The sequence below is a fragment of the Faucicola mancuniensis genome, from assembly GCF_046523945.1.
In the GTDB taxonomy this organism is placed as follows: Bacteria; Pseudomonadota; Gammaproteobacteria; order Pseudomonadales; family Moraxellaceae; genus Faucicola; species Faucicola mancuniensis.
Genome location: NZ_CP171363.1, coordinates 2,652,515 through 2,710,185 on the forward strand (window position 1 = coordinate 2,652,515; position 57,671 = coordinate 2,710,185).

Below are 57,671 nucleotides of genomic sequence, written 5' to 3' on the forward strand. Positions count from 1 at the left end.
TCAAAACAAATGAAGCACTCAATGACCTAGATGATGGTGATAGAGCAGAGCAGAGCAAAGCACTGCTCAGCACTTACTAGCACATGCCATCTTAGGCGGTGCGGTCAGTTATGCCACAGGCAATGATGCATTAACAGGTGGGTTGTCAGCCGTTGCAGGAGAGGCAACGGCTCCCCTCTTGATGGAGTATTTATATCAAACTGATGATCCAGATGAGCTAACCGCTGAACAAAAAGACACCATCAGTGTGATTACGGGTTTGGTTGGCACGACCATTGGAGCAACCACTGGCAATGTCACTGATGCAGTGAATGCGGGGGAAACGGCAAAGGTGGCGGTTGAGGGGAATGGATTACAAGATATAGAAATGATGTTCCCAAATGAAGATTTTAGAGATCCTAACTTCGCTCGGGAAGATTTGGAACTTATCAAAAGGCTTCCAGAAATGGTGGGTTCTTTGAACCTTGTGTATAAAAAGAACGATAAAGGTCACTTTATCATATGCCTGCCTTATAGTGGCAATAGCTGTGCCCCTAGACCTAATGAAAGATACGCCACTGAGCAAGAAGTTAAACAAGGTGCTAAGGACTTTGCTTTAGACGTTGTTCCTTTGCCTGGTGGTCAAGGCGTGGCAGTTGTAGTGAAGAAAACGGGTCAAATCGTTGGAAAATACAAAGACGCTAGAGCGGCTAGAAAAGCGGCTGATGAAGCTGTGGCGGAGGCTAAGGTTGGTAATAATGCAAATCGGGATAATGACTTTATTTCATATCAAAAGAATAAAGAAGCTTATGATAATGATTTAATAAAAAAAGCTGAGAGTATTAGTACTGCCAACTCAAATAAGACCCCCCCTCAAGTTACAAATCCAAGAAATATTTCAGAAAGAATATTGTGGAGACATGTAGAGCAAAATCCCAAAGATGGTCAGCCTCTTGTAGGTATGAATAATGATCCAAGATTCCCTAAAAGCTCAGGTTTTCAAAAGATGCAAGCTATTGCGAGAGGTAATGATGGTCATAATATAGTTATTCATTATCAGTATAATAGCAAGACTAATAAAGCATATGATATAAAAATAGTTTCTAAAGAAAAAGTTGTTAAGTAAAACTCATGTTTTTATTAAATTAAAAAATATATTTTTTGATATTTTTTTCAACACTTCGGATATTTAAATGAAAATTACTTTATTCTATTACAAAAAAATTAAGGTTCAAAGCTTATGATTAGAGCTATGAGTAAGTCTGAAAACGATTATATATATATATATAGTATATATAAGAATGATGGTGAATTTTATTATTTAGCGAGTTCTGCAACTCATCAGGGCTTAATAGTATATAGTGACAAAGAGATATATAATATTGAAATATTAAGTGATAATTATATTAAGTTAAATACATTTGATATTTCTGCAACTTCTGATGACCAGATGCATCCTATACTTTTTGATTTTTTAAAGAATGACTGGGAAACCTATGAAGGTATCATTGAAGGACAAAATGATTCTTGGCTTAAATTTCAAAGGAAGTTAAGGCATAGACCGTAATTGTAACTATTCCCTAAAATAGCACAGCTCAAACGTAGAATTTCTTATAAAATACCCATAAGGAGTTTTGAGCTATGCTGAAGAAACCGTACAAGTAAACTTGGTAAACTAAGCGTATTAATCGGAGTTTATCATGACCAAGAAAGTAAGAACCTACAGTGACGAATTTAAAGCCGAAGCTCTTAAAAAGCAAGCGTAGGGCGGGTACTAACCCGCCTATTACAGCATCTCACCCTGCAACGTAGAGCCATCCAAACCCTCTCACCTAAATAGAATTCGATCACTGGCACCATCTAAAAGCCCTTAGCATCAATGGCAGTAAAACCAACATGGATGCTGACTATGCCCAGGTAAAAGAGCAGTCTGGCTTCTTCATGAACACAACCGACCTGCAAGTGGACGGCAAAGGCAGATTTGAGGGCGGAGCGTTTCTCACCAACAGTGAGGCTGATAATCAAGCGGTGTTTAAGCAAGACATCACGGTGAGTGACATTGACAACCACAGTAGCTATGAAGGGGAATCCATCTCTGGTGGGATTAATGTCGGTGGTAGCACAGCCAATCCACAGGTTAGTAGTCAGGGCATTGGCTATGGCACAGACAGTAATAGCCAAACCAGTACGACGTATGGTGCGGTGACTGGGATTGCTGGTAAGTCGGATGTGACGACTGCCAATGTGGGTAGCCTTAATGAGGTTCTACAAAATAACTTTGATAAGGATAGAGTGAATGAGCAGATTAATGCTCAGGTTCAGATTATTCAAGAATATGGTAAGGAAATTCCGAAAGCGATTGGGGATTATGCCAGTAATAAACAACTTGAGCTAATTAACAAAGGTAATATTGAAGAAGCTAAAAAATGGGGTGAAGGTGGTATTTATCGTGTGGTACTTCATACCTTATCAAGTGCTTTAGCCACAGGTTCGATTGAAGGAGCGGTCGCAGGTAGTGGCACAGCCATTGTTGTACCAAAAGTTGATGAGTATCTACAACAGCAAGACTATGATGAAGCAACTAGAAAAGCTGTTTTAGTTGGATTATCGGCTGGTATTGGTGGTGCGGTTGGTGATAATACCGCAGGAGCTGCTAATAATGTTAATCAGACGGAGAATAATTATTTAAATCATATCCAATTACAAAAATGGGCAGATCAGCTTAAAGCTTGTGGAAATGATAATTATTGTAAACAGGGGATTAATGCTTATTATCAAAATTTAAGTAAAAAACAAGATGCAAAGCTAAATAGAGTTTGTATTACTGATTTTAATAATGCTCAATGTAAAGCTGAAATCGCTAATTTTTATGCAGGGTTTCCTGAAAATAAAATCTCACCTTTTGCTAGTGATTATATGTAAGAACCTCAAGCGTTATTTACACTTTGTTTAAAATAAAACTCCAACCACTCATAAGGAGTAAAGGTTTGAGTTTTGCCAGTAATATCATCTTTTTTAGTTAAAGATGAATGGGGTTTAACGGTATTATAGAAATTAAGAAATCTTGTTAATTCTTGCTTTCTATGTTCACTACCTGTAAATTCACATTGTTCATGCCACATTTCCATGAGCGTACGTATTACTCGTTCTGCTTTACCATTGGTTTGTGGTTTGGCAACTTTGGTGAATTTCTGATTGATGTTGTTATTATAACAGGCTTTGACAAATTCATGGTCTTTTGTGCCTTTATATTCTGTGCCATTGTCAGAATAAATCACCTCAATCGTATAAGGGCAAGGTTTAATAACTTGTTCTGTCAGAAACTTAGCCGCACTAAAAGCTGTTTTGTCTGGCATAATACAAGCATACAGTTCACGAGAATAATCATCAATGGCAACAAACAGATATTCTCTAGGGCTGTTGCTATTTTGTCCTTTGAGCAGTGGTAGGCGTTTTGTATCTACGTGTACCATCTCACCAGGATAGGATTTATTATAACGCTTGGCTTGTTTTTTGAGTTTGTCTTGTATACTCTTTTCAACTTTAGCTAAGCGTTTAATACCAAATTTCGCTTGTTTAAAGCGATTATTGACACTGGTTTGTGGTTTTAGTAACTTCACTCTAGCAAGTTTCAATACCTTGTAGATTGTTGGTCTTGATACTTTGTATTCTTCAGCAAGTGATGTTACGCTTTGTTTGTTTTGATGATAGGCTATCCAAATAGCTTCTCTTTCAAACGGTAGCAGTCTGGTGTTTTTATGTATGTTCATTTGCAGTATTTTATCCTAAATACTGTAAATAACGCTAGGATATCTTACAGATTATACAAGAATTGAATCATTAGGAGGAGGTACTCTTCGTGCGAATGTTACCATGAGTAATGATTTCGCCTTTAGCAATACTATTACTCGCGGTATAGCAAATATCTCCCGAGCTGAAAATAGACCAATGGATGCTATTGCAGCAGATTTAATGCATGCTGAAGTTTGGGGAGGTGGGGCTGGTAGAACGGTAATTAAGACGAAACCTGCTAAAGCTCTATGCTCATTCCGTGGCGATATGTTAGTAGAGACCCAAAATGGCTATAAACCTATTGCTGATATTAAAATTGGTGATATGGTCTTAGCGAAGAATGAATTTACAGGTGAAGTTTCTTACCAAAAAGTTTTGAATCAATATAACAATCCTTATCAACAAACAGTTTATGTGACTCTAACAGATAAAAATGGTAATTCACAAACGATAGTTTCTAATAAAATTCACCCATTTTTTACTCGTATTAATAACCTAGATGGTTTATCATTGCCACCTTCTTCTGAAGGGCATAATTATCAAGGTGATATTAAAAATGCTCAATGGGTTGATGCTAGTAATCTTAAAGCAGGCTATGAGCTATTATCAGAAGATGGTAAATGGCAAGTTGTTCAGCATGTTGAGGTTAAGGATGAGCCATTATCTGCATATAATTTAACAGTTGGTAATGACCATACTTATTTTATTGCAGGTAATTATAAGGTTCGGGGGGTGTGGGTTCATAATAATTGCTGGAATAATCTTCCTTCTGGTGCTACTAATACAGGTAAAACATTACCAGATGGTAGACCTTTATATACTTTTAAAGATGAAAAAGGTAAGCAAGTTTTAGCTTATAAAGGTTCTGATGGTCGGTACTATAATAAAGACGTTTATCACCCAACTAAACCAAACTCACCAAATGTAATAGCAGTTGATTCATATCCGAATAGAATAGGTGCAAAGGCTGCACCAGGACATGTCTACTATCAAACGGATGCTGAAGCTTTTGAAGCTGCTAAAAAACTTGGTTATACAAAGAAACATACCCAAAAGAACAGACCAGCTATTTTTGAAAACCCAAATACAGGTGAAGTAATTTCTCGTGATGTAGGCACTGGCAAAGGTGAAGGTGCACATAATGGTGGGGTATGGAAAAAAGCAGATTCTATAAAAAATATTAATAAAAAAGAAACTCGTGATGGTACATACGATGCTAATTTGAAAAGGATAGGTGATTAAAGATGCTTGCTAATCATTATAATGAGTGTAATGAAATATTTTGGAATGAAGAGTCTTTTAATTATTCTTTAGAAGAGAAACGCATTTGGGATATGGATAAATATTGGAAATTGGAATATTTTCTAATAAAGTTGTGTGAAAGCTTGGTAGGGGCAGAAACTCTAAATAGGGAGTTAGCTGCAAATTTATACTATTTAGCTAATAGTATAAATCTATCAATCTCTAGTCATAACGATCCTGAAGATTATTATTTTTTGGAAAAATTTAACCAAGATGAAGCAGATGAATGTCGTGATCGTTTAAATCATATAATGAGAATTTTATGGGGAAGAATACCCTTTAATTATGACTATTTAATAATAGCAAACCCTCTAATCCAAAAAGATATGGCAAATTGGGTAGAAGGAATGAAAGATCTTACAGGACATATACGTGTTACTAATGCTGGAGTAGATTAAAATGAATTATTTTGAGGCAGAGTTTAACGAAGTAGAATTGCTTATCAATAATGGTAAGTTTGAATTAGCCTTTACGAAATTAAATAATATTATTGACAATAATAAGATTAATGAAAAAGAGATTGCTGAAGCTTTAAATCTAAAAGGAGTAATTGTCGATGCTTATGCTCCTTACCTTAATGAATTTCCTGATGAGGGTGGTCTATTTTATTTTGCTAAAGCATTAAACTACGACGAGAAAAATATTGGAGCACTATTTAATATTATTAACTCTTTTAATATGCATGATTTGAAGAAAAGTTATATTTTAAGTCAAAAGGAATTATTTTTTAAAGCTTATGAAACTTTGAAAAACGTTGTTTACAGTCAATTAAATACAGATCTTAAATCAGAAGTAGATGAATATCAAAGTACATACATTTATTTGAAATCCATCTAGAGATGGATTTTAATGGATAATCTACCAAACCAGCTTCTTCTCATAAATCAAAGGTCAAGTGAGAAAGTAAAATGTTTATTAAGATAGAAGATTTTGAAGAAGAACGAATTTGGTCTGGCACAATTTTAAGAATATTTCTTAAAAATCAAAATGAATTTTATTATTCAGATAGAGTGTTTGATATTATCATATTTGAAAATTATACAGATGAAATGGGCTTAGGTGCTTTACAAGTATCAGGTTATAAAGCAGGAAAAATAAGTTTATTTTGAGAGCATTCAAAACCCTGTATCCGTTAAATTATAGTTTCATCCTCTGCACACGACAGAAACTACTAAAATAAAGTTGATTTTCTTTTAAAACTGAGAAAATCAACCAACCTATTAAAAAAAGCAAAATCACCACACATAATAAACCGTCTAAATCCATCAATCAGAAAATCTAACCCCAAAGCAAAAACACTTGACTGAGGACGACCATTAGACTTAAAGCAACGTTTATAATGACTAGGCTTATCATCAATGACCGCCAAGCCAGTCAAATAAGCCCAACAAAAGGCTAACGCATTTACCGCAACCAATTTACTCACTCTGTCTTGTTTAGTCAAATGCGTATCCTCAAGATTAAAACCACGCCCCTTTAAACAAGAAAACAGCGTTTCAATCTGCCAACGCATCGCATAAGTTGCCATAGGGTCAATATCATCAAAATCATTGGTAGCCACAATCACATAATCATTATCACTATCAAGCTTTGCCGATACCTTGACAGGACACTTATCAACAAAGAGTGTTCTAGCATGGTGATAAGTATCTTGCTGGTTTAAATTATGAAATAGTGTTTTAATTTGTACGCTTTGTCCTTGTGTATTGGTCACTTTACTGTCTTTTTTAATGCGTATGGCAAATTTAATATTTTGTTTTGTTAGCCAGTCGAACCATGCAGAACCCACAAATTCTCTATCGGCTAATACTTTTTGTATTTTATCTTTACCAAAGGTGTGAATGAATTTTTCAATGAGTTGTGTTCTCTCTAGTGTTTTTGAGTTGCCTTGTTTGTCTAGCATTGTCCAGTATAAGGGTATGGCAATGCCTTTGTGTACAACAGCTAACATGAAGATGTTGATGTTGCTTTTTCCCCATTTCCAGTTGGTACGGTCAATGGTGAGTGTGACTTTGTTTAGTCCAAATAGTTGAAAGATAAGGCGTGCTATTTGGTGTTCATTTAGGGGTGTTTGGGCGAAAAAGCGTTGTATTCTTCGGTAGTTGCTGTCATTTGTTGTGCTGTTGGTAAAGTGTCTGGCTATCTTTTTTAGGTTACTGCTTTGGGCGGTAATGATGGCTATTATCATTAGACTTAAGCAGTTGATTTTTGCCTTGTGTATTGTTAGGTTTTGCGATAAAATTCTTTCTAGTCTGATAAGGTTTGGCATGGTTTTAATTCGTCGGAAAAATTACTATTATGCCATTGTTTTATCAGACTTTTTTGTTTTTTTGTCGTGTGCAGAGAGATGAATATTAATTTTTCATTCATTATTTATCTCCGAGTATGATTTTTGTAATAATTAAATCATCTTTGGTTAAGTCAGCAATGCCTTCGGTTGTTCCATTAGCAGTTTTGCCACCTAATAGCCACTGAAAATTAGCACCTCCTTCGTTTCCGGACGGTATTTTAACATTTAAACCATTTGGACTGATATGAAATATTTTTGTATCAGATTTAGATAAATGGCCGTCACATAGACTAAGTTTTTTTTCAATATAGGATAAATTTCCACCCGATTCTTTTTGAGTATAAGTTTAAGCTAGCTTACAGATTATTGCTTTTTATTTATAAATAGGCTCTTTCCATAACTCAGGCATATGGGGAAACCGAACAAATTCATCATCTATCCTAACTCTATAATTAGACAAATCAGCTTCTACAAAGGGCTCATTAAACCATTCGTCCCATAGGATGAGTAGGAAATTTTTGTATAATCTATCAAATTCTTGTGAGTGTGTTTCATTATGAACGCCTTCTACAGGTACATAGTCAATACCCGGCAACCATACATCAGCATTTAAATATCCATCTTTAGTAATCGTATAACGCAAACTCTCTTTATAAATGGGTTTTTCATTATTTCGCCAACCCACCAACAACCATCTATTAATTGCGTAACGAGCATCTTTCTCACTAGACAGGTCTAATGAATAATACTCATCCTCTTCTTGATAATGCTCTAAGGTTTCTGAATGCCATGCACCCTCAAAAGCTCTTTCAATAATTTCTGGATTAACATCAAACATATTTATCTCACTTTAAGTGGGTCAGGTTTCTTTATGCCTTTACTAATATCAGGAAAGGCAGTATATGGTTTTTTGGTAGTTTTATCCAAGCCAACACTAACGCTATTTGTCCAGCGGTATTCACCAGCTATACCTAATCCTGTATTTGTTTTGTTGGCTCCCATAAATCCTTCTCCAATAGGCCTATAAAATGTTACATCAATAGAAATTTTTCCTTTCGAATCAATATATTTCTTTGGGTTTTCAGCATACATTTTTCTGCTTGTCGCATTGCATACTCCATATAGGGTTGGTTAAGAAAATTTATTTGTAAATAGGTTCTTTCCATAGCTCCGGACAACTAGGATTTTCAACAAACTCTTTATCTATTCGCTCTTTAAATTTACTAATATCTTCATATACAAATTGTTCCTTAAATAGATATTGATAAACTCTTATTAAAAATATATAATATTCATTCCAAAACAATTCACTATTTTCTATATTGTCAATACCTGACAAATATATATCATTTTCAATAGTTTTTCTAGATAAAATTAAAAATTTAAGACTATTTTTTAAAAGTTTAAAATATGGATTTGCCATATCTGAATAATCTACATATTCCATTTCATCGGCTCTAAAAACTATGGGAAACCATTTTTGAAAATCAGAATAGTTTTTCAAATCACTATTATAATACCCATTATACTCATCTGATGATAAATAGTAGGATATTACTTCATCATGTAAAGCGAAAAATAAGTTTGAAATGTGTTTAATATTAACATCAATCATCACAACCTCTTATTTTTTAATAAAATCCAATAACTGGTTTTCTTGCTTATAACCTTCATCCATATTCGGGAAAGCGGTATAAGCCTTTCCTGTTTTAGGATCAATACCTACTATTGCAGTATTGCTCCAACGATATTCACCAGCTGTACCATTAGCTTGAGTGGTTTTATTGTTTTTAATAAAACCTTCACCCACTGGTCTGTCAAAGTTAATAGTAACCTGGTTTTTTTCATAAATATATTTCTTTGGGTTTTCAGCATACATCTTTTCTGCTTGTCGCATTGCATACTCCATATCAGTTGAGTTAAAAAACTTGGAAGCATTTACTGGCTTGCCTGGTGGATAACCTTTTTCGCTTAGCGTCTTATTTGTGCCAGTCATAGCTCTATCATATTGGTCTTGTAGACTGGTATAAGCCCCATGTTTATCATCATAGTGTGGAAGCTGACCAATCTTTTCAACTCCTAAATCTTTCAATTCTTTAGTATGATTGGATTTTTCTGTAGCAATTATCCTATCAGCAGGTGTATTAGGATTACCATAATTTGATACATTTTCCAAATCCCAATCACCCACCTTTGTCAAAGTATAATCAGTATGCTTACCTATAGTAGTTCCAGTGCCGCTAGCACCACTAGCAACCCTCCTACCCACACCTTGAGCAGCAGTTACCCCTCCCAAAGCCAAATCCGTTCCCATTTTGATATTGGAAGCTGTGCCTTCAGACAATCCTACGCCTTGGGTAAGTAAAACTGATGAAGTTTGTTGATTGGTTGTTTTACCTCGGTTTGCATTACCAGTGACCGCATTATCAGAACCGTGGATAATAAGAGCAGAACCAACACCACAGCCAACACCAGTAGCACACATTGCCGTACCTGTGCCTACCTCTGCTAACCCAACCCCTGTTTGAACAACAGGCATTACTTGTTCATTGATGATTTTCTCAGATTTTGATTGAGCTACTTTACCGCCATTAAAATCAATACCAGTACGTTTAATGGTCTCATTTTGTCTATCTAAGGCAGTCTGTGGGTATTTTGGGGCTTCTACTACCTTTTTTACTGGCGACGATGGTGTTGTGGTAGGCTTTTTGGGTAAACTTGTAGGCATATAGGGAATTCTAGCGTTATTATCCCAAGTATATTTTGTGCCTTTTGGTGTATGGGCTTGTATGAATGATATTAATTGCTCATTGGGTCTTTTGGCGGTATTTAGGTGCTGATAGTATACAACAGAGCTACCTTCCACAGAGGGCTTGCTCCACCCATACTCATCATACATAAGAGTATTAGCATTAGTTCCTTCTTTAAGGACTACTTTTATGTTATCTGTATATTTTTCTTTATATTTCGTACTATTAATATTTGCCCAACGCAAAGCATTCTCTACATCTTCCAAAGTATAAGGCTGACCATTAGGGCGTACAAAAGATTTATATTTTGGCTTTTTTAACTCTTGTGCTAGTTTTGTGGCAAGTTTTTTTTCATCAGGATGCAACTGCCTATTATTCATATCCGCATTCAAAGCATAAGCAGTACTGCTCGTATCTAAGCCTGCGGTAGTGCCTGCTGTAGCGATTGTAAGATTTAGGGTGAATTTACTGACACTTTCGGCGGTGTCTTTTTCAAAGCCTTTTTCTACGAGTTTGGTGGTAAGTTTGTCTTGCCATTCATTCAGTTTTGGAGCAATGGTAGCAACACCACCTGTGGTTAATGCACCCTCAACTGCCCCTGTCGCCAACAATCCAGTTGCTGTATGCAGTGCCACACGATAAACACCACCCTCACCCCATTTTTCGGCTTCTTCAGTATTTCCTGCATGAATAAGTTCAAGTTGTTTTTGTCCTGCATAATCTCCGACCATTTTCGGAGCTTCCTGCCCAAACGCTTGCGTAATCTGAGTTTGATTGTTAAGTTCAGCATTTAACTGACCTGCATTAAACGTATTTCTTAACGGCTCATTGAGTATGCCTACAGTCTTATTCGTCACCTGCGACTGCCCTGCCATCCCTGTCACCGCCCCATACGTGGTACTGGTATCACTATCCCCCACCTTACCATAACCAATACCGCTGATAGACGGCGAAGCTAACCCTGTTTTGTTGGCATTTAACCCTGCACTGATACCGCCACTTATCGATTGACCGTGATAATGAATGTGGTTTTGTATATCACCGACTTCTAACCCACCTTTAAACTGAGTCTGATTCGCTTCAGGGGTGGCAGTGGTAAAATATGCCCCATTAAAAGAGCTTTTACCATCAACCACCATATCAGAAGATTGGTACTGTAGCCCTGTCTGCTCAGTCACTTGGGCTAAGTCCATGGAGAGATTGGATTTACCGCCATTGATACTCACATTTTGTGGGATGCCTTGCATAGACACGTCGGCACTAAAGCCTACATTTTTTTGTTTACCGTCATATTTAGCGGTATCTTGACGACTGGTCGCAATAATCCCGCCACCGATGTGACCTGTGGCATAATCACCTTTCACCACCGCACCATCAAGCACCAAGTTACCACCGATGTTTTGATAGGTTGTACCACCGACATTGATATGAGAGTTGGCATTGGTGGTGGTTTCGCCATTGCCATAACCTTTTGCCATATTGGCATTGGCAGTAATACCTGCTCCATTTTGCGTGCTGGCATACACCCCAATGCCAAAGCCATTAGATTTATTACTGGTACGGTCATAGCCTGTACTGGATGCGGCTTGGTAAATCACATCACCTTCAACGTTATTATACAAGTCTCCCACTAAGTTGATGTCACTGCCTGTCACAGTAAAGTCACTGTCTTTACCTTTGCCTGCAATGTTTAACACTAAGTTATTGGCATCAATGCTTGATGCCTCATTTTTACCTGATAGGCTATCTTGCACGCTTTTGTTGGATTGACTGCCAAGTGTGGCTTGAATGCGAGTATTGCCTACCCCAGCTAATCCTTCTTTGCTTAACTCACTTTTTTGTAAGCTATCAACAGCACCTTGTACGCCTTTATCTAAGGTACGCAGCTTACTAAAGCCTGCAATACCCGCCATGACTTTCATTTTCTCACTGTTGGTGGTTTCACCCGCTTTCAGTAGACTATTAATGCTTTGAGCCTGATCGATTAAGCTATTAGACACACTCACGGTTAATCCGCTGGTTTTTTGGCTTTGGATATTGTGTGTTTGCGTTGTGGCAGTAGTATTACTCACGTTTGCCGATTTGGCATTAATCACCACCGTGCCATAATTGAGATCATGCACATTGTTCGTGGTTTGGTTTTTGGCATAGACTTTACTGCCAGTTTGCTGATAATGCTCACCTGCCGTGATAATGGTGTTACCATTTTTAGTTCCGACAATGCTACCAGTATGTGACACACTGTCCGTGCTGTTTTGATTTTGGGTTCTTTGTGTGCCAATGGTGAAGCTGGCACCCCCATTGCCAAATAGCCCAGATTTTTTCTCGCCATGACTGCTACTTTGATGTTCAGTGTTAGTCGCGCATCAATGGTGACGTTTTTTCCACCCTTGATATAGGTGCCTTGCTGACTGATTGCATCGGTTGCCGTTAAATGCACGTTGTTTTTGGCATCAATGATGACACGGTTACCATTAATACTGCCTTTGATGGCTAAATCATTGTTATAACTGTAGTTGTCTTGGTTGGTTTTCTTACTTAACCAGTTTCTTTGGGTGGAGCGACTAGCAGTTTCTACGTTATTGGTTTCTCGACCTTCTTTAAAGCTGATATCCCCATTGTCCGCTTTAAGATAGGTTGTCCCATCTTCACTGTGAATGGTCGCTGCCGTACCAGTAATGTTGCCGTTTTTTGAGCGGATGATGGTGTCACCTTTATACCACCACACTGCCAACATCTTCAGTATGCCCAGCTTTGATATAGTTGTTGTTATCATGAATGGCGTTGGTTTGATAACCAGTGTTGACGGCATTAAAGGCGATATTGCCACTGCTAATCAGTTGGGTGCTACCACCATGGTTAATCAGCTGACTGGCATTGAAGCTCGTGTTACCTGCCACATCAATGGCTAACGTGGTCAGTGGGTTGCCTTCATTATCCACTTGACCTTTTAAGCCATCTCCCACGTAGATGCTGGCAATTTGGTCAAGCCCAGTACGCCAAGTATTACTTTTGTTTTTTGAGCTTTCTGTGTGATATGTCGTTGAGGTGTTGTTTAAATTACCGCCCACACTCATTGACATAGCACTGTTAGCTTTGATGGTACCACCAATGTTGTTGGTGTCTTTTTTACTATTGATTTGGATAAAGTTACCTTGAATGACACCGCCAGCATTGTTATTGACATTGTTGGCACTCACACGCAAGGCATGATGTCCCACAATGTTACCTGAATTGCTTAAATCCCCTGTGAGTTGTAGGTCAGTGTTGTAACCCGCTACTAAACTGCCATCCCCTTTGATGTCACCAACATTGGAGCGTACATAGACTTTAGGGACGAGGGCTTTTTGGGTTTGTCCATTAGGTAATGTCATGTCTTGTTCAACCAGCCAGACAATATCGGTGGTGAGCTGTGCCACCTGAGAAGCGGTCAGGGCAATACCTGGGCGTAGGTTTAACGCATTGGCACTGGTAATCCCATTGTCCATCAAGGCTTGGTACATGGCATCGTCACTGCGGTAGTCACCTAAGAAGCGTTTACCAGTGAGCACCATGATTTGATCACGAATCATGTGTTGTTCATAGTAGCCATCTCCCAGGCGTTTGTGCATATTGTCCTGATTGAGCCCCAAGCGTTTCATCATGTAGTCGGATGATAACCAGTTTTTATAACCGGCAAACGCAGGGTCAGTGACGATTAGATAGCCGTTGGGGTTGTTGGGGTCGATTTTGTAGAGAGCACTGTTGGGTAAGCTGACAGCGGTACTTGGGTGCGAATTTCTTGAGCTTTTTGGGTATTGATGCTTTGGTTTAGTTGGTTGATAAGGTCACTTAAGGTGGCGATATCAACTTTTTGTCCTCCTTGTTGGGCAACCACTAAGTCAGCTAGCTGTTTTTGTTGCTCAGCGGTTAGGTTGACTGGGTTGGTTTTAGTGAAGTCCTGTAAGGCTTTGATGGCGTCTTGGACCCTAGCAAGGCTTGCACGGTCAACTTGTGTGCCGTTATTGGCTGTTTTGACGACTGTTAGGAGCGTTTGTAAATTGCCAATCGCTTGGTTGACAGCTGCCACTTGTTTGGTATCAATTTGAGCTTGATTGGCTTGATTTTGATTGGCAACTGTGACCGCGGTGACATACACGCCACTAACTGGATTATTAATGTTGAGAATTTTTAAATCATAAGGAGTACCTGTTGTTTTAGGATTCAGCGGTTGAGCCATATCTAATGGGGTTGAATTAGTATTTGTACCCCATTTTCCTTTGTAACACCAATTCCCTATACTCCTCCGACAGGTTTCATAAGGGCTATAATGGGTACCATTAAAATTCTCGTAACTGTATTTGGGAGTGATAGTTGTGGCTTCAGCATCCACATTGCCTGCTTGACCATTTACTTTAATGGTACCGCCAGCAATAATTTGGCTTTTATTGGTGTTAAATTTACCCAAGTCAAATACCATGTTACTACCCGAAACAATTCGACTCGGGTCACTAGTCACGGTGTCTTGCCCACTTAATAGCTCTGTATATTTGTAGCCATAATAATTATCATATAGCTCACCCGTTTTTAGAATTTTTAATCTATGGCGTCCGTCATTGTTATCTTCAGACGTAATTTCAACTACTTTTTCATTATAAATTGGATTACTACCATCACCTGAAATGCTATACTCAACTATCGGATTATTTTCAAGGACCTTTAACGCTGTTTTAAAATCCGCATTGATATTATTGAGTGTTTCAGTGGCAATCTGCATCGCACCCAATGACTCAATGGTTGCCCCACGGTTGGTCACGGTGGTGGCTTTGCCAGTGGCATGATTCTCGCTGTCTAAATCACCCCCAATGTGCAACTCACCATTACTTAAAATCTGAGCTTGACCATTAAAATCACTGTTAAATTTACCACGACGTGCCGTATTTGGGTTATTGTTTAAGGTTTTTACCCCAATGTCCAAGCGTTCACGAGCGGCAATTACTGGGGCAGAATTAAGCGTATTGCCTGGGGTGTTATTAAGCGTATCGGCTTTAATCGCTAAATGCGTGCCATAGATACGACCCTCACTTAAATTATTCACCGCATTGCCAGCAGTAATCAAGGTGTCATTACCATTAATTAACCCATGATTGTTGATATCACCAGTGGCGTTTAATAACGTGGAGGCATTACTGACTAATTCACCGGTTTGGGTGTTGTTAATGTCTTTGGCATTGACCGTCAGTTGTTTGTCAGCAGATAACGTACCGTCATTATTTACATTGCCTTGAGTGGTGATGGTTAATTCATTGGCGAGTAATTTATCACCTTTGGCATTGGTATAGTCAACCATTTGGTTAAGTGTCAGGCGATTGCCGCTGATTTCGCCCGTTGCTGATAGAACTAGCACTCAAGCTCGTCTCATTAGCTCGAATCACACCGCCAGCATTGGTAATGTTGCCCGTACTGCCTTGAGTGGTAATGGTTTTGGCTTCAATATGTCCGTTAGTGTTAGTTAGGCTTTGTCCCATCGCAACCTGGATGCCTTGATTGGCTAATAGTTGCCCTTGGATGTTATTCAAGGTTTGGGCATGAATCACTAAGTCATTACCTGCCACAATACCTTGATTGAGACTAACTTTGGTTAAATCTTGTTTGGTGTTTTGGTTATCAATACTATTGACGTTTAAAGTCATATTCTTAGTGGCACTGATAAGGCTACCGACTCCCGTGTTGGCTAAACCATTGGCGGTAATCGTGGTACTATCGCCCCACAGTTTACCGCTTTGGTTGTTGAGTGTGGCACTGGTGCCTGTGATGATTAACTGCTGATTACTGCCTATCACTCCTTGTTGATTGTTAATCTCATTGCCTGTGCTGGTGAGCGATAAGGCATCAGTAGCATTGATTAGACCTGATTGGTTGGAGATATCGCTTGCTTGCAATACGGCTTTGCCGTTGGCTAAAATCCCCCGACCTTCGCCTTGGGTGTTTTGGTTATCTAGCAAACCAGTCGTGGTTAAGGTTAGTTGACCATCTTTATCCGCTTGTTGGATACTGCCACCTTGGTTATTTAGGCTTTGAGCAGCTATAGTCACATTATTACCAATGACTTGACCAGCATGGTTGTCCATGACGCCTTGCGTGCTTGAGTTGATATTGGTTTGCGTGCTGATCACACCTTGGTTAGTTAAGGTTTGTTGGGTTAAGTTGATATCTTTGCCCGCTTGAATATTACCGCTCGCTTGGTTAGTCAGTTTTTGGCTGCTTGCGGTAATGGCATCTTGGCTGCTGATGGTAGCATTATTGTTTAAGGTGTCACCGCCGATGTTTAATGCTTGATTGCTATAAATTAAACCAGCATTGGTATTATTGAGGGTGTCTGCGTGGATATCAGCGGTGGTATTGGCTAATAGCTGAGCTTTCGTATCATTATTTAAGGTTCGTGCATTGACGTACAATGCTTGAGCACTTTGGAGTACAGCTTTTTCACCGCTGTTGGCTAGAATGCCAGCGTTTACGGTTAAATCACCTGTGCTGGCAATGACCTGACCTTGGTTATTATTTAAACTGCCTGCGGTGACGGAAAGTTGATCGGCTTGTATACCCCCAATATCATTGTTAAGCGTACCAGACACCGTGGCAGTTAGTTTGCCATTGGATAGCAGTTTGCCCGTTTGGCTATTATCAAGATTTTGGGCAATTAGCGTCGCTGTGCCAGTCCCGGCATGAATGACTTCGCCACCTTGGTTCTGGATATCGCCCGTTGCCATTAAGCTAAGATTGGTGGCATTGCCGCCTAAGTGACCTTGCTGATTGTCAATGGTACCCGTGGTTAATACAAAGTCTTGAGTGCCTGTTTGCTCAAGGGTGCCTCGTTGGTTGGACAGTGATTGCACTTTAAGTTGGTAACTATCGGCTTGCGTTATAGCGGCATTGTGGTTAAGGGCGTTGGCGGTGAAACTGGCTTGTTGGCTAACTTTGTTTTGTGATTGACTTAAATCGATATTACCCAAGGTGTTTAATGACAGATTAACCACTTGATTACGACTGCCGTGGTAGTCGAGTGCTGAACCCGTGACTGTCATACCCCCACTGGCAACATTGTTACCTTGGTTATGCTGTACACCAGTACTGGTGATGGTCAAGTGTTGTGGGGTGGTTGATAAGCTATTATCAGGGCTTAATCCTGCCACCAATCGACTACTTTGGGCTTGATTAAGTTCACCGGTTTGAATTGCTAAACGACCTTGGGCGGCAATCGTTGCTGTGTTGCTCAAATTAGTTTGGTTGTTGATATGCGTATTGGCTAAACTTGAAATGCTGCCACGATTGTTCAAGATTTGACTGTTAAGGTTTAAGTCCCCACGACTGGTTAGCTGAGCTGAGTTGGTGACCGCTTGAGCCGTTAGGACCAAGCTGCCATTATCACTGTAAATAACCCCGTTACCGGTATTGTTTAAATCACCCTTGAGGTTAAGTTGATTGGCTTTTACGGTTCCTGTGGTATTGCTAGCAACCACTTGACCGTCGGTATTGATTAGGGTATGTGCACTAACGGTTAAGCCATCCCCTTGAATTTGTCCTTGGCTATTATCAATATCGCCAGCAATCTGCCAGGTTTGATCGGCTAGGCTTAAGATATTGCCCTTGTCGCTGTTATTTACATTATTTGCGGTTAAACTTAACTGACCATTACCTGCATGTTCAATACGACCCGCTTTATTTTTTAACGTTGGGGTATTGATTATGAAGTTTTGGCTATTGGTGGCAATCTGACCTTGTTGGTTGCTAATACCGCCAGCGAAATTAAAGGTTAAGTCAGCAGTACCACTTTGTCTAATTGAGCCGCGTTGGTTATTTAGCTGGTTGCCTGTTAGTTGCAGGGTTTGACCACTTAGTGTACCGTCTTGGTTATTTAGCGTGCCTTTAGCAACCAGCGTCAACTGATGGATGGCGGTAAGGCTTGCCCCTTTCGTTGATAAATCCCCTTGGCTTGCCATCTCAATATCCGCTGCTTGGGTTTTGCTGCCATTTAAGTCAGTTGGATTGCCTTGTAAGCTAGCTTTGCCGGTCGCAATATGGGTACCACTACTGGTGAGTATACCCACTGCATTCATGGTTAGGTTGGCTGGGGTGGTGCTTAAATTGCCTTGGGTGTCAATGCCTGCGGCTAATATGCCGGTGTTGTTGACGGTTTGGGCGTGAATATTGGTGTTGCCTTGAGCGGCGATTAAACCCGTAGCCGTGTTGGTCAGACTGCCCATGGTAAGCGTATTACCTGTGGTGCCATACAGTTGCCCACTGTTGGTAAGTGTCTGGCTGGTGGTGCTGAGTTTACCACCTGCTACCACACTGCCTTTGTCATTTTTGATATCGGTCGCATGTAAGCTCGCATCACCTTGAGCCATGATATGACCATTTTGGTTGGTCAGGTTGCCTTGGCTATCAAGGTTTAAATTGCCCTCCGCTTGAATCGTGCCTTGGCTGTTGTAAACTTGGGTAGCCGTGATGGTGGCTTGTTTGCCTTGAATACTGCCTTGTTGATTGTTTAATTCACTTGTGCTAAGGCTAATATCGCCTAGGGTGGCTAAGACACCTTGTTGGTTGTTAATTTGCGGGGCGGTGAGGCTAATCCCTTGTTTGGCAACAATTTGCCCTTGTTGGTTGTTAAAACGGGTTAACTGCCAATCGAGTTTGTCAAGTTGGATACGACTGTTGATGTTGTCAATTGCTTGGGTGTTTAATCCATTAACCACAATACTACCTTGGCGTTGATTGGTAACGCTTGGGCTGGTCACTGTCATGGCACCATTGGCAGTGATGACGGCATTATTGCCTTGGTTGACTAAATTGTCCGCTTGGATATTGCCATCGGCGGTTATGGGTGCAAGCACCGGTTGATGGCTGTCCGTTGTCGGTGTGGTAGCGGTTGAGTTTGCCACTTGCTTGGTTGATCCAGTTTGTGCGGTTGATGGGGCAGTGGCTAGGGTTGGGGTAGTCGTCGCTGGGTGCTTGTCGTATAGGCTTTGACCAATGACGGCGTTGTCTTGGTTGGTTAAGTGTTGACTGGTCACATCAAGTTTACCACTGCCGGTTTGTTCAATACGGCCTTGGTTGGCCAGGCTTGGGGTTTTTATATTGACTTGTCCGGCACTGATGAGCCCTGTGTTAGTGATTTGGCTTTGAGTAGTGGCATCGGTTTGGCCATGACTGCTAATGACGCCGCTGTTTTTAAGGGTTGGGCTGTCCAGTTTGACACTATCGGTGCTGCTGCTAACGGTGCCTTGGTTGTCAATACTACCGGTGTGTTTTAGATTTACCCCTTGTTTGGCGTTCATGGAGCCGGTGTTAATGAGGTTACCTTGGTTGTCTAGCGTGAGTGTGCTACTACTGCTGATGTCACCAGCATTGGTCACCCCCATACCTTTGTCGGTACCAATCAGACGAATTCTGCCAGCATACATGCCGCCTAGGCTTGAGATGTCTAAAGCCACGCCCGTGCTTTGATTGACACCGTTGTGACTAATTTTAGTGGTGGCTGGATTGGTTTCATAGCTAACCGTGTTGTTACCCGTAATGACATCAAGCTGTTTGCTGTAAACTTTAGCGTTAAGGGCAGTGGCTTGGCTAATCAGCTGGGTATAGTCGCTTTGGCTATCATCTAAGCCTTTGCCTTCAACGGTCATCTTACCGCTACCTATTTGAAATCCGGTTAAAGTGTCGTTGTTAAAGGTGGGTTTACCGGTGGTGAGCGTGGTACGAGCAGCGTTGATAAAACCACAGCCTGAGCAGGTGATACCCGCGGGATTGGCAATCACCAGTTCGGCTTTACTACCCGTAATTTCGGTGTAGCCAGCTAACTGGCTTGGATTACTAGAATTGACTTGGTTTAAGATGAGTTTGGCTTCACCTTTGGCAAGCCATGGGTTACCCTCTACCCAACCCGCAGTTTGGGTTTGTACATTGGTACGGCTGTTGTTAATAATAGCCCCATGCCCACCGATATCAAATTGACTAAAGGTGTTTTTAGAAACCCCTTGGCTATTTGGGCTTTGAATGTTAATTTGGGCTAAGCCATTGGCAGTGTTTAACACCGTGGCTTGCTCATTTTTAGGAGCACCCTTATCTGCAATGATTTGGGTCTGTATCTCAGCATAGGCAACGTTTGCTACTCCTATGCTGACAAGGACAGCAGCAGTGAGACTAACCCATTTGCTATAGCAGTAGTACACGACCTCATTGCTTCCATCTAGTTGGCTGTCAGCTAAAACTACCTTGTTACTATTCGCACCTTGACTACCGGCTTTGCCTTGTGCCACAGTTTTTTCTGAGACAACAACTAATCGACCTAGGTGTTTGTTAAAGATAACACGATACAGACGGCTGTTCATATGGGGTTTCCTAATTTTTATCGGTATTTTAACCCCTATCCGTGTTTTTGTATAGTTTTTTTAATAAATTAATAGGGTCTGCTATCGTTAAATTTAAGTTTAGTCTTTGATAAACAGTTGATGGCTTTTTCAATTTATAGTTATTTAAAATAGTAACTGGACAAAAAATAATGATAGAACAATTGGTATGGGTGGAAATAAGTCAAAACAAAAATCAGGTAAACCTAGAAAATCAATGACAAACTCATAGGTTGTGTTGATATATTGTTCTATCTTTTTTAAAATATACATTATTAATAAAAAAAACAAAATTTGACATTTTTGTTTTTTTATTAACTTAATGAACTATACAACAAGTACCTATATGATGATAGTTAATCACCAAGTACAGTAAAATCAAAGGTTTAAAATGAATTTATCCATTCAAAAATCCAATTTAACAACCAGTCAAACCATACTTTCAAAAACCTTGATTGCTATATTTGGTGTATCATTGGGACAAGTCAGCTATGCCCAGACACCTGAACAAATTGCCAATCAACAAGTCCAGTACCAACAACAAAAACAGGCTGAACAACAACAAAAGCTAATCCCTAACACCAATGTTCAGATTGAGCTACCAAATGCTAAAGTTGAACCACCAACACCAAAAATGGATGTACATAATCCTTGTTTTGTCATTTCCAAAATCGCCTATACCACATTGGATAAAACCCATTTATCCATTTTGGGGAACTTTGATTTTGCTTTAACACCATTAACACATGGCAAACAGCGTATTACTGGACAATGTTTAAACATCCATGATATCAATCGTATTGTCAGCGATGTACAAAATCGTATCATTCAACGTGGCTATAGTACCACACGTGTATTGATTGGCAATCAAAATTTAAAAAATGGTACATTACAATTAACCATTATTCCTGGCTTTGTGGATAAAATCAAGGCAGATACAGCAGATAGTCCTTTAGCAATCTATACCAATCCCACAGGGCTACCTGCTAATTTTGCGACTGCATTGCCTATTAAATCTGGTGATTTATTAAATATTCGTGATTTAGAGACAGGGCTAGAAAATCTAAAACGTGTTCCTACTGCCAATGCTGATTTTACGATTAAGCCAAGTAGTTTACAATTTGCAGGCTATAGCGATATTGAGATTAAGTATCATCAGACCAAAAAAGTGCGTTATGGTGTTACCATTGATGATTCTGGTTCAAAATCTACAGGTAAATATCAGGGTGGCTTAACAATTAGTATTGATAATCCAACATGGCATAATGATTTATTTTATTTAAGTTATAGCCGTGATTTGGGCAACAAAGTTAATGATAATCAATATGGTGATAAAGGTAGTGAAAATTATTCGTTAGGCTATGTTGTGCCTATCAAAAATGTATTATTTTCTGCCAATGCAAGTCATTACACTTATAAGCAAACAGTCGCAGGAGCAAACCAAGATTATCAATATAGTGGTGAATCAAATAATGCTAATCTTACCGCAAGTTGGTTAGCTTCTCGTGATAACAAAAGCAAAACTTTATTGAATTTTGGTGGGTTTGTTAAGTCGCAAAAGAATTTTATTGATGATACAGAGGTTGATGTTCAACGTAGAAAAGTCGTAGGGTTTAATGCAGGTGTACGACATGAGACACGCTTTGGACAAAAGCAGTTAATCTCTGATTTTAGTATACAACGTGGTACAGGTGCTTTTGGGGCTTTAACACCACCTGAAAGTTTGTTTAATGAAGGAACGGTTCGGACACCAATTTATAAGTTAAATGTAAACTTTATTACACCGATTGCGTTGGGGGATTATCAGTTGGGCTATCAGGCAAGTTTAAAGGGACAATATGCGAATACAGCTCTTGTTCCAAGTGAGAGGTTGGCGATTGGTGGACGTTATACGGTGCGTGGTTTTGATGGTGAGCGGACATTATCAGGGGATATGGGGGCGATTTTTCGTCAAGATTTTAGTTTTCCTATCAAGCAGTCTAATCATAATCTATATTTTGGGTTAGATGCTGGTACAGTGGCGATGCAGAACAAGGAACAGGATAATTTGTTACTGGGTCATACGTTGGTTGGTGGTGCGGTTGGGTTTAAAGGTGAGTTTAAGCCGTTACGGTTAAGTTATGATGTTTTTGCAGGTTATCCGATTAGACAACCTGAGTACTTTGGTAAAAAGGAATGGACTGGTGGGGTAAGTTTGGGGTTAGAGTTTTGAGCGTTTTTTGTTGAGTTTTTAAGTTCATTGAAAATCAAATAAGTAAAGGCAATGGGGTTAACTATTTAAGTTTGTTATAGATTAAAATCTATAAATAGAAATATTTTTTTAAAGACTACTACAGATTTACCACTCCCTCCCACGTGCTGATGATTTACATAATTATGCGATTAAGTTGCATTAAAATATGGGATAAAGCCTTAATAAATAACAGATTTAAAAATAGTTTACCTATACAACATGATGCAAATTTATGCAAATATCAGGAGTATAATTTTATCTAAATTCATCTATCATAGAAAATATTATAAAAATTTTTTTCTTTTATTATTTTAATAATTTTAAATATTTTAGACCAAATTCCATTGGTATAAGTATTTGATTTTATTATTTATTTTCTAGGTTTTTTAATGAATATAACACCGTTTAAGGGACGATATAACACCGTTTAAGGGAAATTTGACAACAAAAAAAATAAGGTATAATAACAACATATTTATTTTTGGTTATAAAAATGTCAAAGAACCTGATTGTTAAAGATAATGCTTTAATTAACGCCAGTTATAATCTTGAACTTATAGAGCAACGGTTGATATTACTTGCCATAGGTCAATCAAGGAAGATTGGTCAAGACTTTAATGCCCATAGTAGATTAAAAATTAGTGTATCTGATTATATTAATATTTATAGTACTCACGGTAAAAGTGTATATGAAAATATAAAAAAAGCATGTAAAGTGCTTTTTGAAAGGCAATTCACTTACATGGAAAACACAGCAAAAGGAAAGAGAATAGCTACAACTCGTTGGGTATCTGAAATAGCCTATATTGATGAAGCAGGTATGATTGATTTAACTTTTGCTCCTGCAGTCATACCGTTGATTAATTTGTTAGAAAAGCATTTTACCAGTTATGAATTAGAACAAGTAGCAGGATTAAATAGTAAATACGCAGTTAGACTGTATGAATTGGTTATTGCTTGGCGTACAACTAGTAAAACTCCCATGCTTTCTGTTGATGAATTAAGGCAAAAGTTAGGCGTAGTTAATGGTGAATACCAAAAAATGGAAGTGTTGAAACGCAGGGTTTTAGATTTCTCCGTGCAACAAATCAATGAAAAAACAGATATTGACGTAAAATACGAACAACAAAAACAAGGGCGGAAAATTGTTGGCTTTACCTTTAGTTTTAAGCAGAAAAAAGATAAACAAAAATCTGCTAATGATAATAGCAAACAAAATTCTATTATTAAAATGACTGAAAAACAGCGTCTAATGTTTGCCAAAAAACTGGCGAATTTGCCAGAGTTGGGGAGTTATGCCCCTATTGGAGCAAGTATTGATGATTTTGTGAACAAAATCGCTGATGAACTGCTAGACCCCACCAAATCCGAGTTTTATAAGCCTTTTTTGGGTAGTATGGGGTTTAATTTGGGGGCGATTTATTAATGCCAAAATATTAAAAACCCCACAACAATCCGCATTATGCACCCACACACCCAATCTACCCACATGATAGGTGTGAAAGTCATCGACTTCAATATTATAAACGGTGTCGGTGTGGTTGGGTAGGTATTGGGAGCATCTTTAACGGATTGATGGACTTTACTATTGGAAATATGACTTCAATTCATTCAAAAATTCAACAAATTTATTTATACTTACAATCTTTATCATTGGTGTATTTACCGTTATGTTTTCATAACTAAAAAAATGGTCTTCGTATAATTTGAAGTAAAAATAAAAATTTTCCCTATCTCTCATACATCTTTTCATAAAATCATCGAATGTTTCTTCCAAGGTAAAGATATTTTCATTTTCTAATTTTCCTTCCCTGATAATCTCACGGAATAAGTCCTTGTCCATTTTTTCGCAAAAATAAATTTCTTCTACCAACAGACTTTCCAATGAATTCATAAAACTAGGAATATAAGTTGGTGAACTTAAAGTGCCAATTTTAAGCCCGCCAATAACTAAAGCTAAGTTAGCCATATTATTACAATATGTATTTGAAATTATTTCAAGGTAAATTTCTTGATTTCCTATTTTTTTCATATTTTACCTTTTTAACTCCTTAGGGACATCATCAATCTTAATGGCTCTTGCTTCACCTTTTGCGGTCTTGCCATCAGTTGAGCCATTCCAATGAAAATTGCCATTTCCATCATCTTGAAATCTATGATAAATAGTTTTGCCATTTTTTGTCTCAACCGCCCATCTATTTTTGGGGTCGCTTTATATCCAACCTACGGGCTGCAAAAGGCGTAAATAAAAAATTGCTACATCTAAAATATAGATATACTTGATATTTCATGCAAAGATAGATCTTTAATTCTATTATAAAAACAAGACAATCTATTTATAAAATCACTATCTGGTCTATTGTGATTAACATAGTTGTTTTCCCCTTTCCAAAAATCAACTATTTGTCTAATCTGCTCAATAAATTCAGAAAAATCATCAACACTATTTAAATCACGCTCTTCATTAAATTCATATATGAGATTTAATTCCAATAATTTAGCTGGTTGATATACAAAACTCAAAGAAGTTGCAGAACCTAAAAACAATTCAATATTACTCTCATTTTTTAAAAAAACATATATAGAATACATATAAAATCCCTAGTTTCATATTTATAATGTTCAGTCATCCAATCTAACAAATATATCATCCAAACATAATGATTCATCATTAACTATATCCAAGACAGCTTTAATTATGCTTTCTTTACTAATTTCTTTTACGATAATAGAGCTAATGCTCCAAAAAAACTTTTCATTACTAACAGTTTTTTCTACATCGTTTAGACAAAAAGCAGAGCAACTATACCCAATTCCTTTGTGATATATAAAAAAATCAACCATTCCATAATCACTTTTAGTTATAAAATCATAGGATTGAATTTCTAATCGATTGTCTTTGTAAAGTATTTCCATACTATCTACCATATAATTCTTTTAGTCGCGCCCAAACTTTAGCTTGATTGCCTTTGCCAGAATAACCCAAAATTTCCCAGCCATTAGCGGTTTTTCTAGCATATATTCTACCACCATTTCTGTGTCTAAATTCTGTGATACCATGATAAACACTAGTGCCGATACCTGGATTTTCATTGCCTTTCTTAATTTGTTCCATCATTTGATTGATACCTTGACTCTCTTGCTGAGACAATTTTCTTGCCTCTCTCAGTAAAAGCTCATCTTGTTTTACAATGGAATGAATAAGATTTTCACAACAATCCGCATTATGCACCCACACACCCAATCTACCCACATGATAGGTGTGGAAGTCATCTACTTCAATATTATAAACGGTGTCGGTGTGGTTGGGTAGTAGATATTGGCTTAATACTTCAACTTCTTGATTATTTCTATCAAGCAGTGTCATGCCTTGTTCTAGTAAGGATGCTTTTAGCCAGCCTGTGTCTTTAATCCAAAAGGGGTGTTCGGCTGTAGTTTCTAGGGTCTCTATATCGCCTTGATGGTTTTTGACTGTGACTTGGAAAATGGGTTGGTCTGGTGTTGCTTTGGTGGCAATAACAGGACGATAGCTATATTCTAAGGTAATGTCATTTCGTGTCCAAATTAACTCACCACCTGTAAAGGTTTCAACGGCTTTTAAGCCATCTTTGGTTTCAATGAGTGTACCTGCGGTAAAGCAAGAGATGCCAGTAGTACAGGTTGCTTTGGCGGTTGTCGATTCACTTGCCTTATCAGTATTGCGTGCTTCACCTAAATCTGTCTTAGAATTTTTTGTGCTTACCGTGTTTCGACCACCGCCACCCATTAGTTCAGCATGCCAAGCCTCTCCAACCATAGCCTGAATAGGTTGATTGTTGGCTCTGTGAACTTGTGCGATGGCTAAATCAACTTGGCTTAGAGCCATCATATTGCTATGATCTATTGCTCCGTGTGAAACTTTATTACCACCTGCCTTATCGATTCTATTATACAGGTTAATAGGGCTTCCTTGTTCTCTTATACTGTTAATCCGACTGATATGAAACTTACAGCTATCGGTGTTATAGTTCGTAAAACAAGCATTTTCAAAATCTGCATTCTGTTTTTTATCTAATTTTTGATAATAATTATTGGCTTCATTAATACAAGCTTGATTGCCCTTACAGCCTTCTAGTCTTCTCGCCCAAGTAGTCATTTGCTTATGAGATAAATAATTATTCTCCATCTGATTAACATTATTAGCAACACCACTTATCTCACCTGTAGTCCCACCAATACCAGCCGATAATCCAACTAAAACAGCTTTTCTAGTCTCATCATCATAGCCTTGATTTTTCAAATACTCATCAACTTTTGGTATCACAAATGCTGTACCACCACCTGCAACTGCTCCTTCAATTGAACCAGTCGCTAACGCACTAACTGCTGTATGAAGTGCCACACGATAAACACCACCCTCACCCCATTTTTCGGCTTCTTCAGTATTTCCTGCATGAATAAGTTCAAGTTGTTTTTGTCCTGCATAATCTCCGACCATTTTCGGAGCTTCCTGCCCAAACGCTTGCGTAATCTGAGTTTGATTGTTAAGTTCAGCATTTAACTGTTCTGCATTAAACGTATTTCTTAACGGCTCATTGAGTATGTCTACAGTCTTATTCGTCACCTGTGACTGCCCTGCCATCCCTGTCACCGCCCCATACGTGGTACTGGTATCACTATCCCCCACCTTACCATAACCAATACCGCTGATAGACGGCGAAGCTAACCCTGTTTTGTTGGCATTTAACCCTGCACTGATACCGCCACTTATCGATTGACCGTGATAATGAATGTGGTTTTGTATATCACCGACTTCTAACCCACCTTTAAACTGAGTCTGATTCGCTTCAGGGGTGGCAGTGGTAAAATATGCCCCATTAAAAGAGCTTTTACCATCGACCACCATATCAGAGAATTGGTATTGTAGCCCTGTCTGCTCAGTGACTTGGGCTAAGTCCATGGAGAGATTGGATTTACCGCCATTGATACTCACATTTTGTGGGATGCCTTGCATAGACACGTCGGCACTAAAGCCTACATTTTTTTGTTTACCGTCATATTTAGCGGTATCTTGACGACTGGTCGCAATAATCCCGCCACCGATGTGACCTGTGGCATAATCACCTTTCACCACCGCACCATCAAGCACCAAGTTACCACCGATGTTTTGATAGGTTGTACCACCGACATTGATATGAGAGTTGGCATTGGTGGTTTTTTCACTGTTGCCATAGCCTTTTGAGCCATTGGCATAGCCTGTAAAGCCTGCACTTCCCCCATGATTCGTATCGGCATACATCCCGATACCATAGCCACTTGATTTGTTGGTGGTTCTGTCGTAGCTGGTGCCTGAAGCGGCTTTTTCGACCACATCACCTTCGACATTGTTGTAGCGGTCACTTGCGACATTGAGGTCACTGGCGATAAAGGTGAGGTTACTGCCTTTGCCGTTGCCTTGGATGTTAAAGATGGCGTTGTTTACGTCAATACTGGAGGCTTCGTTATGCCCTGTGAGGCTGTCATGGGTGCGGTTAGGTGTGTGGAATGAATCCTAAAATACTTATTGATACACAAAAATAGGCGCGATTTGTCCCTGTCTTTTGTCCAAAATAGAACGTCTAAAAAACCAGTGTTTTCCATAGGTCGCTCCAATGATGAGTTTTTCTTATCATGCTAAATTGAGTAAAAAAATAAACAAATGTACTTACCGCCCTATATGGTCCGAATTCTGTGCTGACCCCTATATAATATCTTTTATAGCATTCTATGAGAGTGTTAAGTTTCCGCTAACCTTAGAGAGGCTTACTTTTAAATGAAGTGAGTGCAAATAAAATTACTAGTTAAACAATTGGATAACCTCTACTTACTGGAATTTCAAAAAAAGTTTGTCTATTATCTTCTAAACGCATTCTAGCTCTTGAAAGTAAAATATCTATTTTATCAGTATTTATTAAAAAATTTTCATATTCAATTTTACTAATTTCATAATATTCCTCATATTCGGCAAGCTGATTCCTTACTGGGAAAGAAAGATAATATTTACCAGTATTACTTTCTCTACCTATAGAAAATCTTTTTTCTTTAGAAACATATACATCTATAAAATTATACTTCATATCATTTCTCAATCTTATTTAATTGGAGTCACTATATATTTATCAGAAGAAAGTTTACCAACATCAATAATAGCTTCCGAATTTCCATTAGGTAGTTTCCCACCAGGTATCCACATAGGATTTGCTCCAGCTTCATTTCCAGATGGAAGTCTTAGCCCATTTTGATTAGGATTTGGAATATCTATTCTTAATAAAGAGTTATTTTGTAACATATCTCTTGGAATCCCTAGTGCATCAGCCAATTTCACAGGGTCATTATTAGTCGCTTCAACAAGTTTATCTGCTTGTTTAGAGGGAAGTATGAAAGAAGTACCATCAGTTTGACCTAGTCCATATTTTTCATAATTTTTACTAACCATAAATTTTGTTCCTCCTTCCTCAAACAATGAAAGTTGATTATTAATATAATTTTGATTTAGATATGTACTGGGGTTTGCCCTATACCCGACTGGTTGGTTTAAAACATTCTCAAATATATGTGAAGTATTAACACCTTCTTTTAATGTAACATCATTTCTTTTTAGTATTCCACTAAGTACATCAGGGTTTCTAATTTCAGTCTCTGACCATTTAAAAGTAGCTCGATTTAAATCTGTAGATAAAATATCATTATCTCTTGAGATATTATTTTCAATAATAGTAGCTTTTTTCTCCGCTTTTCCAGCCGAAGCAGCTATCTTACTAGTAGCAGAAACCTCTCCAGCTACACCACCAGCAACCGCAGTTACCGTACCCAAAAAAGCTCTAGGTGCTTCAGAAGCTTCTACCGCTATTTCATTAGCAGGTTTTTGCCACTGGCTCACTCTACCCCACGAACCTTCATCAGACTTAACAATAGCTTCTCCAGTTGCTAAAGCTCCATTTGCTGCATCAGGAATATAGTTTGTAACGCTAATTTCCAACGCATTGACTGCTGTTTTAGCAATTTCTTTAACAGGAGCTTTATTTTTACCATAAGTAGGATTTACCTTTTTATATTCAGCCTGTAAGTGTGCTTTTTTCTCGGCACTTAACGAATTATCTTTTACTTTATTTTTTACAGCAACAGGCTGTTTTTTTACTATTGGCGTAGTAGAAATTACAGGAACGCCAGCATCTTTAATAGCCTTATTATTATTTGCTGCTATATTATTCATGTAATATTCAGTTTCTTTATTAGCATAAATTGACTTAGGTTCTGAATTAGAATTTTTACTAACTGGAATATTTATAGTAACTTTTCTAACATTGCTATCAGACCAACTATATTTATAACTTTTAGTTAAAGCAACAGCCGAAGGGCTTTTCATAAAAGTTATTAAATTACTATCAGGTTTTTGGACTTGCGACATATCCATAGAATAATAAATAGTATTATCTTTAATTTGACCTTTCCACATTTTGGCATTGAAATTACCTATGCCATTATTCCCTACAGAAGCTAAACCATGGTCATACATCTGATTTTTAATGTTAGCAGTATCTTGCTTGTTGTCGCCTTTTAAAGGAATAGTAACTGCTGTATTTGAAGAGGCATTTTCTTTTTTTCCATTAAAAATAGCATTTGACCATCTTAAAGCATCTTCAATCTGTGCAATGGTATAAGGTTTTCCATTAGGCTGTTTCCAACCTTCCTCTTTTGCCTTTTGATATAAGCGGGCTGCTAGATATTGCTCCTTGGTATGTATTTGTCTATTATTCAAATCCACATTAACCGCAGTCGCTGTACTACTCACATCTAACCCAGTCGAAGCACCCACCCCAGCTAAAGTTAAACTCGTTAAACCATTTGCCACACCCTGTGCGGCATCAACACTCATGCCTTGCTCAACCAGTTTATTAACAACTTTAGCTTGAACCTCATCCAATAGCGGAGCAACCGTTGCTACAGCACCACTGGCTAAGGCACTTTCGGCTGTACCGCCACCCAATGCACCAACAGCTGTATGAAGTGCCACACGGTAGATACCGCCTTCATCCCATTTCTTAATCTCAGCCAATTTTTGTTCAGCGGTTAGATTCGGGTCATTTTTAATCGCATTGATACGATTTTGAGAAAAGTCAGCGACTGCTTTCGGAGCTTCCTGCCCAAACGCTTGCGTAATCTGAGTTTGATTGTTAAGTTCAGCATTTAACTGACCTGCATTAAACGTATTTCTTAACGGCTCATTGAGTATGCCTACAGTCTTATTCGTCACCTGCGACTGCCCTGCCATCCCTGTCACCGCCCCATACGTGGTACTGGTATCACTATCCCCCACCTTACCATAACCAATACCGCTGATAGACGGCGAAGCTAACCCTGTTTTGTTGGCATTTAACCCTGCACTGATACCGCCACTTATCGATTGACCGTGATAATGAATGTGGTTTTGTATATCACCGACTTCTAATCCACCCTTAAACTGAGTCTGATTCGCTTCAGGGGTGGCAGTGGTAAAATATGCCCCATTAAAAGAGCTTTTACCATCAACCACCATATCAGAAGATTGGTACTGTAGCCCTGTCTGCTCAGTCACTTGGGCTAAGTCCATGGAGAGATTGGATTTACCGCCATTGATACTCACATTTTGTGGGATGCCTTGCATAGACACGTCGGCACTAAAGCCTACATTTTTTTGTTTACCGTCATATTTAGCGGTATCTTGACGACTGGTCGCAATAATCCCGCCACCGATGTGACCTGTGGCATAATCACCTTTCACCACCGCACCATCAAGCACCAAGTTACCACCGATGTTTTGATAGGTTGTACCACCGACATTGATATGAGAGTTGGCATTGGTGGTGGTTTCGCCATTGCCATAACCTTTTGCCATATTGGCATTGGCAGTAATACCTGCTCCATTTTGCGTGCTGGCATACACCCCAATGCCAAAGCCATTAGATTTATTACTGGTACGGTCATAGCCTGTACTGGATGCGGCTTGGTAAATCACATCACCTTCAACGTTATTATACAAGTCTCCCACTAAGTTGATGTCACTGCCTGTCACAGTAAAGTCACTGTCTTTACCTTTGCCTGCAATGTTTAACACTAAGTTATTGGCATCAATGCTTGATGCCTCATTTTTACCTGATAGGCTATCTTGCACGCTTTTGTTGGATTGACTGCCAAGTGTGGCTTGAATGCGAGTATTGCCTACCCCAGCTAATCCTTCTTTGCTTAACTCACTTTTTTGTAAGCTATCAACAGCACCTTGTACGCCTTTATCTAAGGTACGCAGCTTACTAAAGCCTGCAATACCCGCCATGACTTTCATTTTCTCACTGTTGGTGGTTTCACCCGCTTTCAGTAGACTATTAATGCTTTGAGCCTGATCGATTAAGCTATTAGACACACTCACGGTTAATCCGCTGGTTTTTTGGCTTTGGATATTGTGTGTTTGCGTTGTGGCAGTAGTATTACTCACGTTTGCCGATTTGGCATTAATCACCACCGTGCCATAATTGAGATCATGCACATTGTTCGTGGTTTGGTTTTTGGCATAGACTTTACTGCCAGTTTGCTGATAATGCTCACCTGCCGTGATAATGGTGTTACCATTTTTAGTTCCGACAATGCTACCAGTATGTGACACACTGTCCGTGCTGTTTTGATTTTGGGTTCTTTGTGTGCCAATGGTGAAGCTGGCACCCCCATTGCCAAATAGCCCAGATTTTTTCTCGCCATGACTGCTACTTTGATGTTCAGTGTTAGTCGCTGCATCAATGGTGACGTTTTTTCCACCCTTGATATAGGTGCCTTGCTGACTGATTGCATCGGTTGCCGTTAAATGCACGTTGTTTTTGGCATCAATGATGACACGGTTACCATTAATACTGCCTTTGATGGCTAAATCATTGTTATAACTGTAGTTGTCTTGGTTGGTTTTCTTACTTAACCAGTTTCTTTGGGTGGAGCGACTAGCAGTTTCTACGTTATTGGTTTCTCGACCTTCTTTAAAGCTGATATCCCCATTGTCCGCTTTAAGATAGGTTGTCCCATCTTCACTGTGAATGGTCGCTGCCGTACCAGTAATGTTGCCGTTTTTTGAGCGGATGATGGTGTCACCTTTACTTACCACCACACTGCCAACATCTTCAGTATGCCCAGCTTTGATATAGTTGTTGTTATCATGAATGGCGTTGGTTTGATAACCAGTGTTGACGGCATTAAAGGCGATATTGCCACTGCTAATCAGTTGGGTGCTACCACCATGGTTAATCAGCTGACTGGCATTGAAGCTCGTGTTACCTGCCACATCAATGGCTAACGTGGTCAGTGGGTTGCCTTCATTATCCACTTGACCTTTTAAGCCATCTCCCACGTAGATGCTGGCAATTTGGTCAAGCCCAGTACGCCAAGTATTACTTTTGTTTTTTGAGCTTTCTGTGTGATATGTCGTTGAGGTGTTGTTTAAATTACCGCCCACACTCATTGACATAGCACTGTTAGCTTTGATGGTACCACCAATGTTGTTGGTGTCTTTTTTACTATTGATTTGGATAAAGTTACCTTGAATGACACCGCCAGCATTGTTATTGACATTGTTGGCACTCACACGCAAGGCATGATGTCCCACAATGTTACCTGAATTGCTTAAATCCCCTGTGAGTTGTAGGTCAGTGTTGTAACCCGCTACTAAACTGCCATCCCCTTTGATGTCACCAACATTGGAGCGTACATAGACTTTAGGGACGAGGGCTTTTTGGGTTTGTCCATTAGGTAATGTCATGTCTTGTTCAACCAGCCAGACAATATCGGTGGTGAGCTGTGCCACCTGAGAAGCGGTCAGGGCAATACCTGGGCGTAGGTTTAACGCATTGGCACTGGTAATCCCATTGTCCATCAAGGCTTGGTACATGGCATCGTCACTGCGGTAGTCACCTAAGAAGCGTTTACCAGTGAGCACCATGATTTGATCACGAATCATGTGTTGTTCATAGTAGCCATCTCCCAGGCGTTTGTGCATATTGTCCTGATTGAGCCCCAAGCGTTTCATCATGTAGTCGGATGATAACCAGTTTTTATAACCGGCAAACGCAGGGTCAGTGACGATTAGATAGCCGTTGGGGTTGTTGGGGTCGATTTTGTAGAGAGCACTGTTGGGTAAGCTGACAGCGTACTTGGGTGCGAATTTCTTGAGCTTTTTGGGTATTGATGCTTTGGTTTAGTTGGTTGATAAGGTCACTTAAGGTGGCGATATCAACTTTTTGTCCTCCTTGTTGGGCAACCACTAAGTCAGCTAGCTGTTTTTGTTGCTCAGCGGTTAGGTTGACTGGGTTGGTTTTAGTGAAGTCCTGTAAGGCTTTGATGGCGTCTTGGACCCTAGCAAGGCTTGCACGGTCAACTTGTGTGCCGTTATTGGCTGTTTTGACGACTGTTAGGAGCGTTTGTAAATTGCCAATCGCTTGGTTGACAGCTGCCACTTGTTTGGTATCAATTTGAGCTTGATTGGCTTGATTTTGATTGGCAACTGTGACCGCGGTGACATACACGCCACTAACTGGATTATTAATGTTGAGAATTTTTAAATCATAAGGAGTACCTGTTGTTTTAGGATTCAGCGGTTGAGCCATATCTAATGGGGTTGAATTAGTATTTGTACCCCATTTTCCTTTGTAACACCAATTCCCTATACTCCTCCGACAGGTTTCATAAGGGCTATAATGGGTACCATTAAAATTCTCGTAACTGTATTTGGGAGTGATAGTTGTGGCTTCAGCATCCACATTGCCTGCTTGACCATTTACTTTAATGGTACCGCCAGCAATAATTTGGCTTTTATTGGTGTTAAATTTACCCAAGTCAAATACCATGTTACTACCCGAAACAATTCGACTCGGGTCACTAGTCACGGTGTCTTGCCCACTTAATAGCTCTGTATATTTGTAGCCATAATAATTATCATATAGCTCACCCGTTTTTAGAATTTTTAATCTATGGCGTCCGTCATTGTTATCTTCAGACGTAATTTCAACTACTTTTTCATTATAAATTGGATTACTACCATCACCTGAAATGCTATACTCAACTATCGGATTATTTTCAAGGACCTTTAACGCTGTTTTAAAATCCGCATTGATATTATTGAGTGTTTCAGTGGCAATCTGCATCGCACCCAATGACTCAATGGTTGCCCCACGGTTGGTCACGGTGGTGGCTTTGCCAGTGGCATGATTCTCGCTGTCTAAATCACCCCCAATGTGCAACTCACCATTACTTAAAATCTGAGCTTGACCATTAAAATCACTGTTAAATTTACCACGACGTGCCGTATTTGGGTTATTGTTTAAGGTTTTTACCCCAATGTCCAAGCGTTCACGAGCGGCAATTACTGGGGCAGAATTAAGCGTATTGCCTGGGGTGTTATTAAGCGTATCGGCTTTAATCGCTAAATGCGTGCCATAGATACGACCCTCACTTAAATTATTCACCGCATTGCCAGCAGTAATCAAGGTGTCATTACCATTAATTAACCCATGATTGTTGATATCACCAGTGGCGTTTAATAACGTGGAGGCATTACTGACTAATTCACCGGTTTGGGTGTTGTTAATGTCTTTGGCATTGACCGTCAGTTGTTTGTCAGCAGATAACGTACCGTCATTATTTACATTGCCTTGAGTGGTGATGGTTAATTCATTGGCGAGTAATTTATCACCTTTGGCATTGGTATAGTCAACCATTTGGTTAAGTGTCAGGCGATTGCCGCTGATTTCGCCGTTGCTGATAGAACTAGCACTCAAGCTCGTCTCATTAGCTCGAATCACACCGCCAGCATTGGTAATGTTGCCCGTACTGCCTTGAGTGGTAATGGTTTTGGCTTCAATATGTCCGTTAGTGTTAGTTAGGCTTTGTCCCATCGCAACCTGGATGCCTTGATTGGCTAATAGTTGCCCTTGGATGTTATTCAAGGTTTGGGCATGAATCACTAAGTCATTACCTGCCACAATACCTTGATTGAGACTAACTTTGGTTAAATCTTGTTTGGTGTTTTGGTTATCAATACTATTGACGTTTAAAGTCATATTCTTAGTGGCACTGATAAGGCTACCGACTCCCGTGTTGGCTAAACCATTGGCGGTAATCGTGGTACTATCGCCCCACAGTTTACCGCTTTGGTTGTTGAGTGTGGCACTGGTGCCTGTGATGATTAACTGCTGATTACTGCCTATCACTCCTTGTTGATTGTTAATCTCATTGCCTGTGCTGGTGAGCGATAAGGCATCAGTAGCATTGATTAGACCTGATTGGTTGGAGATATCGCTTGCTTGCAATACGGCTTTGCCGTTGGCTAAAATCCCCCGACCTTCGCCTTGGGTGTTTTGGTTATCTAGCAAACCAGTCGTGGTTAAGGTTAGTTGACCATCTTTATCCGCTTGTTGGATACTGCCACCTTGGTTATTTAGGCTTTGAGCAGCTATAGTCACATTATTACCAATGACTTGACCAGCATGGTTGTCCATGACGCCTTGCGTGCTTGAGTTGATATTGGTTTGCGTGCTGATCACACCTTGGTTAGTTAAGGTTTGTTGGGTTAAGTTGATATCTTTGCCCGCTTGAATATTACCGCTCGCTTGGTTAGTCAGTTTTTGGCTGCTTGCGGTAATGGCATCTTGGCTGCTGATGGTAGCATTATTGTTTAAGGTGTCACCGCCGATGTTTAATGCTTGATTGCTATAAATTAAACCAGCATTGGTATTATTGAGGGTGTCTGCGTGGATATCAGCGGTGGTATTGGCTAATAGCTGAGCTTTCGTATCATTATTTAAGGTTCGTGCATTGACGTACAATGCTTGAGCACTTTGGAGTACAGCTTTTTCACCGCTGTTGGCTAGAATGCCAGCGTTTACGGTTAAATCACCTGTGCTGGCAATGACCTGACCTTGGTTATTATTTAAACTGCCTGCGGTGACGGAAAGTTGATCGGCTTGTATACCCCCAATATCATTGTTAAGCGTACCAGACACCGTGGCAGTTAGTTTGCCATTGGATAGCAGTTTGCCCGTTTGGCTATTATCAAGATTTTGGGCAATTAGCGTCGCTGTGCCAGTCCCGGCATGAATGACTTCGCCACCTTGGTTCTGGATATCGCCCGTTGCCATTAAGCTAAGATTGGTGGCATTGCCGCCTAAGTGACCTTGCTGATTGTCAATGGTACCCGTGGTTAATACAAAGTCTTGAGTGCCTGTTTGCTCAAGGGTGCCTCGTTGGTTGGACAGTGATTGCACTTTAAGTTGGTAACTATCGGCTTGCGTTATAGCGGCATTGTGGTTAAGGGCGTTGGCGGTGAAACTGGCTTGTTGGCTAACTTTGTTTTGTGATTGACTTAAATCGATATTACCCAAGGTGTTTAATGACAGATTAACCACTTGATTACGACTGCCGTGGTAGTCGAGTGCTGAACCCGTGACTGTCATACCCCCACTGGCAACATTGTTACCTTGGTTATGCTGTACACCAGTACTGGTGATGGTCAAGTGTTGTGGGGTGGTTGATAAGCTATTATCAGGGCTTAATCCTGCCACCAATCGACTACTTTGGGCTTGATTAAGTTCACCGGTTTGAATTGCTAAACGACCTTGGGCGGCAATCGTTGCTGTGTTGCTCAAATTAGTTTGGTTGTTGATATGCGTATTGGCTAAACTTGAAATGCCCACGATTGTTCAAGATTTGACTGTTAAGGTTTAAGTCCCCACGACTGGTTAGCTGAGCTGAGTTGGTGACCGCTTGAGCCGTTAGGACCAAGCTGCCATTATCACTGTAAATAACCCCGTTACCGGTATTGTTTAAATCACCCTTGAGGTTAAGTTGATTGGCTTTTACGGTTCCTGTGGTATTGCTAGCAACCACTTGACCGTCGGTATTGATTAGGGTATGTGCACTAACGGTTAAGCCATCCCCTTGAATTTGTCCTTGGCTATTATCAATATCGCCAGCAATCTGCCAGGTTTGATCGGCTAGGCTTAAGATATTGCCCTTGTCGCTGTTATTTACATTATTTGCGGTTAAACTTAACTGACCATTACCTGCATGTTCAATACGACCCGCTTTATTTTTTAACGTTGGGGTATTGATTATGAAGTTTTGGCTATTGGTGGCAATCTGACCTTGTTGGTTGCTAATACCGCCAGCGAAATTAAAGGTTAAGTCAGCAGTACCACTTTGTCTAATTGAGCCGCGTTGGTTATTTAGCTGGTTGCCTGTTAGTTGCAGGGTTTGACCACTTAGTGTACCGTCTTGGTTATTTAGCGTGCCTTTAGCAACCAGCGTCAACTGATGGATGGCGGTAAGGCTTGCCCCTTTCGTTGATAAATCCCCTTGGCTTGCCATCTCAATATCCGCTGCTTGGGTTTTGCTGCCATTTAAGTCAGTTGGATTGCCTTGTAAGCTAGCTTTGCCGGTCGCAATATGGGTACCACTACTGGTGAGTATACCCACTGCATTCATGGTTAGGTTGGCTGGGGTGGTGCTTAAATTGCCTTGGGTGTCAATGCCTGCGGCTAATATGCCGGTGTTGTTGACGGTTTGGGCGTGAATATTGGTGTTGCCTTGAGCGGCGATTAAACCCGTAGCCGTGTTGGTCAGACTGCCCATGGTAAGCGTATTACCTGTGGTGCCATACAGTTGCCCACTGTTGGTAAGTGTCTGGCTGGTGGTGCTGAGTTTACCACCTGCTACCACACTGCCTTTGTCATTTTTGATATCGGTCGCATGTAAGCTCGCATCACCTTGAGCCATGATATGACCATTTTGGTTGGTCAGGTTGCCTTGGCTATCAAGGTTTAAATTGCCCTCCGCTTGAATCGTGCCTTGGCTGTTGTAAACTTGGGTAGCCGTGATGGTGGCTTGTTTGCCTTGAATACTGCCTTGTTGATTGTTTAATTCACTTGTGCTAAGGCTAATATCGCCTAGGGTGGCTAAGACACCTTGTTGGTTGTTAATTTGCGGGGCGGTGAGGCTAATCCCTTGTTTGGCAACAATTTGCCCTTGTTGGTTGTTAAAACGGGTTAACTGCCAATCGAGTTTGTCAAGTTGGATACGACTGTTGATGTTGTCAATTGCTTGGGTGTTTAATCCATTAACCACAATACTACCTTGGCGTTGATTGGTAACGCTTGGGCTGGTCACTGTCATGGCACCATTGGCAGTGATGACGGCATTATTGCCTTGGTTGACTAAATTGTCCGCTTGGATATTGCCATCGGCGGTTATGGGTGCAAGCACCGGTTGATGGCTGTCCGTTGTCGGTGTGGTAGCGGTTGAGTTTGCCACTTGCTTGGTTGATCCAGTTTGTGCGGTTGATGGGGCAGTGGCTAGGGTTGGGGTAGTCGTCGCTGGGTGCTTGTCGTATAGGCTTTGACCAATGACGGCGTTGTCTTGGTTGGTTAAGTGTTGACTGGTCACATCAAGTTTACCACTGCCGGTTTGTTCAATACGGCCTTGGTTGGCCAGGCTTGGGGTTTTTATATTGACTTGTCCGGCACTGATGAGCCCTGTGTTAGTGATTTGGCTTTGAGTAGTGGCATCGGTTTGGCCATGACTGCTAATGACGCCGCTGTTTTTAAGGGTTGGGCTGTCCAGTTTGACACTATCGGTGCCTGCTGCTAACGGTGCCTTGGTTGTCAATACTACCGGTGTGTTTTAGATTTACCCCTTGTTTGGCGTTCATGGAGCCGGTGTTAATGAGGTTACCTTGGTTGTCTAGCGTGAGTGTGCTACTACTGCTGATGTCACCAGCATTGGTCACCCCCATACCTTTGTCGGTACCAATCAGACGAATTCTGCCAGCATACATGCCGCCTAGGCTTGAGATGTCTAAAGCCACGCCCGTGCTTTGATTGACACCGTTGTGACTAATTTTAGTGGTGGCTGGATTGGTTTCATAGCTAACCGTGTTGTTACCCGTAATGACATCAAGCTGTTTGCTGTAAACTTTAGCGTTAAGGGCAGTGGCTTGGCTAATCAGCTGGGTATAGTCGCTTTGGCTATCATCTAAGCCTTTGCCTTCAACGGTCATCTTACCGCTACCTATTTGAAATCCGGTTAAAGTGTCGTTGTTAAAGGTGGGTTTACCGGTGGTGAGCGTGGTACGAGCAGCGTTGATAAAACCACAGCCTGAGCAGGTGATACCCGCGGGATTGGCAATCACCAGTTCGGCTTTACTACCCGTAATTTCGGTGTAGCCAGCTAACTGGCTTGGATTACTAGAATTGACTTGGTTTAAGATGAGTTTGGCTTCACCTTTGGCAAGCCATGGGTTACCCTCTACCCAACCCGCAGTTTGGGTTTGTACATTGGTACGGCTGTTGTTAATAATAGCCCCATGCCTACCGATATCAAATTGACTAAAGGTGTTTTTAGAAACCCCTTGGCTATTTGGGCTTTGAATGTTAATTTGGGCTAAGCCATTGGCAGTGTTTAACACCGTGGCTTGCTCATTTTTAGGAGCACCCTTATCTGCAATGATTTGGGTCTGTATCTCAGCATAGGCAACGTTTGCTACTCCTATGCTGACAAGGACAGCAGCAGTGAGACTAACCCATTTGCTATAGCAATAGTACACGACCTCATTGCTTCCATCTAGTTGGCTGTCAGCTAAAACTACCTTGTTACTATTCGCACCTTGACTACCGGCTTTGCCTTGTGCCACAGTTTTTTCTGAGACAACAACTAATCGACCTAGGTGTTTGTTAAAGATAACACGATACAGACGGCTGTTCATATGGGGTTTCCTAATTTTTATCGGTATTTTAACCCCTATCCGTGTTTTTGTATAGTTTTTTAATAAATTAATAGGGTCTGCTATCGTTAAATTTAAGTTTAGTCTTTGATAAACAGTTGATGGCTTTTTCAATTTATAGTTATTTAAAATAGTAACTGGACAAAAAATAATGATAGAACAATTGGTATGGGTGGAAATAAGTCAAAACAAAAATCAGGCAGACCTAGAAAATCAACAGGGCAAAATCAAACTTACCCAACAAAAGTTTTACCGAATACAACTTGCTCAAGAATATCATGATTCCAACCACAACGCTTAACAATAGACTTAACACTACCCTTGATACCTGAAGACTTAATTAAAGACACCGAAGCCCTTCTAAACAAAGCCATATTCTTAGTAGCTTGTTGTTCACGAATACGACAGCTATCTTCTTTAAAAGTCACATCAAGCACATAATGTAAACTATTTTCAATCGCCCAATGTCGTTTGATAACATAATTAAGCTGTTCTGGATTAATAGATAATGAGCTAATGTAATACGCAGTTTGGGTCGTCTGTTCACCTGTTTTTTTATCATGTCTGATTCTGACAATCTCAATGATACTGTTTAGATAGGCACTGATTGAGTGGAGGGCGGTTAGTTTGTCATCACTGTTTTGGTAGCTTTGTTTTAAGGTTTTGCCATCAATGGCGATGATGGTTAGGTCTTGTTGTTCTCTGATACTGTTTATCCAGTTGATGTAGCTGTTTAGTAATGTTTCAGCTTCAATTAGGCTTATTACTCGTTTTATGGTTGAGGCGGATGGGATGCCGTTGTCGTAGCCCAAAAATTTTTTTAGCCATGTTTGTTTTTGTTTGCCAAATTCGCTAATTTCTTCCCAGCCTTCTGCTCCAGATAATATGCCACATAGTGTTAAAAATAGTATGTCTATTAGTCTGTGTTTGATGTTGATGTCTGTTCCTCGGTCTTCGATCTTCGATGATACTGAAATGTTCTATAAAGCTCATGGGTTCTCCTTTTTAGAAGTATTTTATGAGTTTTTTGTCTTTTTGACAATTTGTAAACTTTATTTTATTAATTTTGATTTTGCCCTGACCATCACCCTAAAAGACGGTAGCAAACAAACCGTACTCGTACCCAAAGTCTATGTGCGTGCCAACGTCAGTGACTTAAAAGGCGATGGTAGCCTTATTGCTGCCCGCAATGTCGACATGCAGCTGACTGGTGACCTATCAAACCAAGGTAACATTGTGGCACACAATGGACTGCGTATCAATGCCAGTAACCTTAACAATCAAAACGGTGGACTTATCCAAGGCAACTTTGTCCAAGTTAACACCAAAAATGATTTAAACAACATCGGTGCAACGCTTAAAGCAGGCAGTGCCATGGCACTGGATGTCGGTGGCAAACTCAATAACAGTAGCACCACCCATCATAGCGAAAGTCAAGCAGGTCAAAGCAATGCCTGGCGTACTGGTATCGACCAAATTGGTCAAATCTATGTCGGCGATGGCTTAAAAGATAAAAAGGATGAAAATGGTCGACCACTTACTACGCTTAGTATTGATGTGACGGGTGATGCCACCTTTAACGCCGCTCAACTGGTCAACGCTGGCGGTACCACCCGTTTGGTAGCGGAAGGGGATATCAAATTCAACGCTGTTAACACAGGCTATCAAACCAATGCCATTGGTGACAGCAACAACTACTATAAAGTGGGTCAAACCCAAGATATGGGTAGCGTCCTTGTGACCAGTGGCGACACCTTTATCAAAGGCAACAACGTTACAGGCACCGCCACGACCATCCAAAGTGGCGGCAACACCATCATCAATGCTGACAACAACATTGCCTTTAAAGAAGGACGAGCAACCCAAAACCTATCAACTGCAAATCGCACCACGGACAAAGGCTTCTTAAGCAGTAAAACCACCCAAGACCGCTACGACATGACCAGTGATACAGCCATTGGCAGTCACATTGATGGTGACAAAGTCTCTATCACTGCCAAAAATGACGTCCATCTCACCGCCACCGATGTCATTAGTGACCATGGTACCTATGTTAAAGCCGGCAATAACCTAACCATTGATGCCGCCGAAAATCGTTACAGCGAAAGCTCAAGCCATGACAAGAAAAAATCTGGCGTGTTTGGTACAGGTAGTGGACTTGGCTTTACCATTGGCTCACAAAAGACCCAAAACCAAAACAGCACTAAACAAACCTGGCATACTGGCAGCAACATTGGCACCAACGATGGTAACACCGTGCTGACGGCAGGTAACCATTACCAACAAACAGGTAGCGTGGTCTCAGCAGGTAATGAAAGCAACAACAATGTCCATGACTTAAGCCGTGGCACGGTCATTATCAATGCCAAATCAGCCACCATTCAAAATACCACGGCAACCACCGAAAGTCACAGCAGCCAAAGCCAAAAAACCACAGGCTTAACCGTGAGTGTATCAAATAGTCTAGTTGACCATGTACAGGGTATCAGAAGTGTGGTAAAATCTGGCGAAACCACCAACTCAGACCAAATGAAAGTCATGGCTGGGGTGGCAGCGGTTGCTAAAACCCGGACGCTAAGACACAGTGTACAGCAAAGTACCAAAGACTTTAATGACCCAAGCAAACATGCCCCAGATGGCACCAAGCTTGATGGTCAAAAAGACACGGCTGACAAATTGGGCAGTATTGGCAACACCCGTATTCAAGCAACTATCGGCAGTCAATCAAGCAAAAGCACCCAAGACAGTTTATCAGGCAAAAACGAAGCCTCACAAATCAATGCCAACAACGCCATCTTTAACATTCAAGGGGCAAGTAAAGATAGTGACTTAACCTTTATTGGCAGTGACTTAAATCTTAAAGGTGACCGCTACAACAACGTAGAAGGCGATGTTATTGAACAAGCGCCACTGGCACTGGGTATGACCGTAGTACCAACAAATCAAGCGGCTATGGGATTGGGGTGTATGCTGATACCAAAGGCAGTGCAGGGATTAGTGCCAATGCCAATATGGCAAAAGCTTATGGTAATGGCGAAACTACCACCAATGCCAACAGCCATATCAATGTGGCAGGTACCACTTACCAAAACGTGGGTGGTGACTATGTCGTAGATGGGGCAGTGGAAAAAGGCAACCGTATGACGGGTCATATTGGTGGGGCAATTAAAGCCACCAGCCGTCAGGATACCGCTACATATGATGGTAAACAGACCAATGCTGGGTTTAGTGCAGATATTGATTTAGTCAAACAAGGAGCAGGGAGCAGTTTATCTATCAATGGCGGTCGTACTCGAGCAAACGCCGATTATGCAGCGGTGACTGAGCAGACAGGCTTACAGTATCAATCATCCGATGTGGTGGTAGAGGGTAAGAGTACGTTTAAGGGGGCGTACTTTACGACGGCAACGCCTGAGGCTAATAAAACCCAGTTTAAAGGTGGGTTAGAAGTTAGTGATATTGAGAACCATTCGGAGTATAAGGCGGATGGGATTAATGCTGGTTTGTCGGCTGAAACAGGTCAAAAACCTAAAATCAGTGGGGTCGGTTATGGTAAAGATGGTGACAGCCAAACCAGTACGACGTATGGTGCGGTGACTGGGGTTGCTGGTAAGTCGGATGTGACGACTGCCAATGTGGGTAGCCTTAATGAGGTTCTACAAAATAACTTTGATAAGGATAGGGTGAATGAGCAGATTAATGCTCAGGTTCAGATTAGCCAAGAATATGGTAAAGGAATTCCAAAAGCGATTGGGGATTATGCCAGTAATAAACAACTTGAGCTAATTAACCAAGGTAATATTGAAGAAGCTAAAAAATGGGGTGAAGGTGGTATTTATCGTGTGGCACTTCATACTTTATCAAGTGCTTTAGCTACAGGTTCGATTGAAGGAGCGGTCGCAGGTAGTGGCACAGCCATTGTTGTTCCTAAAGTTGATGAGTATTTAAAACAACAAGGTTATGATGAAGCAACTAGAGAAGCTGTTTTAGTTGGATTATCCGCTGGTATTGGTGGAGCTGTGGGTGATACTGCAAGTACTGCTAACAATGTTGGGCAGGTTGAGTGGAATTATTTGACGCATCGGCAACTGCAGGAAAAAATCTCGTGTGTTGGTACAAAGAAAGATTGTGCAGCCCATGTGGCTAAATATGATGAAATTTCTAGACAGCAAGATGAGCAACTAAAAAACATTTGCTCAAGCAATCCAAATAGCACCAGTTGTCATCTCATGATGCAAGACGCCTTGGAATATGTGGGAAAAAACAGAAGTCATTATGGAAAAGCAAGCGACATTAGAACATCTACTCAGAATGTTTTATCAGTTGCTAATTCTAGTGGCTATCATACCATCAACACTCTAAACGAACGAGCAAACTACTTTGGAGCTATGTATGGTTATACAGATCAGCCTTGGTTTAGGGTGGCGGAAAGTGAATCAAGAAGCTTTTTAAGCCTTAAGGGAGCGGATAAGTCTTTTTATTCAGATTGGATTGCAGAAGCTGGAGGGGTTATTATGCGAAATGGTAGGTCGGAATTTCAATATATTTATAATAATCATGTGGGGCAAAGTAACAGCTGGAGCTATGGGAGACTTGTAAATGAACAGCACGACCGAGAATTGCAAGCGGTACATGAGAGACATTATAATTCTTGGAAAAAGGCAAGTAAGTTTTTCGTGGATTCAGCTATAAAACTCAGAAGGCGGTCCAAATCTGGCGATTTTTGAATCCAAACCACAGAGTTGATGTTGGTTGTGAGGGCATGAAAGAAGTTAAGGAATGTCAATAATGGATATGGGATATAAGCTTTTTGCCATAACTATGATTTTAAATTTTGTTTTCCTGATAACTTTTGGAGCATTAAGCTTTTTTCTATATATCTATTTATTGGCGAAAATTATTTCTCGTGGCATGAATAAAGCTCTTTTAGAAAAATATATCAGAATATTTTCGTTTTTTAGTATATTTCCATCAATAACTTTGATTGGCATATTAATTCTTTCTGTATTCAATGTATATGCATTGGTGGTTTTTGTTTCATTTATTGAAAGCGGCTTTCCGCTAGTTGCACTTATGATAGCATGGATAATGCCACCAATTTTTTTAATAATTAAACCATTGATATCAAAAAGACCGTATTTTTATAAGTTTTTTATCACTTGGTACGGATTAATTTCACTATTTTTATATTGCTCTATTTACACATTTATATTACCATGAGTTATCTTATAAATGGATTTAAAGTAATGCAAATAAATATATTAATTTTAAAGTTAGGCTTAAAGATATGACTGAGGTGCAAGGATGTCAAGAATAATAGATGTAATCACCTTGTTATTACTGGTTATTAATTTTTATTATATGATAAGTTTGGGTATTTTTGGATTTTTTTTGTATCTAAAATTACTTATTGATATTTTTTTAAAAAAAATAGATAAAATTAATCAAAGAAAATTGATTAACGTACTTTCATGTATAAGTTGTAAGAACCTCAAGCGTTATTTACACTTTGTTTAAAATAAAACTCCAACCACTCATAAGGAGTAAAGGTTTGAGTTTTGCCAGTAATATCATCTTTTTTAGTTAAAGATGAATGGGGTTTAACGGTATTATAGAAATTAAGAAATCTTGTTAATTCTTGCTTTCTATGTTCACTACCTGTAAATTCACATTGTTCATGCCACATTTCCATGAGCGTACGTATTACTCGTTCTGCTTTACCATTGGTTTGTGGTTTGGCAACTTTGGTGAATTTCTGATTGATGTTGTTATCATAACAGGCTTTGACAAATTCATGGTCTTTTGTGCCTTTATATTCTGTGCCATTGTCAGAATAAATCACCTCAATCGTATAAGGGCAAGGTTTAATAACTTGTTCTGTCAGAAACTTAGCCGCACTAAAAGCTGTTTTGTCTGGCATAATACAAGCATACAGTTCACGAGAATAATCATCAATGGCAACAAACAGATATTCTCTAGGGCTGTTGCTATTTTGTCCTTTGAGCAGTGGTAGGCGTTTTGTATCTACGTGTACCATCTCACCAGGATAGGATTTATTATAACGCTTGGCTTGTTTTTTGAGTTTGTCTTGTATACTCTTTTCAACTTTAGCTAAGCGTTTAATGCCAAATTTCGCTTGTTTAAAGCGATTATTGACACTGGTTTGTGGTTTTAGTAACTTCACTCTGGCAAGTTTCAATACCTTGTAGATTGTTGGTCTTGATACTTTGTATTCTTCAGCAAGTGATGTTACGCTTTGTTTGTTTTGATGATAGGCTATCCAAATAGCTTCTCTTTCAAACGGTAGCAGTCTGGTGTTTTTATGTATGTTCATTTGCAGTATTTTATCCTAAATACTGTAAATAACGCTAGGATATCTTACACCTTATACGATTGAGGTGATTTATTCTGACAATGGCACAGAATATAAAGGCACAAAAGACCATGAATTTGTCAAAGCCTGTTATAATAACAACATCAATCAGAAATTCACCAAAGTTGCCAAACCACAAACCAATGGTAAAGCAGAACGAGTAATACGTACGCTCATGGAGATGTGGCATGAACAATGTGAATTTACAGGTAGTGAACATAGAAAGCAAGAATTAACAAGATTTCTTAATTTCTATAATACCGTTAAACCCCATTCATCTTTAACTAAAAAAGATGATATTACTGGCAAAACTCAAACCTTTACTCCTTATGAGTGGTTGGGGTTTTATTTTAAACAAAGTGTAAATAACGCTTGAGGTTCTTACATCTTACCCTCTACCACCACATCGGATGATTGATACTGTAAGCCTGTCTGCTCAGTCACCGCTGCATAATCGGCGTTTGCTCGAGTACGACCGCCATTGATAGATAAACTGCTCCCTGCTCCTTGTTTGACTAAATCAATATCTGCACTAAACCCAGCATTGGTCTGTTTACCATCATATGTAGCGGTATCCTGACGGCTGGTGGCTTTAATTGCCCCACCAATATGACCCGTCATACGGTTGCCTTTTTCCACTGCCCCATCTACGACATAGTCACCACCCACGTTTTGGTAAGTGGTACCTGCCACATTGATATGGCTGTTGGCATTGGTGGTAGTTTCGCCATTACCATAAGCTTTTGCCATATTGGCATTGGCACTAATCCCTGCACTGCCTTTGGTATCAGCATACACCCCAATCCCATAGCCGCTTGATTTGTTGGTACTACGGTCATACCCAGTGCCAGTGGCAGCTTGTTCAATAACATCGCCTTCTACGTTGTTGTAGCGGTCACCTTTAAGATTTAAGTCACTGCCAATAAAGGTTAAGTCACTATCTTTACTTGCCCCTTGAATATTAAAGATGGCGTTGTTGGCATTGATTTGTGAGGCTTCGTTTTTGCCTGATAAACTGTCTTGGGTGCTTTTGCTTGATTGACGATGGGTAAGGTGCCTGGAACGCACCCTACAGAACTAATTTAACAACAATAAAACTTTGTTTATCATTAAAGCTGAATTTGTTCCCAGTCTATTTTATCATCAGTTACCCATTCAATTCTTGGAGAAGGAATTAATGGATTGTCTAGAAAGTCTTGAACAGCTAGCCAAGCTTGTTCATTGGAGACATAAGTTCCTTTTGGCATAATCATCTCATCAGAGTTTTCAAAGAAATTGTTCAATAAATCTTTTTCTCCTAAAGAGTAACAATTCACATTGGGTGAACCGTAAATCAAATTAAACCCATACTCTATATCCTCAGAAACAGCTAAAGTGTATTTAATTCCTGAATCATCTATGAATACAAAGGATGCACCATTTTCCCAGTCAGAATGTCTATAATTTTTGAAATATTTCTCAAAAATATCTTTGTTTGGTTCATGAATATTGTAAGGTATATCAAGAAAAATAATATTGAATTTTGACATGATAAAATTCCTATAAGTTTTTAAGCATGATTTAAATAACCTGAATTCGACATAAGAAAAAACTAAAAAAAGAAGCCCAATATGTTAAAGTAAATTCACCACAAACAACCCTAACAAGGACTTCTTACATGGACAACCTCGAAGCACTATACTGCCACATAGACGACTATTGCAAAACATACACAAACGAACAACAGAAGAAAATGCTAACCCAAAAGAGCAAAAGCAGTAAAAAAACACGAAACAAACCATGCCGTATTAGTTTATCAGAAATCATCACCATATTGGTAGTATTTCACCAAATAAAATACAGAGAATTTAAAGCCTTCGGCAGTGTTCAAAAAACTGTGTCAATTCTGTAAACTAACAAAAAAACAGGAAAGACACCATGCAAAACTTTGACTTTAACGAAGCCTTAAAAGCAATCCAATCAGGCAAACCCATCACAGGCAGTGATGGGGTACTTGCCCAGCTCATCAAACAACTCACTGAAGCTGCCTTATCAGCCGAAATCGACAGCTACTTAGAGCAGAATCCTAGTAAAAACCGCCATAACGGTTATAGTAAAAAGACTATCAAATCCACAGTCGGTAGCTTTGAGCTAGAAACAGAGTTTTGAACGCCCTATGCTTTTATCTGCAAACTCTTTTGAATGATTAATTATAAAGTGCCTAAAATCGCTAACATCAAGAGCATTATGACTTCTATAGCTGTCAGTATAAACAATGCTGTCAGGCTTGATTTTACTTGTGATAATGGGCATTAACGTGGTTTGTTTAGTGTCTTTGACAACTACGGTATAAACTTTACCATTACGTTTTAAAAGACCAAAGACAGCAGTCTTTCCACTTGCACCACGACCACGCTTACCTTTACGAATACCACCGAAATAGCTTTCATCAAGCTCTATTTTACCGTCAAAGGTTTAGTGAGCTTCAAGGCTAAGGTTGTATTCTATCACAAGTCTTATTTTATGGTAAAAATAAGGCTGCTGTATTATGTTGAATTTGCAATAAATCTGAGGCTGTTCTGGCAGTAACTTCGGCAACAAAAAATTCAAGTGGTTTTTTCTGTGCTTTTTTACTTAATTTACAATGTGTTAGCTTCATATTTCTAGTATGACATGATAGCTAATCTAGTACAGCCCCATATTGTAACATAATGATAATAAAATGTAATGATATAACATATCATTTATGTAAATACAACCCTGCTATTTTTACTTAAAATTTGACATTAATACCTAAGCTAAAATTTCTGCCCATTTGTGGAATATAGGGCAAAAATGTTTCGTGAGCGTACACTTTTTCATCAAGCAGATTATTGGCTTTAAAGAAAATCGAATAATCGGCATTGCCTAAAAAGTTTTTGTAGTCAATCCCCATGTTTAACAGGTTATTGCCTTTGGTAATCCCTTCAAATTTGGATACCCTTTCTTGGTCAAAAGTATGCACAAACTCAAGACTTCCCGACCATTTTTCATCAAAATCGGCTTGCACTTTTGCACCAAGTCGCATTGGTGGTAGGCGTGGCGTGTAGCGGTCTTCTTGTTTGCCGTAGGTTTTCACTTCTGGGTCAAACCAGCCCGCAGGTTTATAATCCACCACAATATCAGGCATATCATGCAATCGCCCTTTGACATAGTCGCCAAAAATAGAGGCATAATAAATCGGTGAAAATTGGTAGCCGATACTGACTTCCGCACCATAAAATTTGGCAGGGCTTTGGTCGTAACGGTTAATCCGTAGCTGGCGAACGTGCTGAATGCGTGCCGTGCCGAGATATTCGTTAATCGATTGTAGGTAAATATAGTTGTCAAAATCGTACAAATAGCCCGAAACTTTGTAGTCTAATTTATCACCTTGATAAGCCAATGTTAATTCATAATTGTTGGATTTTTCCTTTTGCAAATGCCGATTGCCAATTTCAAAAGAATTGGTCGCTAAGTGCATACCGTGTGTGTAAAGCTCTTGCGAATTGGGCAAACGTTCTTGATGAGACACATTTAACGATAAAGTATAGTCAGGCAAAAACTGATAATTCAATCCCAATGCGTAAGAATGGGCAGTTTTTTCATTCGGTTTCGTCGCATCTAGGGCGTAAGTAATGGCGTTTTCTAGTTTTTCACCTTTGAGCCAGCTACTTTGACGCATTCTGTTTTCGATATAATCTTTGTCAAAATCCATTGCCACTTTTTGTTTTTCTAAACGTGTGCCAAGTTCCACCGATAGTTTGTCAAAATCATATTTACCCATCGCAAAAATGCTTTGGTTGGTTAAATCATTTTTTGTCAAAACTTGTTGATTTCGCCATTGAGTAACAGGAGATTCAGCACTATTATCCTGCTGTAAATATTGCAATCCCCACAACATTTTTAAACGCTCTGTCGGCTCGTGGGTCAATTCCAAACGGGCAACTTTGCCTTTATTTTTAAAAGATGTGCTGACAATATTGCCTTCTTTTTCATCATGTTGATAATCGACATAGCCGACATTACCACGCACTTTACTAATCCATGATGTTGGGTTTTGCCATTCGCCACGCAAATCATAACGTTTGGTCACCAAGTCAATAAAAGGCGGTGCATGGTCGTGTTTATCTTGAATACCATGACTTTCACTATTACCGTGAGCGTGTTCACAATCTGGACGTGGGTTGATATAATTAACATCGGATTCATCAATCAGTTGCGGATATTTTTGCAAATACGGACGATAGCGAAAACTGTCAAAAATCGAAATAACCGAACAACCTTCGTACAAATGATTATGAGCTGGCAATCCATATTTGTCCTTGCGTTCGCTTACCGCCACGCCAATGTAGCCTTTATCACCTACCCATGATAAACCCACGCTACCTGCTTTGGATTTTGCCCAACTCTCTGGCAAATAGTCAAAATTATAAGTTTTTGTCCGCCAAATCTTTATCCAAACTAGCCTTTTGTTTGAGATAACCAGCTTCATCAGTGATAAAATATGTGCGTTCAGAAAAAGGCAATCTAACACCCTTTTGAATCGCTTGCCATTCTTTTTCCAATGCTTGCAAAAGCTCTGGGGCTTTGACATAATTGTCAAGTTCGTCCCCTGTGTCAAAATCCATATAACCGTAATTGGGTGTTTGATAATTATTGGCATCTTTATGCAGACCTTCTGCATGGAACACCATATGTTTGCCCAACTGTGCGGTTAATGAACCCGTTTCCAACTTTTCATCGTTGCCTGTGTTATAGCGGATACCCACTTCACTTTCAATCGGTTTTTTTGGTAATTGGCTAGGGATTTTATTATCAATGACGTTTACCGCCCCTGCCGAATTGCCCGATTTATACAGCAATGTACTCACGCCACGTACCATTTCAATCTGTTTAGCAAGCGTGGTATCCACCATTACCGCATGGTCAGGCGACAAATGAGCCATGTCAATCACATCAGCATTATTTTGTAAAATGGTAATGCGTTTGCCTTCCTGCCCACGAATAATCGGGCTTGACGCACCACCACCAAACTGATTGGAATGAATGCCCAACTCACCGTCCAACGCATCACCCAATGTGGTGGCACGGGTTTTTAGCGTATCTTTTTTGATAAGCAAATCACTGCCCTTTTGTTTGCTATCCAACAATGATGTGTTCATTTTGGTAGCAGAGCCCTGAATCACTATCGTATCAAGCACGGTCTCTGGTACTGGCGATAACACGCTGGCATCATCAGCAAAAACGGACATGGTATAACTAGAAAATACAGCTAAAACTGCCAAATGAAGTGAATTTTTTAGCATAAAACAACCCAATTTTAACAAAAGAAATATTATAACATAATACAAGTATTATGTTATAATATAACGTTTATTTTTTCAGATAATAAAACCAATCCATCATTTTAAAAAATCAAATAAAATGATGAAAAACTTCTCTGCACACGATAAAAATTACTTAAAACAAAGTTGATTTTGGTAGTGTTCAAAAAACTGTGTCAATTCTGTAAACTAACAAAAAAACAGGAAAGACACCATGCAAAACTTTGACTTTAACAAAGCCCTAAAAGCCATCCAATCAGGCAAACCCATCACAGGCAGTGATGGGGTACTTGCCCCGCTCATCAAACAACTCACTGAAGCTGCCTTAATGGCATGAGCTATGGAGCAATCACGACCACTTGATAGTGTTTATCCCTTTGTTTGGCTCGATGCTATTCACTACAAGGTCAAAGACGAAGGACGCTATGTCAATAAAGCGGTTTACACGCTTCTAGCACTTAATACCGAAGGTAAAAAAGAACTCATCGGTCTATACTGCTTTGAGAGTGAAGGAGCAAACTACTGGCTATCGGTACTCACTGATTTACACAATCGTGGCGTACAAGATATTCTCATTGCTTGCGTTGATGGCTTAAAAGGCTTTCCTGAGGCGATACAGGCTGTCTTTCCTAATACAGAGGTGCAATTGTGTGTGATTCATCAAATTCGCAATAGTCTGCGTTATGTGGCAAGTCGTGACCAAAAAGCCTTTATGCGTGATTTAAAGCCTGTGTATAAGGCGGTAAACGAAACAAGCTTGCTAAAATTACTGTATGTTGGTATGCTAAATGCGTCAGAGAAATGGACGATGCCAATTAATAATTGGGGTCAATCAATGATGCAGTTGTCTATCCATTTCTCTGGTCGTTTAGATGCTGTGATGAAACTATAATTTAACGGATACAGGGTTTTGAATGCTCTCCATTAGCAATCAAGTCACTGCGTGTAGATAATTCTCTTTCTTTTAAAAATTTATGAATTTCATCAGGTATTTCTTCATCTTCTAAAAATTCATAAAAGGTTAAGACAACTTCTTCAGGCATATACTGTTTCTCACGCAATAAACACATCGTCTTTAACCAATAAACAGCATCATCAGGACGACCTTTCATGTAAACGTGTTTAAGTTCTTTGCCCAATACTTGCATGCAGGTTTTATTTAACTTTTCTTTATCAAATTCACCATATGCAAAATGGCGTAAGATAGCATACATCAAAGTCACCAAACCTGTTTTTGATGTGAGTTTGACTGGTTTATTGCCTTTAAAATGCTCATAAACTGCTATGCCTTGTTGGTATTCTTTGGCAAATAAACAGCGTTGTAAATAGGTATAAAATAATTGGCGATCCAATCCCTTACAGACTGAATAATCGATTGGATTTCGTTGTTCAAAAACCATAGATTGGTTTGAGCCAAACATTCTTTCCAAATGTCTATATTATCCTGACCTGTATATAACCATATTGCTCCTGCATAAGCTTCATATATCAAACAAACATGACTAGGTCGCCAACTAACTTCAATTTTTAGTTCAATTGCTTTTTCACACAGCCTAATAATTCTAGGTAAAAACTGCTCAAATAGAGACTTTTCACCAAGCATATAACTATAATAGCAATTGCGTAAACTTCCACTGGCAATACCACCATGCATTACATTGATTGCTGACTCATCTCTGGAAGACTCGTGATAATAGAAAAATCCACCTTTCCCAGAATTTTTAACATCTTTTAAAAGGCTTTCTTTAATTGTTTCCATATGTCACCTTATTTTACTTTTTGACCATTTTCATACTTTTGTATTACCATTTTTCCATCAAGCCCACCACTACCCACTGTTCGGGTTTCAAAATTACCAGCATCAACATCTTCTATTAATTTTGTTTTTTGTTCAGCAGGTAAATTAGAATTTTGAATAACTCTTATGGCTTCTTGTTTTGCATTTTCCCAAGCTCCACTAGAATCACCAGATGCAGTTTTAGCGTTTATATCGAAGGTGGGAGAAATTTCTAACGTCCCATCATCACTACGGAATTTATTATCCCATAAAACTACTGTTTCAGATTTAGGGTCAATTGAGATAACATCACTGCCATGTGTTCCAGGTTTATCGCCCCATTTAAGGACTACAAAACCCTCATTAGCAACTTTGTTAGCAAGATCAATTTCATGAACAAATCCATTTATCTGAGAATTTAAAATACTGTCAGAGCTGCCTGGTTTAGCATTGATTTGCGAAGGCTTAAAATCCCATCCTACTATAGGATCTGGAAGTGTAGGATGTAATGTCCTACTATTGTACAGTCTACTACTTCGATCTGTGATTAGATACTCAGGCGTAACCCCTTCAGCTTTTATTGCTGATTTTGGCGGATGTAATGGGTCTTTAACGAATACATGATTATCATTCTGAGCTGGTCTATTGGTAGCACGATGGATATTAGGCTCATTCTCATTAAGAATTTTACCATCAGCATCAACTTCAAAATATTTAGCTTTACCGCCTGTTGCACTCCACTCGGGATTTTCGATGACATTAACAGTCCTACCACGGTCTTCAAAGGTATTTTTCTTTAGACACGAAAAAGCAGTCTAAAAATACCTAACTAAATCCCTTAGCGTACTATCTTTTCCGTTCGATATGCTGAACTGTATAACTAATAAAATTCACTCTTGGGTTTTCCTGACGTACCTGTGCCTTTATGCTTTATACGTTCCAACCATAAATCTTTTGGGATTCCTAATTTCTTAGACTCATCCTCTGTTAAGTCGCTAATTCCTCTCATAATTAAATGAGACCATCTATCATCTTCTGGGATATAGGCAACATTCATATTAAAATTGCCATTATTTGTGAGAGTGGCTTGATAATGATTCCAATCACCTTTTGCTGAATCATAAGAATCTTCAATAATTTTTTTTAAAATATTACGAGTTTCCCTCAGATTAATATTTTCAAATAATGAGCTATTTTCGTTATTTTTATCTTCAAAGTATAAACTACAGGTACTGAAATCGGAATATATAAATCCCTCAAAATAACAAGCTTTAGCTTCATGCGGAAAAATATCTTTTAATATATTTTTAACCTCTACAAAGTCATATAAGTTTTTCATAATTTCAACCTCACTTACCAGTGGCTGTGTTTGCCAATTCAAATTCTCTTTCGACTTTTCCAATTCTCTCAGTAATAATAAACTTGTATGGTCTTTTACTATTTCCACTATAGACAGGTTCAATTTTAACTTTCACATTTCTTCCAGCTTCTAAGTTACTTCTCCAAGTATTCTCTAAATCATACCAACCTCCATTTTTGCGATTCAATACTCTATTCATTGGAACAACATTTATTTGTTCCCCCATTCCTCTAAACATAGACGCAATCAAATGTCCGCCGTCATCATCAGCAAGCCTATCAGTTCCTCCAGCTTTTTTTTGCTCGTACAGATTACGGTGAGGATCAGCCCATTCTGTATCTAGTTTTAAATCTGCTTCAACTGAATGAACTCGTGAGTATGCATCAGTTTGATATTTGTAACCATCTGGTGTGTAGTAAGTTTGATTTGGTTGTGGTTTTTTGCCCTCGGGATTCCATGAATTCCCCTTTTCACCTGGCGTAAGCGTTTTTGAGCCATCTTCATTTAAAGTGATATCAGGTTTCTTACTATCTATAATTTGAACTTTAGGATTTTTTACGCCTGTAATTTTTACTTCAACAAACTTTGGAGCATTCGGATTGGTAACAAGGTCTGGATTATCAATGATTGCTTTTCTTTCCATGAAGGTATTGCCTTTGGAATCAATCCCAGTTTTATAGTCTGCAAAAGTAACATTATGACCATCAATTTTTTTAGTTTCAGGGTTTTCTCCTACATCTAAGAAGCAATTTTTATTATGAACCCAGACCCCATCAAGACCGCCAATTCCTTTAACAAAGAAAGTATGGTCAGTATTAACCTCCAAGTTATAACTGTTTAATGGCGTTTTAACAGTATACACTTCTGAAATAACTTGCCACTCACCATTTGAGCCAAGCACTTTATAACCTTTCTTCAAATCACCTGCATTAATCCAATAAGCATTTTTAATATCACCATGATATTCTTTGCCAATAGATGGTTTTGCAGGATTGATATCATTTCCATAACTTGAAAAGTACGGATGTAAGCTATCTGATACAATCTGCTGACTATGTCCATGACTATCAGTGATAGTAACGTAAGTCGTATCAGGGTCAATACTGTTCATGGTATGAAGAACTTTTTGATATCCCATGAGTCCAGTTTTTTCATTTTTTGACCAAACCATATCACCAATTTGAATTTCATTAATCGACTTATAGCCGTTAATGGTACGGACTTCCATATCACCACGGAAGGAGCAGTTTGTTTCTCTTGTCAGATTATTATGATTAGTAGATACTTCCTGCTGTGAAACTCTATTATTTTCTTCAGCTTTTTCTTCTGAGCGACTATCTCAGCGACTTTTTTCAGTCCGCCTTAGCTTTATCCGTCGCTTCCTTAGTAATTTGATTGCCAACAATTTTACCAGTTGAACCTATTACCTTAGCCGCACCAGTAGCAGTTGTAATTACCTCTGCAGCTTGAATACCTAGTAACGCTTTTTGTCCCCCAGAAACATCTTGACCATAAATTTTATTTAGATTACCTTGTGATAAAGATGCTAGACCTTGACCAAAAGCATTGCTTTTATCTTTTACTGTGTCAACTGTAGAATCTTTTGCATCATTGGCACATTTACTAATATTCCCTGCACATTCTTTCGCTGAATTCCACAAGCCTTTTGCAGTATCTGAAGCCACAGTTCCAGCATCCTTTGCAATCTGCGATGCAGAATGACTTTGCCAGTATTTTTTTACGTCACTTGCTGTATTATTAGCTACTTGATTTAGTCCTTGAATTATATTGGAATTTTGCTTAGAAATCAAATTTCTATTGTTAAAGGCTTGGTCAGTGTCTAGAGCGTATTCTTCTGGTCTTATAAAATCGCTATTTACTGCTGTGAAAAATTTTTGTTTCCCACCTAACTCATTTGTGAAATAACCATTAGAACTTGCCAAAAAGTTGGCAGCTGCAGTGTCTGTACCTTTAGGAAGAGCTAACATCCATAGCAGATCAGTTTGCCGAGCTGCTTCTTGTGCCAAACGTTTTTCAGCTTCTACATCTGAAATACCCATTTTTAATGCGAAATCATGAGTATTCTTAGTTATCCATGCTCTTTCAGAAGGATGTAATTGTCTATTATTCGCATCCATGTTAACCGCAGTTGCTATACTATTAGTACCAAGACCAGCCGAATTACTGACCCCAGCAATAGTTGCACTCGACAATCCACTTGCTAGACCTTGAGCCACCGTTGGATTCATACCTTGCTCAATTAGTTTTTCTGTAAATTTACTTTCCAACTCATTAATTTT

At 39.4% G+C, this 57,671-nt stretch carries 45 protein-coding genes and 6 pseudogenes (3 of these 51 only partly in view); 17 read left to right on the forward strand and 34 right to left on the reverse strand.

Annotation, left to right across the window (positions count from 1 at the left end):
• The 4 genes from ACGTJS_RS12940 to ACGTJS_RS12955 all read left to right on the forward strand — a co-directional run.
• Positions 1 to 80: the 3' portion of a hemagglutinin repeat-containing protein gene (locus tag ACGTJS_RS12940; RefSeq protein WP_410472370.1), read on the forward strand. It extends 2,965 nt beyond the left edge of the window; 80 of the gene's 3,045 nt are visible here — the last part of the coding sequence; the start codon falls outside the window, past its left edge; it ends in the stop codon at positions 78 to 80.
• A 62-nt stretch (positions 81 to 142) separates the two neighbouring features.
• Positions 143 to 1,105: a VENN motif pre-toxin domain-containing protein gene (locus tag ACGTJS_RS12945; protein ID WP_410472371.1), complete on the forward strand. Its 963-nt coding sequence runs from the start codon at positions 143 to 145 to the stop codon at positions 1,103 to 1,105.
• 126 nt (positions 1,106 to 1,231) lie between these two features.
• Positions 1,232 to 1,546, forward strand: a complete 315-nt coding sequence (locus ACGTJS_RS12950) for a hypothetical protein (RefSeq protein WP_410472372.1) — start codon at positions 1,232 to 1,234, stop codon at positions 1,544 to 1,546.
• Between the two features lie 374 nt (positions 1,547 to 1,920).
• Positions 1,921 to 2,901, forward strand: a complete 981-nt coding sequence (locus tag ACGTJS_RS12955; RefSeq protein WP_410472373.1) for a hypothetical protein — start codon at positions 1,921 to 1,923, stop codon at positions 2,899 to 2,901.
• 5 nt (positions 2,902 to 2,906) lie between these two features.
• Here the strand turns inward: ACGTJS_RS12955 and ACGTJS_RS12960 are convergent, their stop codons facing one another.
• Complete coding sequence (locus ACGTJS_RS12960) at positions 2,907 to 3,749, reverse strand: integrase core domain-containing protein (RefSeq protein ID WP_410472002.1); 843 nt, start codon at positions 3,747 to 3,749, stop codon at positions 2,907 to 2,909.
• A gap of 103 nt (positions 3,750 to 3,852) precedes the next feature.
• Between ACGTJS_RS12960 and ACGTJS_RS12965 the strand changes: the two genes are divergently transcribed.
• The 4 genes from ACGTJS_RS12965 to ACGTJS_RS12980 all read left to right on the forward strand — a co-directional run bounded on the left by ACGTJS_RS12965 (position 3,853) and on the right by ACGTJS_RS12980 (position 6,182).
• Positions 3,853 to 5,013, forward strand: coding sequence for a polymorphic toxin-type HINT domain-containing protein (locus ACGTJS_RS12965; protein WP_410472374.1), 1,161 nt, complete (start codon positions 3,853 to 3,855; stop codon positions 5,011 to 5,013).
• A 2-nt stretch (positions 5,014 to 5,015) separates the two neighbouring features.
• Entirely contained in the window at positions 5,016 to 5,471 is a 456-nt protein-coding gene (locus ACGTJS_RS12970; protein ID WP_410472375.1) for a hypothetical protein, read from the forward strand.
• A 1-nt stretch (position 5,472) separates the two neighbouring features.
• Positions 5,473 to 5,910, forward strand: a complete 438-nt coding sequence (locus tag ACGTJS_RS12975) for a hypothetical protein (RefSeq protein WP_410472376.1) — start codon at positions 5,473 to 5,475, stop codon at positions 5,908 to 5,910.
• Between the two features lie 71 nt (positions 5,911 to 5,981).
• Positions 5,982 to 6,182, forward strand: coding sequence for a hypothetical protein (locus ACGTJS_RS12980; RefSeq protein ID WP_410472377.1), 201 nt, complete (start codon positions 5,982 to 5,984; stop codon positions 6,180 to 6,182).
• A 62-nt stretch (positions 6,183 to 6,244) separates the two neighbouring features.
• Here ACGTJS_RS12980 and ACGTJS_RS12985 read toward each other — a convergent pair whose 3' ends face one another.
• From ACGTJS_RS12985 to ACGTJS_RS13025, 9 genes are all read right to left on the reverse strand, one after another.
• Entirely contained in the window at positions 6,245 to 7,342 is a 1,098-nt protein-coding gene (locus ACGTJS_RS12985) for an IS4 family transposase (protein WP_410472378.1), read from the reverse strand.
• 394 nt (positions 7,343 to 7,736) lie between these two features.
• Positions 7,737 to 8,201 carry a hypothetical protein gene (locus tag ACGTJS_RS12990; RefSeq protein ID WP_410472379.1) on the reverse strand — a complete coding sequence of 155 codons (465 nt, stop codon included), beginning with the start codon at positions 8,199 to 8,201 and terminating at the stop codon, positions 7,737 to 7,739.
• Between the two features lie 2 nt (positions 8,202 to 8,203).
• Positions 8,204 to 8,455, reverse strand: a complete 252-nt coding sequence (locus ACGTJS_RS12995; protein WP_115248435.1) for a hypothetical protein — start codon at positions 8,453 to 8,455, stop codon at positions 8,204 to 8,206.
• A 49-nt stretch (positions 8,456 to 8,504) separates the two neighbouring features.
• Positions 8,505 to 8,978 (reverse strand): hypothetical protein, encoded by a 474-nt coding sequence (locus tag ACGTJS_RS13000; RefSeq protein ID WP_115248436.1) that lies wholly within the window; start codon positions 8,976 to 8,978, stop codon positions 8,505 to 8,507.
• Positions 8,979 to 8,987: 9 nt separating this feature from the next.
• The gene (locus tag ACGTJS_RS13005) at positions 8,988 to 12,035 is read right to left on the reverse strand and encodes a hemagglutinin repeat-containing protein (protein ID WP_410473286.1); all 3,048 of its coding nucleotides are present in this window, start codon (positions 12,033 to 12,035) and stop codon (positions 8,988 to 8,990) included.
• A 170-nt stretch (positions 12,036 to 12,205) separates the two neighbouring features.
• Positions 12,206 to 12,850 (reverse strand): hypothetical protein, encoded by a 645-nt coding sequence (locus ACGTJS_RS13010; RefSeq protein WP_410472380.1) that lies wholly within the window; start codon positions 12,848 to 12,850, stop codon positions 12,206 to 12,208.
• On the reverse strand, positions 12,828 to 13,757 hold the full coding sequence (locus ACGTJS_RS13015; RefSeq protein ID WP_410472381.1) for a hypothetical protein: 930 nt from the start codon (positions 13,755 to 13,757) through the stop codon (positions 12,828 to 12,830). Before ACGTJS_RS13015 ends, ACGTJS_RS13010 begins: the two co-directional genes overlap by 23 nt.
• Before the next feature lie 53 nt (positions 13,758 to 13,810).
• On the reverse strand, positions 13,811 to 15,499 hold the full coding sequence (locus tag ACGTJS_RS13020; RefSeq protein WP_410472382.1) for a hypothetical protein: 1,689 nt from the start codon (positions 15,497 to 15,499) through the stop codon (positions 13,811 to 13,813).
• Complete coding sequence (locus ACGTJS_RS13025) at positions 15,447 to 20,483, reverse strand: filamentous hemagglutinin N-terminal domain-containing protein (RefSeq protein ID WP_410472383.1); 5,037 nt, start codon at positions 20,481 to 20,483, stop codon at positions 15,447 to 15,449. Before ACGTJS_RS13025 ends, ACGTJS_RS13020 begins: the two co-directional genes overlap by 53 nt.
• 409 nt (positions 20,484 to 20,892) lie before the next feature.
• Here ACGTJS_RS13025 and ACGTJS_RS13030 point away from each other — a divergent pair, with 409 nt between their 5' ends.
• On the forward strand, positions 20,893 to 22,713 hold the full coding sequence (locus ACGTJS_RS13030) for a ShlB/FhaC/HecB family hemolysin secretion/activation protein (protein WP_410472330.1): 1,821 nt from the start codon (positions 20,893 to 20,895) through the stop codon (positions 22,711 to 22,713).
• Positions 22,714 to 23,227: 514 nt separating this feature from the next.
• Positions 23,228 to 24,160, forward strand: coding sequence for a replication initiation protein RepM (repM, locus tag ACGTJS_RS13035; RefSeq protein ID WP_410472384.1), 933 nt, complete (start codon positions 23,228 to 23,230; stop codon positions 24,158 to 24,160).
• Here the strand turns inward: repM and ACGTJS_RS13040 are convergent.
• The 12 genes and pseudogenes from ACGTJS_RS13040 to ACGTJS_RS13095 all read right to left on the reverse strand — a co-directional run.
• A pseudogene (locus tag ACGTJS_RS13040) lies at positions 24,086 to 24,256 on the reverse strand (hypothetical protein); the annotation flags it as partial. The gene repM and the pseudogene ACGTJS_RS13040 overlap by 75 nt on opposite strands.
• Before the next feature lie 63 nt (positions 24,257 to 24,319).
• Positions 24,320 to 24,766, reverse strand: a complete 447-nt coding sequence (locus tag ACGTJS_RS13045; protein WP_410472385.1) for a hypothetical protein — start codon at positions 24,764 to 24,766, stop codon at positions 24,320 to 24,322.
• Between the two features lie 230 nt (positions 24,767 to 24,996).
• Positions 24,997 to 25,326 (reverse strand): hypothetical protein, encoded by a 330-nt coding sequence (locus tag ACGTJS_RS13050; RefSeq protein WP_410472386.1) that lies wholly within the window; start codon positions 25,324 to 25,326, stop codon positions 24,997 to 24,999.
• 30 nt (positions 25,327 to 25,356) lie between these two features.
• Entirely contained in the window at positions 25,357 to 25,662 is a 306-nt protein-coding gene (locus ACGTJS_RS13055) for a hypothetical protein (protein WP_410472387.1), read from the reverse strand.
• A complete protein-coding gene (locus tag ACGTJS_RS13060; RefSeq protein ID WP_410473287.1) occupies positions 25,652 to 27,727 on the reverse strand; it encodes a polymorphic toxin-type HINT domain-containing protein in 2,076 nt (691 codons plus the stop codon). The genes ACGTJS_RS13055 and ACGTJS_RS13060 overlap by 11 nt, the downstream gene beginning before the upstream one ends.
• A 36-nt stretch (positions 27,728 to 27,763) precedes the next feature.
• Positions 27,764 to 28,207: pseudogene (locus ACGTJS_RS13065) on the reverse strand (hemagglutinin repeat-containing protein); the annotation flags it as partial.
• A gap of 346 nt (positions 28,208 to 28,553) precedes the next feature.
• The gene (locus ACGTJS_RS13070) at positions 28,554 to 28,829 is read right to left on the reverse strand and encodes a hypothetical protein (RefSeq protein ID WP_410472388.1); all 276 of its coding nucleotides are present in this window, start codon (positions 28,827 to 28,829) and stop codon (positions 28,554 to 28,556) included.
• Positions 28,830 to 28,843: 14 nt separating this feature from the next.
• Positions 28,844 to 33,796, reverse strand: coding sequence for a hemagglutinin repeat-containing protein (locus ACGTJS_RS13075; RefSeq protein WP_410472389.1), 4,953 nt, complete (start codon positions 33,794 to 33,796; stop codon positions 28,844 to 28,846).
• 43 nt (positions 33,797 to 33,839) lie between these two features.
• Positions 33,840 to 37,454 (reverse strand): beta strand repeat-containing protein, encoded by a 3,615-nt coding sequence (locus ACGTJS_RS13080; RefSeq protein WP_410472390.1) that lies wholly within the window; start codon positions 37,452 to 37,454, stop codon positions 33,840 to 33,842.
• Complete coding sequence (locus ACGTJS_RS13085; protein WP_410472391.1) at positions 37,408 to 39,423, reverse strand: beta strand repeat-containing protein; 2,016 nt, start codon at positions 39,421 to 39,423, stop codon at positions 37,408 to 37,410. The genes ACGTJS_RS13080 and ACGTJS_RS13085 overlap by 47 nt, the downstream gene beginning before the upstream one ends.
• Positions 39,386 to 40,519, reverse strand: a complete 1,134-nt coding sequence (locus ACGTJS_RS13090; RefSeq protein WP_410472392.1) for a filamentous hemagglutinin N-terminal domain-containing protein — start codon at positions 40,517 to 40,519, stop codon at positions 39,386 to 39,388. The genes ACGTJS_RS13085 and ACGTJS_RS13090 overlap by 38 nt, the downstream gene beginning before the upstream one ends.
• A 251-nt stretch (positions 40,520 to 40,770) precedes the next feature.
• Complete coding sequence (locus ACGTJS_RS13095) at positions 40,771 to 41,514, reverse strand: ISAs1 family transposase (RefSeq protein WP_410473285.1); 744 nt, start codon at positions 41,512 to 41,514, stop codon at positions 40,771 to 40,773.
• 745 nt (positions 41,515 to 42,259) lie between these two features.
• Between ACGTJS_RS13095 and ACGTJS_RS13100 the strand changes: the two are divergent.
• From ACGTJS_RS13100 to ACGTJS_RS13110, 3 genes and pseudogenes are all read left to right on the forward strand, one after another.
• A pseudogene (locus ACGTJS_RS13100) lies at positions 42,260 to 42,856 on the forward strand (hemagglutinin repeat-containing protein); the annotation flags it as partial.
• A gap of 638 nt (positions 42,857 to 43,494) precedes the next feature.
• On the forward strand, positions 43,495 to 45,264 hold the full coding sequence (locus ACGTJS_RS13105; protein ID WP_410473288.1) for a hemagglutinin repeat-containing protein: 1,770 nt from the start codon (positions 43,495 to 43,497) through the stop codon (positions 45,262 to 45,264).
• A 61-nt stretch (positions 45,265 to 45,325) separates the two neighbouring features.
• Entirely contained in the window at positions 45,326 to 45,757 is a 432-nt protein-coding gene (locus tag ACGTJS_RS13110) for a hypothetical protein (protein WP_410472393.1), read from the forward strand.
• Between the two features lie 271 nt (positions 45,758 to 46,028).
• On the opposite strand, the gene ACGTJS_RS13115 is transcribed toward ACGTJS_RS13110, so the two are convergent.
• Positions 46,029 to 46,871 (reverse strand): integrase core domain-containing protein, encoded by an 843-nt coding sequence (locus ACGTJS_RS13115; RefSeq protein WP_410471877.1) that lies wholly within the window; start codon positions 46,869 to 46,871, stop codon positions 46,029 to 46,031.
• A gap of 64 nt (positions 46,872 to 46,935) precedes the next feature.
• Between ACGTJS_RS13115 and ACGTJS_RS13120 the strand changes: the two genes are divergently transcribed.
• Complete coding sequence (locus ACGTJS_RS13120) at positions 46,936 to 47,286, forward strand: integrase core domain-containing protein (RefSeq protein WP_410472394.1); 351 nt, start codon at positions 46,936 to 46,938, stop codon at positions 47,284 to 47,286.
• A gap of 5 nt (positions 47,287 to 47,291) precedes the next feature.
• On the opposite strand, the gene ACGTJS_RS13125 is transcribed toward ACGTJS_RS13120, so the two are convergent.
• Positions 47,292 to 47,978 carry a hemagglutinin repeat-containing protein gene (locus ACGTJS_RS13125; protein ID WP_410472395.1) on the reverse strand — a complete coding sequence of 229 codons (687 nt, stop codon included), beginning with the start codon at positions 47,976 to 47,978 and terminating at the stop codon, positions 47,292 to 47,294.
• 41 nt (positions 47,979 to 48,019) lie between these two features.
• Positions 48,020 to 48,439: a hypothetical protein gene (locus tag ACGTJS_RS13130; RefSeq protein ID WP_410472396.1), complete on the reverse strand. Its 420-nt coding sequence runs from the start codon at positions 48,437 to 48,439 to the stop codon at positions 48,020 to 48,022.
• A 388-nt stretch (positions 48,440 to 48,827) separates the two neighbouring features.
• Here ACGTJS_RS13130 and ACGTJS_RS13135 point away from each other — a divergent pair, with 388 nt between their 5' ends.
• Positions 48,828 to 49,058: a hypothetical protein gene (locus ACGTJS_RS13135; RefSeq protein WP_410472397.1), complete on the forward strand. Its 231-nt coding sequence runs from the start codon at positions 48,828 to 48,830 to the stop codon at positions 49,056 to 49,058.
• Positions 49,059 to 49,073: 15 nt separating this feature from the next.
• Here the strand turns inward: ACGTJS_RS13135 and ACGTJS_RS13140 are convergent.
• The 3 genes and pseudogenes from ACGTJS_RS13140 to ACGTJS_RS13150 all read right to left on the reverse strand — a co-directional run.
• Positions 49,074 to 49,548, reverse strand: a pseudogene (locus ACGTJS_RS13140) (IS1595 family transposase); the annotation flags it as partial.
• 114 nt (positions 49,549 to 49,662) lie between these two features.
• Positions 49,663 to 51,327 (reverse strand): TonB-dependent receptor, encoded by a 1,665-nt coding sequence (locus ACGTJS_RS13145; protein WP_410472398.1) that lies wholly within the window; start codon positions 51,325 to 51,327, stop codon positions 49,663 to 49,665.
• Positions 51,328 to 51,337: 10 nt separating this feature from the next.
• Positions 51,338 to 52,216, reverse strand: coding sequence for a TonB-dependent receptor plug domain-containing protein (locus ACGTJS_RS13150; protein WP_410472399.1), 879 nt, complete (start codon positions 52,214 to 52,216; stop codon positions 51,338 to 51,340).
• 232 nt (positions 52,217 to 52,448) lie between these two features.
• Between ACGTJS_RS13150 and ACGTJS_RS13155 the strand changes: the two genes are divergently transcribed.
• Positions 52,449 to 52,571, forward strand: coding sequence for a hypothetical protein (locus ACGTJS_RS13155; RefSeq protein WP_410472400.1), 123 nt, complete (start codon positions 52,449 to 52,451; stop codon positions 52,569 to 52,571).
• A gap of 9 nt (positions 52,572 to 52,580) precedes the next feature.
• Positions 52,581 to 53,126 (forward strand): annotated as a pseudogene (locus ACGTJS_RS13160) (transposase); the annotation flags it as partial.
• 1 nt (position 53,127) lies between these two features.
• On the opposite strand, the gene ACGTJS_RS13165 reads toward ACGTJS_RS13160, so the two are convergent.
• Positions 53,128 to 53,586, reverse strand: coding sequence for a hypothetical protein (locus tag ACGTJS_RS13165; RefSeq protein WP_410472401.1), 459 nt, complete (start codon positions 53,584 to 53,586; stop codon positions 53,128 to 53,130).
• On the reverse strand, positions 53,517 to 53,993 hold the full coding sequence (locus ACGTJS_RS13170) for a hypothetical protein (RefSeq protein ID WP_410472402.1): 477 nt from the start codon (positions 53,991 to 53,993) through the stop codon (positions 53,517 to 53,519). The genes ACGTJS_RS13165 and ACGTJS_RS13170 overlap by 70 nt, the downstream gene beginning before the upstream one ends.
• Positions 53,994 to 54,891: 898 nt before the next feature.
• A complete protein-coding gene (locus tag ACGTJS_RS13175; RefSeq protein ID WP_410472403.1) occupies positions 54,892 to 55,350 on the reverse strand; it encodes a hypothetical protein in 459 nt (152 codons plus the stop codon).
• Between the two features lie 10 nt (positions 55,351 to 55,360).
• Positions 55,361 to 56,599, reverse strand: a complete 1,239-nt coding sequence (locus ACGTJS_RS13180) for a DNA/RNA non-specific endonuclease (RefSeq protein ID WP_410472404.1) — start codon at positions 56,597 to 56,599, stop codon at positions 55,361 to 55,363.
• Between the two features lie 124 nt (positions 56,600 to 56,723).
• Positions 56,724 to 57,671 carry the 3' portion of a hypothetical protein gene (locus ACGTJS_RS13185; RefSeq protein WP_410472405.1) on the reverse strand. The gene runs 36 nt beyond the window's last position, so the window shows 948 of its 984 coding nt (coding positions 37-984); its start codon lies beyond the right edge, outside the window; its stop codon occupies positions 56,724 to 56,726.
• Positions 57,670 to 57,671, reverse strand: a pseudogene (locus ACGTJS_RS13190) (hemagglutinin repeat-containing protein); it runs 1,230 nt beyond the window's last position. Before ACGTJS_RS13190 ends, ACGTJS_RS13185 begins: the two are co-directional and overlap by 38 nt.

Excerpts from the sequence above, each read along its gene's own strand:
- ACGTJS_RS12950 (WP_410472372.1), top strand. The coding sequence starts at position 1,232 with ATGAGTAAGTCTGAAAACGATTATATATATATATATAGTATATATAAG.
- ACGTJS_RS12955 (WP_410472373.1), top strand. The coding sequence starts at position 1,921 with ATGAACACAACCGACCTGCAAGTGGACGGCAAAGGCAGATTTGAGGGC.
- ACGTJS_RS12960 (WP_410472002.1), bottom strand. The coding sequence starts at position 3,749 with ATGAACATACATAAAAACACCAGACTGCTACCGTTTGAAAGAGAAGCT.
- ACGTJS_RS12965 (WP_410472374.1), top strand. The coding sequence starts at position 3,853 with ATGAGTAATGATTTCGCCTTTAGCAATACTATTACTCGCGGTATAGCA.
- ACGTJS_RS12970 (WP_410472375.1), top strand. The coding sequence starts at position 5,016 with ATGCTTGCTAATCATTATAATGAGTGTAATGAAATATTTTGGAATGAA.
- ACGTJS_RS12975 (WP_410472376.1), top strand. The coding sequence starts at position 5,473 with ATGAATTATTTTGAGGCAGAGTTTAACGAAGTAGAATTGCTTATCAAT.
- ACGTJS_RS12980 (WP_410472377.1), top strand. The coding sequence starts at position 5,982 with ATGTTTATTAAGATAGAAGATTTTGAAGAAGAACGAATTTGGTCTGGC.
- ACGTJS_RS12985 (WP_410472378.1), bottom strand. The coding sequence starts at position 7,342 with ATGCCAAACCTTATCAGACTAGAAAGAATTTTATCGCAAAACCTAACA.
- ACGTJS_RS12990 (WP_410472379.1), bottom strand. The coding sequence starts at position 8,201 with ATGTTTGATGTTAATCCAGAAATTATTGAAAGAGCTTTTGAGGGTGCA.
- ACGTJS_RS12995 (WP_115248435.1), bottom strand. The coding sequence starts at position 8,455 with ATGTATGCTGAAAACCCAAAGAAATATATTGATTCGAAAGGAAAAATT.
- ACGTJS_RS13000 (WP_115248436.1), bottom strand. The coding sequence starts at position 8,978 with ATGATTGATGTTAATATTAAACACATTTCAAACTTATTTTTCGCTTTA.
- ACGTJS_RS13005 (WP_410473286.1), bottom strand. The coding sequence starts at position 12,035 with ATGAAAGTCATGGCGGGTATTGCAGGCTTTAGTAAGCTGCGTACCTTA.
- ACGTJS_RS13010 (WP_410472380.1), bottom strand. The coding sequence starts at position 12,850 with ATGTTGGCAGTGTGGTGGTATAAAGGTGACACCATCATCCGCTCAAAA.
- ACGTJS_RS13015 (WP_410472381.1), bottom strand. The coding sequence starts at position 13,757 with ATGATGAAACGCTTGGGGCTCAATCAGGACAATATGCACAAACGCCTG.
- ACGTJS_RS13025 (WP_410472383.1), bottom strand. The coding sequence starts at position 20,483 with ATGAACAGCCGTCTGTATCGTGTTATCTTTAACAAACACCTAGGTCGA.
- ACGTJS_RS13030 (WP_410472330.1), top strand. The coding sequence starts at position 20,893 with ATGAATTTATCCATTCAAAAATCCAATTTAACAACCAGTCAAACCATA.
- repM (WP_410472384.1), top strand. The coding sequence starts at position 23,228 with ATGTCAAAGAACCTGATTGTTAAAGATAATGCTTTAATTAACGCCAGT.
- ACGTJS_RS13045 (WP_410472385.1), bottom strand. The coding sequence starts at position 24,766 with ATGAAAAAAATAGGAAATCAAGAAATTTACCTTGAAATAATTTCAAAT.
- ACGTJS_RS13050 (WP_410472386.1), bottom strand. The coding sequence starts at position 25,326 with ATGTATTCTATATATGTTTTTTTAAAAAATGAGAGTAATATTGAATTG.
- ACGTJS_RS13055 (WP_410472387.1), bottom strand. The coding sequence starts at position 25,662 with ATGGTAGATAGTATGGAAATACTTTACAAAGACAATCGATTAGAAATT.
- ACGTJS_RS13060 (WP_410473287.1), bottom strand. The coding sequence starts at position 27,727 with ATGCAAGGCATCCCACAAAATGTGAGTATCAATGGCGGTAAATCCAAT.
- ACGTJS_RS13070 (WP_410472388.1), bottom strand. The coding sequence starts at position 28,829 with ATGAAGTATAATTTTATAGATGTATATGTTTCTAAAGAAAAAAGATTT.
- ACGTJS_RS13075 (WP_410472389.1), bottom strand. The coding sequence starts at position 33,796 with ATGATGAAACGCTTGGGGCTCAATCAGGACAATATGCACAAACGCCTG.
- ACGTJS_RS13090 (WP_410472392.1), bottom strand. The coding sequence starts at position 40,519 with ATGAACAGCCGTCTGTATCGTGTTATCTTTAACAAACACCTAGGTCGA.
- ACGTJS_RS13110 (WP_410472393.1), top strand. The coding sequence starts at position 45,326 with ATGGATATGGGATATAAGCTTTTTGCCATAACTATGATTTTAAATTTT.
- ACGTJS_RS13115 (WP_410471877.1), bottom strand. The coding sequence starts at position 46,871 with ATGAACATACATAAAAACACCAGACTGCTACCGTTTGAAAGAGAAGCT.
- ACGTJS_RS13130 (WP_410472396.1), bottom strand. The coding sequence starts at position 48,439 with ATGTCAAAATTCAATATTATTTTTCTTGATATACCTTACAATATTCAT.
- ACGTJS_RS13135 (WP_410472397.1), top strand. The coding sequence starts at position 48,828 with ATGCAAAACTTTGACTTTAACGAAGCCTTAAAAGCAATCCAATCAGGC.
- ACGTJS_RS13150 (WP_410472399.1), bottom strand. The coding sequence starts at position 52,216 with ATGCTAAAAAATTCACTTCATTTGGCAGTTTTAGCTGTATTTTCTAGT.
- ACGTJS_RS13155 (WP_410472400.1), top strand. The coding sequence starts at position 52,449 with ATGCAAAACTTTGACTTTAACAAAGCCCTAAAAGCCATCCAATCAGGC.
- ACGTJS_RS13170 (WP_410472402.1), bottom strand. The coding sequence starts at position 53,993 with ATGGAAACAATTAAAGAAAGCCTTTTAAAAGATGTTAAAAATTCTGGG.
- ACGTJS_RS13175 (WP_410472403.1), bottom strand. The coding sequence starts at position 55,350 with ATGAAAAACTTATATGACTTTGTAGAGGTTAAAAATATATTAAAAGAT.
- ACGTJS_RS13180 (WP_410472404.1), bottom strand. The coding sequence starts at position 56,599 with ATGGAAGTCCGTACCATTAACGGCTATAAGTCGATTAATGAAATTCAA.